At 62.4% G+C, this 57,196-nt stretch carries 52 protein-coding genes (1 of these 52 running past the window's edge); 21 read left to right on the top strand and 31 right to left on the bottom strand.

The features are described from left to right. Window positions 1-115: 115 nt before the first annotated feature. The 6 genes from rbsD (at window position 116) to E5E96_RS18140 (ending at window position 5,989) form a co-directional block, all read left to right on the top strand. Window positions 116-535: a D-ribose pyranase gene (gene rbsD / locus E5E96_RS18165; RefSeq protein WP_011706155.1), complete on the top strand. Its 420-nt coding sequence runs from the start codon at window positions 116-118 to the stop codon at window positions 533-535. Between the two features lie 18 nt (window positions 536-553). Then, window positions 554-2,086, top strand: coding sequence for a ribose ABC transporter ATP-binding protein RbsA (gene rbsA / locus E5E96_RS18160; protein ID WP_043167781.1), 1,533 nt, complete (start codon window positions 554-556; stop codon window positions 2,084-2,086). Then, window positions 2,083-3,048 carry a ribose ABC transporter permease gene (gene rbsC / locus E5E96_RS18155; protein ID WP_011706157.1) on the top strand — a complete coding sequence of 322 codons (966 nt, stop codon included), beginning with the start codon at window positions 2,083-2,085 and terminating at the stop codon, window positions 3,046-3,048. The genes rbsA and rbsC overlap by 4 nt, the downstream gene beginning before the upstream one ends. A gap of 21 nt (window positions 3,049-3,069) precedes the next feature. Continuing rightward, the gene (gene rbsB, locus E5E96_RS18150; RefSeq protein ID WP_010634030.1) at window positions 3,070-3,945 is read left to right on the top strand and encodes a ribose ABC transporter substrate-binding protein RbsB; all 876 of its coding nucleotides are present in this window, start codon (window positions 3,070-3,072) and stop codon (window positions 3,943-3,945) included. Window positions 3,946-4,052: 107 nt separating this feature from the next. Continuing rightward, the gene (gene rbsK / locus E5E96_RS18145) at window positions 4,053-4,985 is read left to right on the top strand and encodes a ribokinase (protein ID WP_171282770.1); all 933 of its coding nucleotides are present in this window, start codon (window positions 4,053-4,055) and stop codon (window positions 4,983-4,985) included. Further along, complete coding sequence (locus tag E5E96_RS18140; protein ID WP_171282769.1) at window positions 4,985-5,989, top strand: substrate-binding domain-containing protein; 1,005 nt, start codon at window positions 4,985-4,987, stop codon at window positions 5,987-5,989. The genes rbsK and E5E96_RS18140 overlap by 1 nt, the downstream gene beginning before the upstream one ends. 87 nt (window positions 5,990-6,076) lie before the next feature. On the opposite strand, the gene E5E96_RS18135 is transcribed toward E5E96_RS18140, so the two are convergent. The 14 genes from E5E96_RS18135 to E5E96_RS18070 form a co-directional block, all read right to left on the bottom strand. Next, on the bottom strand, window positions 6,077-7,726 hold the full coding sequence (locus E5E96_RS18135; RefSeq protein WP_171282768.1) for a diguanylate cyclase: 1,650 nt from the start codon (window positions 7,724-7,726) through the stop codon (window positions 6,077-6,079). Further along, complete coding sequence (locus E5E96_RS18130) at window positions 7,726-8,202, bottom strand: hypothetical protein (RefSeq protein WP_171282767.1); 477 nt, start codon at window positions 8,200-8,202, stop codon at window positions 7,726-7,728. Before E5E96_RS18130 ends, E5E96_RS18135 begins: the two co-directional genes overlap by 1 nt. 89 nt (window positions 8,203-8,291) lie before the next feature. After that, on the bottom strand, window positions 8,292-9,065 hold the full coding sequence (gene cobB / locus E5E96_RS18125; RefSeq protein ID WP_011706162.1) for a Sir2 family NAD+-dependent deacetylase: 774 nt from the start codon (window positions 9,063-9,065) through the stop codon (window positions 8,292-8,294). An 84-nt stretch (window positions 9,066-9,149) separates the two neighbouring features. Continuing rightward, window positions 9,150-9,749, bottom strand: a complete 600-nt coding sequence (locus E5E96_RS18120; RefSeq protein WP_171282766.1) for a GNAT family N-acetyltransferase — start codon at window positions 9,747-9,749, stop codon at window positions 9,150-9,152. A gap of 3 nt (window positions 9,750-9,752) precedes the next feature. Next, entirely contained in the window at window positions 9,753-11,000 is a 1,248-nt protein-coding gene (locus tag E5E96_RS18115) for a response regulator (RefSeq protein WP_011706164.1), read from the bottom strand. A 1-nt stretch (window position 11,001) separates the two neighbouring features. Beyond that, entirely contained in the window at window positions 11,002-14,961 is a 3,960-nt protein-coding gene (locus E5E96_RS18110) for a transporter substrate-binding domain-containing protein (protein ID WP_171283246.1), read from the bottom strand. Window positions 14,962-15,015: 54 nt separating this feature from the next. After that, on the bottom strand, window positions 15,016-15,312 hold the full coding sequence (ihfA, locus tag E5E96_RS18105; protein WP_005300715.1) for an integration host factor subunit alpha: 297 nt from the start codon (window positions 15,310-15,312) through the stop codon (window positions 15,016-15,018). A 3-nt stretch (window positions 15,313-15,315) separates the two neighbouring features. After that, window positions 15,316-17,715, bottom strand: coding sequence for a phenylalanine--tRNA ligase subunit beta (gene pheT, locus E5E96_RS18100; protein WP_171282765.1), 2,400 nt, complete (start codon window positions 17,713-17,715; stop codon window positions 15,316-15,318). Window positions 17,716-17,727: 12 nt separating this feature from the next. Continuing rightward, a complete protein-coding gene (pheS, locus tag E5E96_RS18095) occupies window positions 17,728-18,711 on the bottom strand; it encodes a phenylalanine--tRNA ligase subunit alpha (RefSeq protein ID WP_011706167.1) in 984 nt (327 codons plus the stop codon). 316 nt (window positions 18,712-19,027) lie between these two features. Then, window positions 19,028-19,384 carry a 50S ribosomal protein L20 gene (gene rplT, locus E5E96_RS18090; RefSeq protein ID WP_005300683.1) on the bottom strand — a complete coding sequence of 119 codons (357 nt, stop codon included), beginning with the start codon at window positions 19,382-19,384 and terminating at the stop codon, window positions 19,028-19,030. Window positions 19,385-19,399: 15 nt separating this feature from the next. Then, the gene (gene rpmI / locus E5E96_RS18085) at window positions 19,400-19,597 is read right to left on the bottom strand and encodes a 50S ribosomal protein L35 (RefSeq protein WP_005300673.1); all 198 of its coding nucleotides are present in this window, start codon (window positions 19,595-19,597) and stop codon (window positions 19,400-19,402) included. Between the two features lie 86 nt (window positions 19,598-19,683). Beyond that, a complete protein-coding gene (gene infC / locus E5E96_RS18080) occupies window positions 19,684-20,214 on the bottom strand; it encodes a translation initiation factor IF-3 (protein ID WP_208021905.1) in 531 nt (176 codons plus the stop codon). A 21-nt stretch (window positions 20,215-20,235) separates the two neighbouring features. Further along, window positions 20,236-22,164: a threonine--tRNA ligase gene (gene thrS / locus E5E96_RS18075; RefSeq protein WP_011706169.1), complete on the bottom strand. Its 1,929-nt coding sequence runs from the start codon at window positions 22,162-22,164 to the stop codon at window positions 20,236-20,238. 236 nt (window positions 22,165-22,400) lie between these two features. Next, complete coding sequence (locus E5E96_RS18070) at window positions 22,401-22,988, bottom strand: tetratricopeptide repeat protein (protein ID WP_016350660.1); 588 nt, start codon at window positions 22,986-22,988, stop codon at window positions 22,401-22,403. Between the two features lie 174 nt (window positions 22,989-23,162). Here E5E96_RS18070 and E5E96_RS18065 point away from each other — a divergent pair, with 174 nt between their 5' ends. Next, the gene (locus tag E5E96_RS18065; protein WP_171282764.1) at window positions 23,163-24,218 is read left to right on the top strand and encodes a PA0069 family radical SAM protein; all 1,056 of its coding nucleotides are present in this window, start codon (window positions 23,163-23,165) and stop codon (window positions 24,216-24,218) included. 30 nt (window positions 24,219-24,248) lie between these two features. Here E5E96_RS18065 and E5E96_RS18060 read toward each other — a convergent pair whose 3' ends face one another. Both E5E96_RS18060 and gyrA read right to left on the bottom strand, forming a co-directional pair. Then, window positions 24,249-24,419 (bottom strand): hypothetical protein, encoded by a 171-nt coding sequence (locus E5E96_RS18060; protein WP_171282763.1) that lies wholly within the window; start codon window positions 24,417-24,419, stop codon window positions 24,249-24,251. A 294-nt stretch (window positions 24,420-24,713) separates the two neighbouring features. Continuing rightward, a complete protein-coding gene (gene gyrA, locus E5E96_RS18055) occupies window positions 24,714-27,461 on the bottom strand; it encodes a DNA topoisomerase (ATP-hydrolyzing) subunit A (protein ID WP_011706172.1) in 2,748 nt (915 codons plus the stop codon). Between the two features lie 201 nt (window positions 27,462-27,662). Between gyrA and ubiG the strand changes: the two genes are divergently transcribed. The 5 genes from ubiG to yfaE all read left to right on the top strand — a co-directional run bounded on the left by ubiG (window position 27,663) and on the right by yfaE (window position 33,428). Further along, window positions 27,663-28,379, top strand: coding sequence for a bifunctional 2-polyprenyl-6-hydroxyphenol methylase/3-demethylubiquinol 3-O-methyltransferase UbiG (ubiG, locus tag E5E96_RS18050; RefSeq protein WP_016350657.1), 717 nt, complete (start codon window positions 27,663-27,665; stop codon window positions 28,377-28,379). Further along, window positions 28,379-29,065 (top strand): HAD family hydrolase, encoded by a 687-nt coding sequence (locus E5E96_RS18045; protein ID WP_171282762.1) that lies wholly within the window; start codon window positions 28,379-28,381, stop codon window positions 29,063-29,065. Before ubiG ends, E5E96_RS18045 begins: the two co-directional genes overlap by 1 nt. Window positions 29,066-29,643: 578 nt before the next feature. Beyond that, complete coding sequence (gene nrdA / locus E5E96_RS18040; protein WP_016350655.1) at window positions 29,644-31,911, top strand: class 1a ribonucleoside-diphosphate reductase subunit alpha; 2,268 nt, start codon at window positions 29,644-29,646, stop codon at window positions 31,909-31,911. 66 nt (window positions 31,912-31,977) lie between these two features. Next, entirely contained in the window at window positions 31,978-33,111 is a 1,134-nt protein-coding gene (nrdB, locus tag E5E96_RS18035; RefSeq protein ID WP_171282761.1) for a class Ia ribonucleoside-diphosphate reductase subunit beta, read from the top strand. After that, window positions 33,108-33,428, top strand: coding sequence for a class I ribonucleotide reductase maintenance protein YfaE (gene yfaE, locus E5E96_RS18030; protein ID WP_016350654.1), 321 nt, complete (start codon window positions 33,108-33,110; stop codon window positions 33,426-33,428). The genes nrdB and yfaE overlap by 4 nt, the downstream gene beginning before the upstream one ends. A gap of 121 nt (window positions 33,429-33,549) precedes the next feature. Here yfaE and mltA read toward each other — a convergent pair whose 3' ends face one another. After that, window positions 33,550-34,701 (bottom strand): murein transglycosylase A, encoded by a 1,152-nt coding sequence (gene mltA, locus E5E96_RS18025; protein ID WP_011706178.1) that lies wholly within the window; start codon window positions 34,699-34,701, stop codon window positions 33,550-33,552. A gap of 150 nt (window positions 34,702-34,851) precedes the next feature. On the opposite strand from mltA, the gene E5E96_RS18020 reads away from it, so the two are divergent. Then, a complete protein-coding gene (locus tag E5E96_RS18020; RefSeq protein WP_171282760.1) occupies window positions 34,852-35,103 on the top strand; it encodes a DUF1289 domain-containing protein in 252 nt (83 codons plus the stop codon). A gap of 24 nt (window positions 35,104-35,127) precedes the next feature. Here the strand turns inward: E5E96_RS18020 and E5E96_RS18015 are convergent, their stop codons facing one another. The 6 genes from E5E96_RS18015 to E5E96_RS17990 form a co-directional block, all read right to left on the bottom strand. Beyond that, the gene (locus E5E96_RS18015) at window positions 35,128-36,285 is read right to left on the bottom strand and encodes an AGE family epimerase/isomerase (RefSeq protein WP_171282759.1); all 1,158 of its coding nucleotides are present in this window, start codon (window positions 36,283-36,285) and stop codon (window positions 35,128-35,130) included. A gap of 92 nt (window positions 36,286-36,377) precedes the next feature. Then, a complete protein-coding gene (locus E5E96_RS18010; protein ID WP_045789901.1) occupies window positions 36,378-37,226 on the bottom strand; it encodes a PTS system mannose/fructose/sorbose family transporter subunit IID in 849 nt (282 codons plus the stop codon). Beyond that, the gene (locus E5E96_RS18005; RefSeq protein ID WP_011706182.1) at window positions 37,226-38,029 is read right to left on the bottom strand and encodes a PTS sugar transporter subunit IIC; all 804 of its coding nucleotides are present in this window, start codon (window positions 38,027-38,029) and stop codon (window positions 37,226-37,228) included. The genes E5E96_RS18010 and E5E96_RS18005 overlap by 1 nt, the downstream gene beginning before the upstream one ends. A 12-nt stretch (window positions 38,030-38,041) precedes the next feature. After that, window positions 38,042-38,536, bottom strand: coding sequence for a PTS sugar transporter subunit IIB (locus E5E96_RS18000; protein ID WP_016350649.1), 495 nt, complete (start codon window positions 38,534-38,536; stop codon window positions 38,042-38,044). 9 nt (window positions 38,537-38,545) lie between these two features. Next, complete coding sequence (locus E5E96_RS17995; protein ID WP_171282758.1) at window positions 38,546-38,977, bottom strand: PTS sugar transporter subunit IIA; 432 nt, start codon at window positions 38,975-38,977, stop codon at window positions 38,546-38,548. A 5-nt stretch (window positions 38,978-38,982) separates the two neighbouring features. After that, a complete protein-coding gene (locus E5E96_RS17990; protein ID WP_171282757.1) occupies window positions 38,983-40,749 on the bottom strand; it encodes a class I mannose-6-phosphate isomerase in 1,767 nt (588 codons plus the stop codon). Window positions 40,750-40,961: 212 nt separating this feature from the next. Between E5E96_RS17990 and E5E96_RS17985 the strand changes: the two genes are divergently transcribed. Then, window positions 40,962-41,969 carry a LacI family DNA-binding transcriptional regulator gene (locus tag E5E96_RS17985; protein WP_016350646.1) on the top strand — a complete coding sequence of 336 codons (1,008 nt, stop codon included), beginning with the start codon at window positions 40,962-40,964 and terminating at the stop codon, window positions 41,967-41,969. 21 nt (window positions 41,970-41,990) lie between these two features. On the opposite strand, the gene E5E96_RS17980 is transcribed toward E5E96_RS17985, so the two are convergent. The 4 genes from E5E96_RS17980 to fruB all read right to left on the bottom strand — a co-directional run bounded on the left by E5E96_RS17980 (window position 41,991) and on the right by fruB (window position 46,570). Further along, window positions 41,991-42,551, bottom strand: coding sequence for a glucose-6-phosphate isomerase family protein (locus E5E96_RS17980; protein WP_253264654.1), 561 nt, complete (start codon window positions 42,549-42,551; stop codon window positions 41,991-41,993). Window positions 42,552-42,747: 196 nt separating this feature from the next. Next, a complete protein-coding gene (fruA, locus tag E5E96_RS17975; protein WP_171282755.1) occupies window positions 42,748-44,484 on the bottom strand; it encodes a PTS fructose transporter subunit IIBC in 1,737 nt (578 codons plus the stop codon). Further along, on the bottom strand, window positions 44,481-45,470 hold the full coding sequence (gene pfkB, locus E5E96_RS17970) for a 1-phosphofructokinase (protein WP_171282754.1): 990 nt from the start codon (window positions 45,468-45,470) through the stop codon (window positions 44,481-44,483). The genes fruA and pfkB overlap by 4 nt, the downstream gene beginning before the upstream one ends. Continuing rightward, window positions 45,470-46,570, bottom strand: coding sequence for a fused PTS fructose transporter subunit IIA/HPr protein (gene fruB, locus E5E96_RS17965; RefSeq protein WP_171282753.1), 1,101 nt, complete (start codon window positions 46,568-46,570; stop codon window positions 45,470-45,472). The genes pfkB and fruB overlap by 1 nt, the downstream gene beginning before the upstream one ends. A gap of 305 nt (window positions 46,571-46,875) precedes the next feature. Here fruB and cra point away from each other — a divergent pair, with 305 nt between their 5' ends. From cra to E5E96_RS17945, 4 genes are all read left to right on the top strand, one after another. After that, entirely contained in the window at window positions 46,876-47,862 is a 987-nt protein-coding gene (gene cra, locus E5E96_RS17960; protein ID WP_171282752.1) for a catabolite repressor/activator, read from the top strand. 306 nt (window positions 47,863-48,168) lie between these two features. Then, window positions 48,169-49,362 carry an aromatic amino acid transport family protein gene (locus E5E96_RS17955; protein ID WP_171282751.1) on the top strand — a complete coding sequence of 398 codons (1,194 nt, stop codon included), beginning with the start codon at window positions 48,169-48,171 and terminating at the stop codon, window positions 49,360-49,362. Between the two features lie 261 nt (window positions 49,363-49,623). After that, a complete protein-coding gene (locus E5E96_RS17950; protein WP_016350639.1) occupies window positions 49,624-50,028 on the top strand; it encodes an antitoxin Xre-like helix-turn-helix domain-containing protein in 405 nt (134 codons plus the stop codon). Then, window positions 50,028-50,717, top strand: a complete 690-nt coding sequence (locus E5E96_RS17945) for an RES family NAD+ phosphorylase (RefSeq protein WP_171282750.1) — start codon at window positions 50,028-50,030, stop codon at window positions 50,715-50,717. The genes E5E96_RS17950 and E5E96_RS17945 overlap by 1 nt, the downstream gene beginning before the upstream one ends. Before the next feature lie 106 nt (window positions 50,718-50,823). Here the strand turns inward: E5E96_RS17945 and E5E96_RS17940 are convergent, their stop codons facing one another. Further along, window positions 50,824-52,224: a DEAD/DEAH box helicase gene (locus E5E96_RS17940; RefSeq protein WP_171282749.1), complete on the bottom strand. Its 1,401-nt coding sequence runs from the start codon at window positions 52,222-52,224 to the stop codon at window positions 50,824-50,826. 323 nt (window positions 52,225-52,547) lie between these two features. Between E5E96_RS17940 and E5E96_RS17935 the strand changes: the two genes are divergently transcribed. Next, window positions 52,548-53,363 carry an ABC transporter substrate-binding protein gene (locus E5E96_RS17935; protein WP_171282748.1) on the top strand — a complete coding sequence of 272 codons (816 nt, stop codon included), beginning with the start codon at window positions 52,548-52,550 and terminating at the stop codon, window positions 53,361-53,363. 100 nt (window positions 53,364-53,463) lie between these two features. On the opposite strand, the gene aroC is transcribed toward E5E96_RS17935, so the two are convergent. Continuing rightward, the gene (gene aroC / locus E5E96_RS17930; RefSeq protein WP_171282747.1) at window positions 53,464-54,552 is read right to left on the bottom strand and encodes a chorismate synthase; all 1,089 of its coding nucleotides are present in this window, start codon (window positions 54,550-54,552) and stop codon (window positions 53,464-53,466) included. Window positions 54,553-54,564: 12 nt separating this feature from the next. Next, on the bottom strand, window positions 54,565-55,500 hold the full coding sequence (prmB, locus tag E5E96_RS17925) for a 50S ribosomal protein L3 N(5)-glutamine methyltransferase (protein WP_024945276.1): 936 nt from the start codon (window positions 55,498-55,500) through the stop codon (window positions 54,565-54,567). A gap of 65 nt (window positions 55,501-55,565) precedes the next feature. On the opposite strand from prmB, the gene smrB reads away from it, so the two are divergent. Further along, window positions 55,566-56,090, top strand: a complete 525-nt coding sequence (gene smrB, locus E5E96_RS17920) for an endonuclease SmrB (RefSeq protein ID WP_011706199.1) — start codon at window positions 55,566-55,568, stop codon at window positions 56,088-56,090. A 98-nt stretch (window positions 56,091-56,188) separates the two neighbouring features. Here smrB and E5E96_RS17915 read toward each other — a convergent pair whose 3' ends face one another. After that, entirely contained in the window at window positions 56,189-56,599 is a 411-nt protein-coding gene (locus tag E5E96_RS17915; protein ID WP_171282746.1) for an SRPBCC family protein, read from the bottom strand. Between the two features lie 221 nt (window positions 56,600-56,820). Between E5E96_RS17915 and E5E96_RS17910 the strand changes: the two genes are divergently transcribed. Next, window positions 56,821-57,196, top strand: partial view of a diguanylate cyclase gene (locus E5E96_RS17910; protein ID WP_171282745.1) — the 5' portion only. It continues 920 nt past the right edge of the window; only the first 376 of its 1,296 coding nucleotides appear in the window; its start codon is at window positions 56,821-56,823; the stop codon falls past the right edge of the window.

The following is a 57,196-nucleotide window of genomic DNA, read 5'->3' as shown; positions in this document are numbered from 1 at the left end:
TCTTGGTGGATCAAAACCGCCTGAGCGCCTATCTTCCACCTCATAACGCAACCGGTTGCGTAACCGGTTGCCTAGCTAACATCAGATACGCGGGCATAGCCTGCCGAGGTGCTGTATGAAACGAGGCGTACTGCTCAATGCTCCCCTGAGTGCCCTGGTGGCACGGATGGGTCACACCGACGAGATCACCGTCTGCGATGCCGGCCTGCCCATTCCGGCCGGCCCGGAGCGCATCGATCTGGCGCTGATGGCGGGGACGCCGAGCCTTGAAACCGTGCTGACCGCCCTGCTCACCGACCTGGTGGTGGAGAAGGTGATCATGGCAAGCGAGATCAAGCAGATCAGCCCCGCCGCCCATCAGGCGCTGGTGGATCAGCTGGAGGCGCACGCCGCCGCCCAGGGCAAGCCCATCACCATCGAGTACTGCCTGCACGAAGCATTCAAGGCTCGCTCCCACCAGAGCAAGGCCATCGTGCGCAGCGGCGAGGTGACCCCCTACGCCAACCTCATTCTCTGCGCCGGCGTGGCGTTTTAAATTCCCAAGGAAGCAGCTATGAGCAACGCCAATATGCTCCCCTCGCCCATTCTGGCTCTTTCCGGGATCGTCAAGACCTTCCCCGGGGTGCGTGCCCTCGATGAGGCGGGCCTCAAGGTCTATCCGGGTCAGGTGATGGCCCTGCTCGGCGAAAACGGCGCCGGCAAGTCGACCCTGATGAAGGTACTGACCGGCATCTACCAGGCCGATGCGGGCAGCATCAGCTATCGCGGCCAACCGGTTCACTTCAAGGGCCCCCGCGACTCCCAGGATCAGGGGATCAGCATCATCCACCAGGAGCTGAACCTGCTGCCGGAATTGTCGATTGCCGCCAACATCTTCCTCGGCCGCGAACCCCGTACCCGTTTTGGCAGCATCGACCACAAGCAGCTGCGCGAACGGGCCAGCGGCCTGCTGGCACGGCTTGGCGTCAAACACGGCCCGGATACCCGGCTCGGGGATCTCTCCATCGGTGAACAGCAGATGGTGGAGATCGCCAAGGCGCTGTCGTTTGATGCCAGTGTCATCATCATGGACGAGCCCACCGATGCCCTCACCGACACCGAGACCGAGCAGCTGTTCGTGGTGATCCGCGAGCTGCGTGAGCAGGGCTGCGGCATCGTCTACATCTCCCATCGCTTGAAGGAGATCTTCGAAATCTGTGATCGGGTCACCGTGCTGCGCGATGGCAAGTGGATCGGCGAGCAGGCGGTGAGCGAGCTCGACGAAGACAGGATCATCGAGATGATGGTGGGTCGCCGGCTGGAAGAGCAGTACCCGCGCCTCGCCCGCGAGCTCGGCCCGGTCAGCCTGCAGGTCAAGGATCTGGCCGGCCCCGGCGTGCGCGGAGTGAGCTTCTCCCTGCGTCAGGGTGAAATTCTGGGCTTCAGCGGCCTGATGGGCTCCGGGCGTACCGAGCTGATGAAGCTCATCTACGGTGCCAGCCCCATCAGCGCCGGTGACATCACCGTGGATGGCCATGCACTGGTCCCCAAGAGCCCGGCCGATGGCCTGGCCGCCGGCATCGCCTACATCTCCGAGGATCGCAAGGGCGACGGCCTGGTGCTGGAGCTGTCGGTGCGCGAAAACATGAGCCTGTGCGCCCTCGGCGAGTTCATCAGCCACGGCAAGATTGACGGCCAAGCCGAGCGCCAGGCGGTGGGGGACTATGTGCGCCTGTTCAACATCAAGACCCCGAGTCAGGATCAGCTGATCAAGCTCCTCTCCGGCGGCAACCAGCAGAAGGTGGCCATCGCCAAGGGGTTGCTGACCCGGCCCAAGGTGCTGATCCTGGATGAGCCGACCCGCGGCGTCGATGTCGGCGCCAAGAAGGAGATCTATCAGCTCATCAACCAGTTCAAGAAGGAGGGGATGAGCATCATCCTGGTCTCCTCCGAAATGCCGGAAGTGCTCGGCATGAGTGATCGCATCATGGTGATGCACGAAGGGCGCATCAGCGCAGAATTCAACACCCGCGATGCCAATCAGGAGAAGCTGATGGCAGCGGCAGTCGGTAAACAATGGCAAGCAGAGCAAGAGGCAGCACAATGACAACCCAAACCCTTTCCCGCCGCGGTGTCATGAGCAAGGCCTGGTGGATCGAGAACAAATCCCTGGTCGCGCTGCTGGTGCTGATCGGCGTGGTCTCCTTCCTGAGCCCCAACTTCTTCACCGCCGACAACCTGCTCAACATCCTGCGTCAGACCTCGGTCAACGCCATCATGGCGGTCGGCATGACCCTGGTCATCCTCACCGCCGGCATCGATCTGTCGGTCGGCTCGGTATTGGCCCTGTGCGGCGCCCTGGCCGCCACCATGGTCGCCATGGAGCTGCCCATCGCCCTGGTGATCCCCCTCACCCTGGGGGCCGGCGCCCTGCTTGGCGGCATCAGCGGCCTCATCATTGCCAAGGGCAAGGTACAGGCCTTCATCGCTACCCTGGTCACCATGACCGCCCTGCGCGGCGTTACCATGGTCTATACCGAGGGGCGCCCCATCTCCACCGGTTTCAGTGACGGCGCCGATCACTTCGCCTGGCTGGGTACCGGTTACCTGTTCGGTCTGCCGGTGCCCATCTGGCTGATGGCCATCGTCTTCCTGCTGGCCTGGTTCATGCTCAACCACACTCGCCTGGGCCGCTACATCTATGCCCTCGGCGGCAACGAATCGGCCACCCGCCTCTCCGGCATCAATGTGGACCGGGTGAAGCTCGCGGTGTATGGTCTGTGCGGCATGCTGTCGGCACTGGCCGGGCTCATCGTCACTTCCCGCCTCTCCTCCGCCCAGCCGACCGCCGGCATGGGGTACGAGCTGGATGCCATCGCCGCCGTGGTACTGGGTGGCACCAGCCTGATGGGGGGCAAGGGCCGCATCATGGGTACCCTGATCGGTGCCTTGATCATCGGCTTCCTCAACAATGCCCTCAACCTGCTCGACGTATCGTCCTATTACCAGATGATCGCCAAGGCCAGCGTGATTTTGCTCGCCGTGATGATCGATAACAAAAGCAAGTAAGCACACACAAGGAATGAAATGATGAAAAAGCTCAATACCCTGCTCGCTGCCGCCATCATGTCCGTGCTGGGCACCGCCCAGGCCGCCGATCACACCCTGGCCATGGTGGTCTCCACCCTCAACAACCCCTTCTTCGTCACCATGAAGGAAGGGGCCGAAGCCAAGGCCAAGGAGCTTGGCTACGAGCTGGTGGTGCTGGACTCCCAGAATGACCCGGCCAAGGAGCTCTCCAACATGGAAGATCTCACCGTGCGCAAGGTCAACGCCATCCTGATCAACCCGACCGATTCCGAAGCGGTAGGCAACGCCATCCGCTTGGCCAACAAAGCCAACATTCCGGTGCTGACCCTGGACCGCGGCGCGGCGCAGGGTGACGTCAAGGCCCACATCGCCTCCGACAACGTGGCGGGCGGCAAACTGGCCGGCGATTTCATCACCCAGAAGCTGGGTGCCGGTGCCAAGGTGATCCAGCTGGAAGGGATCGCCGGTACCTCCGCCGCCCGTGACCGCGGCGAAGGCTTTGCCCTCGCCGTGGCCGCCAACAAGCTGGAAGTGCTGGCCTCCCAGCCCGCCGACTTTGACCGTACCAAGGGCCTGAACGTCATGGAGAACCTGCTGGCCGCTCACCCGAGCGTGCAGGCGGTGTTCGCCCAGAACGACGAGATGGCGCTGGGTGCCATCCGCGCCGTGCAGGCCGCCGGCAAAGAGGTGATGATCGTCGGCTTCGACGGCACCGACGATGGCAAGGCCGCCGTAGCCAAGGGTAAACTGGCCGCCACCGTGGCCCAGCAGCCCGCTCTGATCGGCGCCATCGGCGTGGAAACCGCCGACAAGGTGCTCAAGGGCCAGCCGGTGGAAAAATCCATCCCGGTTCCGCTGCAAGTGGTCAGCAAGTAAGTTGACGGGGGGAGGTTCACCTCCCCCTTTTCACTCAAGGTTTACGGTGCCTCCCGGCCTGGATCCGGCTTTCGTGTCCATGCCAAGATGCATCAGGAGTACTCAACATGAATCGTCTCGTCGTTCTGGGCAGTGTCAATGCAGACCACGTGCTGCGCGTTCCCCACTTTCCTCGCCCGGGTGAAACCCTGACCGGCCACAGCTATCAAGTGGTGCCCGGTGGCAAGGGCGCCAACCAGGCGGTGGCCGCCGCCCGGCTAGGTGCTGAGGTCTCCTTTATCGCCCGCATCGGTGATGACGCCATCGGCCACCAGATGAAGACCGGCTTTGCCAAAGACGGCATCGACGTGAGCGCCGTCGAACTCGATCCCAAGCTCCCGACCGGCATCGCCATCATCTATGTGAGCGATGAGGGGGAGAACAGCATCGGCATCTCCGCCGAAGCCAACGGCGCCCTCACCCCGGCCGTAGTGAAAAGCCACCAGACGATGATCGCCGCCGCCCACACCCTGCTGCTGCAGCTGGAAGTGCCGCTGGAGAGCGTGCTGGAAGCCGCCCGCCTGGCCCGTACCCACGGCACCCGGGTGGTGCTCAACCCCGCCCCCGCTCGCCCGCTCTCAAGCGAACTGCTGGCACTGGTCGACCTCATCACCCCCAACCAGACCGAGGCCGAGCTGCTGACCGGCGTCAAGGTCACTGACGAGGCGAGCGCAGCCGAGGCGGCTGCCCGTTTCCACCAGATGGGCATTGCGGACGTGATGATCACCCTGGGCTCGCAAGGGGTCTATTGCAGCAAGGGACAGCAACAAGCGCTCATTCCGGGTTTTCGGGTGAAAGCAGTAGACACCACGGCGGCCGGCGATACCTTCAACGGCGCCCTGCTGGCGGCCGAGCTCGCCGGCGCCGACTTTGACGCTGCCGTGCGCTTTGCCCACGGCGCCGCCGCGCTCTCCGTCACCCGGTTTGGTGCCCAGAGCTCCATCCCGAGCAAGCAGGAGGTCGACGCCTTCCTGCTTGAGCAGACTGCGCAGGGGCACTGATGGCCAATATCAAGGAGGTGGCGGCGCTGGCGGGGGTGTCGACCACCACCGTCTCCCACGTCATCAACGAGACCCGTTTCGTCGCCGAGGAGACCCGCGAGCGGGTCTTCAGTGCCATGCGCGATCTCAACTATGCCCCGAGCCTGGTGGCCCGCAGCCTCAAGGTGAAGGAGACCAACAGTATCGGCATGCTGGTCACCACCTCCAGCAACCCCTTCTTCGCCGAGGTGGTGCGCGGGGTGGAGCGTTACTGCTTCGAGCAGGGCTACAACCTGATGCTGGGCAACACCGAGGGGCAGGCCGAGACGGCGCTCTCCTACCTCAAGATGATGCTGCGCAAGCGGGTCGACGGTCTGCTCATCATGTGCAGCGAGGGGCAGCAGGAGGTGTTCAACCAGCTCGACTGGCTCAAGAGCCTGCCGGTGGTGGTGATGGACTGGGGGATGGAGAGCGCCGACGTGGATCTCATCGCCGACAACTCCCATCGCGGCGGCTATCTGGCGACCCGCCACCTGCTGGGGCTGGGTCACACCGCCATCGGCTGCATCACCGGCCCCCACAGCCGCGCCCCCGCCAACCAGCGTCAGGCAGGCTTCGAGCAGGCGATGCAGGAAGCCGGGCTCACCGTCAACCCAGAGTGGGTTCAGGAGGGTGACTTCGACTGCGCCAGCGGCCACCAGGCGATGACCCGCCTGCTGGCGCTGCCCGAGCGCCCCAGCGCGCTGTTCGTGTGCAACGACATGATGGCGATGGGGGCCATCAGCGCCGCTCATCAGGCGGGGCTGGTGATCCCGCGTGATCTATCCATCGTCGGCTATGACAACGTGGCGCTGGCCGAATTCATGTCGCCGCCACTCACCACCGTCAATCAGCCGAAAGAGGAGCTGGGTCGGCTTGCCGTCACCCGGCTGCTGGCGCGCATCAATGGCGAGGCGGTGGCGGATCATCTGATCACCGTCGATCCTGACCTGGTGATCAGGGACTCCTGCGCTCCCCGCCCCTGAGATTCACGGGCATTAAACGCAGCAAGGCGACCCTGGGGTCGCCTTGCTGCGTTTTGTCTCTGGCCGGTTCAATACCGCTCTGTGTGCTCAAGCCAGCTGCCTTGCCTCACTGCCCGCCAACACCTGCAACTGCACCAGCCCCAGTCGCCGGGCCAGCGGCTGCAACAGCTCGCTGTGCTCCGCGTCATCTGGCAGCCAGTAACGGACAGGCCAGCCGGCCGCCAGCTGGGCCGGGGTGGTGCTGCCAATGTCTCTGAGCGCCAGGGCGCAACCCTGCTGCCGCAATCCCGCCAGCAAGTCTGCATCCGGCTGCAGCGCCGGCACCAGCAGCACCCGCGGTGTGCGGGATGCAGCCGGCAGATAGGCCACGACATGGGCCAGCTGGGCCTGGTTGTCGAGCGGAAGCAACAACGCCCGCCCATCAGCATGCTGCGCGTCGTGCGTTTGCAGCAGCCGGGCCAGCACTGGCCCCAGCACGCCGCACTCCTGCAACCAGCGCATGGGACAGGGCGCCCCCTGCTCACGCCAGTAGAGCGTCATTTGCCACAGGTCGTTGCCCTGCCCGTCCGTCAGTCCCTGCAACGCCACTCGCAGCGGTGCTGATTCCCGCCCGGCCAGCCAGTCGCGCAGCTGATGAAGCTGATGCTGGCTCAACTGCAACTGTTGCAGCATGGCCGGCTCAAACCAGCAGATATCCCCTTCCTGGCTGCGTTTGGCCTGATTGAGGGCCAGGATGGCCTGATCCAGCAGCCGGCCGGCATCTTGCTGCTCCGCCTTGGCCACCCCGAGCCGACAGGCCAGATCGAAGCTGCACTCCCGGGTCACGAACTCGAAATGGAGCAAATTCACCAGCTCATGAATGCGGGTTTCCAGCACGCCATCCGCGCTGGTCAACACCACCGCGAACTCGTCACCGCCGAGCCGGTAGGCGTGGCCACCGTGGGCCTGCTGCAGCTTGTCGGCCACCGTCTGCAACAGCCGATCACCGACCTGATAACCGAACAGATCATTGACCTGCTTGAAGCGCTTGAGATCGAGCACCACCAGGGCGCTCGCCTCGCCGGCATGCAGGGCGCGGGAGAGCTGCTCCTGCAGGGCACGGCGGTTGCCAAGCCGGGTCAGGGGATCGAGCAGGGCGAGCCGGCGATTCGCCAGGTTGGCGCGAATGAGGGCGGCCACCAGGGCGCCGCCGGTCAGCAACAGGATCAGTTGCCAGATCTGCAGCCAGAACAGGCTGCTGCGGATCTGGCTGACCGAACGCTCCCGCTCCTGGCCGGAGAGGATCTGATCCCCAATCTGCTCGATGAGGTGGGTCTGGCTGGCGATCGCCTCCTGCAAGCGAGCAAGCTCGGCCCCCTCGCGCAGGGCACCGGCCTCCATCTGGGGTTCGAGCTGCTTGATCTGCTCGAACAGTCCGGCCAGCGCCTTGCCGAGCCCGTGCCGCTGGCGCGCCTCGGCGGTTTCGCTGCTGATGAGAAAAATGTCGAGCCGGTTCCACAGCAGATCGTAATCCAGGCTCAGGGTCTCCATTCCCAACCTGCCGGCCCGGTAGAGCTGCAGGTCGTAGAGGAAACGCTGGGATTCGAGCATCACCTGGCTGATGTTCCAGTGGATATTGCGGTAGAAGGTATCGACCAGCTGCTCCTGGCGATGCTGCAGATAGAGGCTGCTGCCCGAGGAGAGCAGAAACAGCAGCGACACCGCAACCAACAGCAGTTTGTGGCGGGATAGCCCCATCAATCGACGATCTCGATGCGGGTTACCTGCCACACCATGCAGTTGTGGATGGCGGGCACGTCCAGCTTGGGATAGGTGGTGAACGGAATGAGCAGCCAGAGCGGGCCCTTGTTGCGCCGGGTCAGCGGCTTGCCGTCCTCCTGGCGCACCAGGGTCAGCGGCACGCCGTCGAACAGGGCCAGATCCACCACCTGCTGATAGCCGTTGAGGGCCGAAACGGCGATCTTGCGGGCATCCAGGATCCCTTGCGCCGCCAGCACGGCCGTCAGGGTCGGCCCGCGATAGTGGTGGGCGCCCTGGGTCCAGGGGGTGGTGGTAGTGAATTCGGTCTGCGGCAGGGCGGAGAGGGCCGCCTCATCGAGGGTCACTTGCTGGCCACCTGGCAGCACCAGGGTCATCAGGGGGATCGAGGCCGATGCGCCGGCACTGGCCAGCATCAGAAGGAAAAAAGCGATCCATTGCTTTACTGCGGTCATGGTAATTTGCGCCAACTGCGTCCCATTTTTTGTGGCTGCCAGTGTGGCGATTTCACCGGTTCATTGCAACTGTCCAGTCGCACAATAGCTCAGGGACCGCGCATCTCCATCCAGTTGTGGCCCTCGATCTGCGCCGGCTGGTGGACACCGCAACTTTGCAGCAGCTCATCCACGTAGGCCGGCACCAGCAACGAGGCCGGACCGTAGCGCTTCTCGTCAAACTGGCTGCCCACTTCGCTCGGTTCGAGGTTGAGCTCGATGGTGTGGGCCCCGTTCAATCCCGCCTCGTGCACGAAACCGGCCGCCGGATAAACGGCGCCCGAGGTACCGATGGAGATGAACAGATCGCACTGTGCCAGCGCGCTGTAGATGCGGTCAAGCCCAAGCGGCATCTCGCCGAACCAGACCACGTGCGGGCGCAGCGGCTGGGGAAACTGGCAGCAGGTGCACAGCTCCTCCTGCTGCAGATCGCCGCGCCACTCGATCACCTGGCCCGAGCCCGGGCAGCGCGCCTTGAGCAGCTCCCCGTGCATGTGAATGAGGTTCTTGCTGCCGGCACTCTCGTGCAGGTTGTCGATGTTCTGGGTCACCAGAGTGACGCAGCCCGGCAGCAGGCGCTCGAGCCGGGCCAGCGCATAGTGAGCCGGGTTGGGGTGAATGTGGGGTTGTTGCAGCTGGTGGCGGCGGGAGTTGTAAAAACCCTGCACCAGGGCGGGATCCCGTGCGTAGCCCTCCGGCGTCGCCACGTCTTCGACCCTGTGCTCTTCCCACAGACCGTCACAGGCGCGAAAGGTCTTGATGCCCGACTCGGCCGATATCCCGGCACCGGTAAGAATGACGATGTGTTTCGCTGACTGCACCATGACTGACTCCCTCTGACGACCTCTCTGGCTGACCTTAGCACAGGGTGAAAAACCGGCCTATTCGCCCTTGGTCTTATGACGCGGTTACAGGGTATCGAGCACACTCAGATCGAGTCGCACGAACACCAGCTCCCGCCCCGTCACCAGGGTGAGCGGTAAGCCCAGCCCGCGCAGCAGCGCCAGCATGGGGCGATTCTGGGGCAGCACCTCCGCCGTCCACTCGCGAATGCCTTCGGCGCGCGCCAGCAAGGCCAGCGCCAGCAGGATGCGCCGCCCTGCGCCCCGGTGCTGGAAGTGATCGGCGACGATGCAGGAGAACTCGGCCCGATCCGGGTGCAGCCGCCGCCGGATGGACTGGGCCTGGGCCAGTGGTCGCCCCTGACCATCGCTCAGCAGCAGCCCGATCTGCTGCTCCTTGGGATAATCGAGGAAGAAGGCGAGCTGCTCGTCACTCGGGATCTGCTTGGCGCGCATGAAACGCAGGTAGACGCTCTGTTCACTGAGCTCGCCATAGGCGGCCCTGATCCGCTCGGGATCGGCTCCCGCCAGCTCCTGCAAGCGGCAGGGAATGCCCCCCACCTCCATCATCAGCGGCAGGGCTGCCCGCGAATGAGGATGCAGCCAACCGGCCAGGGCGCGCCGCAACCGGGCCTCGTCCGGTGGCCAGCAGAGATAGCGGGCCACCGTCTACCAGCGCCCCGCCACGCCCTGATCGCGCCACAGATTGCTGTCCAGCAGGTTGAAGGGATCGTCCAGATAGAGGGCGATCCCGAGCTCCCTGGCCCGGTTGATGAAGCGCCCCAGCAGGGAGTCCGGGGTCATGGCCTCCAGCCCGGGCAGCAGACTCTGTCCCAGCAGCAGGTGCTGCAGCGGCATCCGCTCCAGCAAGTCGAACGGGATGTGCTGATCGTTGTCCAGCAGCAGGGCCAGCTTGGCCCCCGCCAGACTGGCCTGCAGCACCAGGGCAAAACGCTCCGCCTGGCTCAGCAGATGGTCGCGCCGGTGGATGAGCAGGGTGAGCTCGCCAGGCTCCCGGCCCTGCTGGACCAGCCACTCGCGTACCCGCTCCCAGCGTGGCGGCAAGCCGGTCACCGCCAGCCAGATGGGCAAGGGCGACGGGGGATCGGACAAGAGCCCGAGCAGCCCTTTCTCTTCCCCCTGCCAGGTGCGGATGGTGCGGCGCAGACCGCTCAAGCGGCGCTGACGCTGCGGCCCCAGATAGAGCGTCTTGAGCAGCCGCAGCAGATCGTCGGCCAGCAGCGGCTTGGCCAGGGCGGCCAGCACGTTGAAACCGGCGTCGTGCAGCAGGCGGCGAGCCCCGTCGATCAGGGTCTGATCGTGGGCCGAGAGCAGCACGATGGGCAAGCCACTGTGCTGATATTGGGGCTGGCTCATCAGCAGGCTGATGGCATCCTGCTCCACCAGACTGAGATCGCTCACCAGCAGCTTGACCTCGCCGCCGGCCAGTGCCTTGATGCAGGCGTTGCCATCCTGCACCCACTGACAGGGCACTCCCAGTCCCTTGATCTCCTGCTGGATGTGGGCCCCCTGAAACGGGTGATCCTCCAGCAGCAGCACCTGGGTCTGAGCCAGCCACTCCTGCCACGCCAGGTAGCGGCCATTGACCCCCGCCAGCCAGTCGTCGGTGAGGCGATAGACACCCTCGGCCTGCGCCGTCAGCTGCGGCAGATAGTCAGCCCCCACATGGGAGTCGGGATCGAACAGGGCGATGGCACCGGCGGCAAACAGCCCTTCCCACTGCCAGCAGGCATCGGGGCGGGTACGGCGCAAGGTGGCGAACTCGGGCAGCTCGACGGCCTTTGCCGTCCGATAGGCGACCCCGTCCAGGGCGTAGATGGTCACGGGGTGGAACAGGCGCTCGTCCGTCTCTTCCGAGTTCAGCAACGCCAGTAACTCTTCATCTGTGATGATCATGTCAGAGCCTCTCACGTAGTCGCCGGCACACCTCATCCAGAGCTTGCCGCAGCGGGGGTAGCAGGGGTTGCCGTGGATCCCGTTTCCACTGCTCGATCACCTGAACAAGCGGGGTGGCTCCCACCATTTTGGCGGCCCCCTTCATCTTGTGTAAAGCGGCTTCAAGCGCTATCTCATCCCCTTGTGTGACACAGCGCTCAATGTCGGCCAGATCCTGCCCGGTCGCATCCAGATAGAGGGGGATAAGCTCCGGCGCCAGCAGCGACACCTCCCGCGCTGCCCAGACCTCCCCTTCGGCCGGCAGGTCGCTTTGAGGGAGTGACTCGAGTGCGGGCGCCAGGTCGGGCTCGCCCAGGCCGCGCAGCAGGTTGGCCAGGTCTTTGAGCAGCAGCGGTTTGTCCAGATGCCCGCGACAACCACAGCTGGCCAGCTGCGCCGCCGCCTGCTCGCTGAGATCGGCGGTGATGACGTAGGTGGGCAAATGCTGCCAGCGCGGCGAGTCGCGCAGCTGGCGGCAGAGCTCGGCCCCGTCCATCACCGGCATCTGCAGGTCGGTCAACACCAGATCGACCGTTTCATGCTGCAGGATGTCGAGCGCCAGCTGGCCGTTGGCGGCGCTGATCACCCGGGCCCCCAGCTGGGTCAGCTGCATGCTGATCAACACCCGGTTCACCTCGTGATCTTCGACCAGCAGCACCCGCATCCCCTGCCCCGGCAGCGTGATCATGCCCTGGCTAGAGGGCACCAGCCTTGGCTGCATCAGACTCACCACCGAGCCCGGCACCCAGGGTTCCCCCTGCCAGTCCCAGTAGCGCAGCCCCTGCTCATCCAGCCGGACGCTCAATACCGGGCCGGCCGGATCGTCCTGCAAATCCAGCTCGCCCAGCCAGGGCAACAGATAGTCCCGCTCCGCCCCGCCAAGTTGCACATGCACGCTGGCCACCCTTGGCCGCCAGCGCGGCATCTCCTGCAGCAGCACCAGTGGCAGCGCACAGAGGAAACGGCTGCCGCCGGTCGGCCGCGGTTCGACCCGGATCTCGCCCCCCATCTGCTCCATCAGCTGGCGACAGATGGCAAGTCCGAGCCCGGTGCCCTGGGCCCGCGGCTGACCCACCTCCCCGCCCTGCTCAAAGGGCAGGAACAGCCGCGGCAGCAGCTCGGCACTGATGCCTGGTCCCTCGTCATCCACTCCGCACAACAGCTGGGAGCCAGCGCGGCGGGCCCACAGCACCACCTCGCCACGGGAGCTGAACTTGATGGCATTGGCCAGCAGGTTGTGCAGCACCTGCTGCACCCGGTGGGGATCCAGCTCCACCTGGGCGGGCAGTCGATGATCGAGATCCAGCCGCAACTGCAACCGCTTGGAGCGGGCCTTGGACCAGTGCACGGCCGCCACGTGCTCGCACAAATCCACCAGGTCGGTGGGTTGCAGCGAGAGCGCCAGCTGCCGGTTCTCGTTGCGACTGAAATCGAGCACGTCGTTGAGCAGGCCCAGCAGCTCGTCCCCCGCCTGGCGGACGTGGGCTAGTGCCGAGCGCTGCTCGGCATTGAGGGAGGTGTGGCTGAGCCACTCCAGCAACCCCAGAATGGCGTTCATGGGGGTACGAATTTCGTGGCTTACCGCCGCGAGGAAACGCCCCTTGGCCAGCACCGCCTGCTCGGCCCGCTCGTGAGAGGCCTGCAGCGCCTGCTCCTGCTCGACCCGGGTCGTCACATCCTGCACCACCCCGTACACCCGCCAGCCTTGCTCGGACTGGCTGCGCCCCCGGCCGTAGAACTGCAGCCAGCGGGTGCCCTTGCCCGGGTGCTCATAGCGCAGCGCGTAGGAAAAAGGCTGACCGGCCTGCAGCATCTCCAGCATGGGGGCCTTCATCTTGCGCCTGTCATGTTGATCCAGCCGGCCCAGCGCCTGACCGGGATTGCGGCGGATCTGCTGGCTGGCCAGCCCCAGCAGCTCGTAGCTGCCACGGCTGATGAACTCTACCTGGGCGATGCCTTCCCGCTGCAGCAGGAACTGGATCACCACCCCGGGCACCGTATTGGTCAATGCCCGCAGGCGGCGCTCGGCCTGGCGCAGCAAGCGGGTGCGCTCGCGCAGGGCGCTGATGTTGGAGAGCGCGATGAGATCCCCCGCCGGCGACTGCTTGCCAAGCTGAAGCGGGATCTGGGCATAGGAGTAAACCTGATCGCCCAGGGCCATCTCACCCTCGCCCCCCTGCAACTGGGCCTGCGGCAGGTGCAGCTCTGCCAGGTAGCGCGCCTCCAGCCGCTTGGCCTGCTTGTTGCGCTTGATGATCTCGCCCTGGTTGTCTCGCAGAAACACTGGCACCGGCAGCGCCTGGAACAGGGACTCCCTGAACTGGCTCTCCAGCGCCAGGGTCTGCTCCATCTCCTGACGCTGGCTCACTTCCCGGGCCAGCTGCTGGCGGGAGCGCCAGATCAGCCAGATGACGCCGGCACTGATCAACAGCGCCAACGACACCGACCCCAGCCAGATCCCGTAGCTGACCCCGGCTTGCTGGGTCAGCACCAGCCGGCGCCAACGCTGATTGAGATCGTCGTTCTGCTTGCTGGTGAAGGCCATCAGGCTCTGCTCCATCACCCCGGCGAGTCGCGGGCTATGGTGGCTGATGGCAAACCCCAGCCCGAAGCGTTGAGGTAGCTCCCTGATATCCAGTCCGTCCAGCTGGTTGTTGCGAAGCGGGTATTGCAGCTGGTAGAGCTCGGCCAGCATGGCGTCGGCCTCACCGCTTTGCACCGCCGCAAGCCCCTGCGCCAGGGTGTCGCTTTTGCGCCAATGATGTTCGCCACCCAGCCGGGCCAGCATCGCTTCGTCATAGAGGGTGGCGGGCACCACTATGTCGCCCTTCACCGCCGCCAGCGTGTCGAACGACTTCGCCTTGCGACTGACCAGGGCATAGCGATTGAGCGCCATGATGCGGGTGAAGTCGAAGGCATCGGTCAGCGCCGGCGTCTCCAGCAGGCCGGCCATCATGTCCGCCTCGCCGCTGCGCAGCTTGGCCAGCGCCTCTTCTTGGCTGGCGGTCGGGATCACGTGGAAGTTGAGGCCGGTCTGCTGGCTCACCTGCCGCAGTACGTCGGCGCTCCACCCCTTGAGCTCCCCCTGCTCATCGAGACCGCTGTAGGGCATGAAATCCGGGTTGACGACCAGCTTGATGGCACGGGAGGTGCCGACCAGCCAGGCCTGCTCCTTGTCGGTGAAGTGAAGCGGGTTGATGTCCTGCTCACCCTGCGCCAGATAACGGTCCAGGTCTTTGTAGAGGGCGCCGGGCGGCAGATAACGGATGGCGGTATCGATGAGCTCGCGCAGTTCCGGCTGGTCGCGCATCATCAGCCGGTAGCTCACCACCAGTTCATCGCTGCGCAGCCGGCGCAGCCGCAACCCCTGATCCGGGTATTCGCGCATCAGGTAGCGCAGTTGCAGGTAGTCACCGAGATAGGCGGTCCCCTTGCCGGCCGCCAGCGCCGCGTACCAGTTGTCCGCTTCGGTCAGGGGCAACTGGGTTGAGCGGGGATAAAGCGCCTTGAGCACCTCGTTCGCCTGCCAGATGGGGGAGACCAGGAAGGTCGCCCGCTCCAGATCGCCGCGATAGAGGATGGCGGATTCGGCCTCCAGCATGGCACGACTGAGCGCCATGCCTGGCAGGGCCTGCAACGAAGGGCCGACATTGGGAATGAGATCGCAGCGCCCCTCCTGCAAGCCACGCTGCACCGCCGACCAGTTGGGCAGCTTCTCATGCAGGAGCGGAAAAGGGAGCTGCTCTGCCAACCGCTCCATCTGATCGATCAGCAAGCCTCCCGACTCCTCGAGATAAGGCGGCCGGATCAGCGCCGGATAACAGATGGTCAGCGACTTGGTGGCATCGGCATACGCCTTGGCCGCCGGAGAGAGGGGGAGATCCATCGCCTGCAGTGGCGTAGCCAGCAGCAGGCCTAACAATAGGCTGGTTTTTCTCATGAAAAAATAAAAGCCAGGCGGCTGCCTGGCTTTTTGTCACTCGTTGGGCTCAACATTTTCGACCCTGGCCTTGAGCTTCTGACCAGGGCGGAAGGTGACCACCCGCCGGGCGCTGATAGGAATATCTTCGCCGGTTTTCGGGTTACGTCCAGGACGCTGGTTCTTCTCACGAAGATCAAAGTTACCGAAGCCTGAAATCTTGACTTGTTCACCACGCTCAAGCGCTTGTCTGATCTCTTCAAAGAAGGCTTCCACCATATCTTTGGCTTCACGCTTGCTCATCCCGAGCTGGGTGAACAGGTGCTCTGCAATGTCGGCTTTGGTAAGCGCCATAGATCAATCCCTCAAGGATGCATTCAACTCTTCACCAAGGGCCCGCACGACATTGTCTACGGTCTCGGCAATCTCTTTCTCCTCCAGGGTGCGCTGGGTGTCTTGCAGAACAAGACTGATGGCCAGGCTCTTCTTGTCCTCTGCCATGCCAGCACCCTGGTATACGTCAAACAAGTTTATTCCAACTACCTGATTTCCGCCAACTTTTTTAATTACTGCGAGGACGTCACCGGCCAAGACATGACGATCAACCACCACGGCGATGTCACGACGGTTGGCAGGGAACTTGGAAACCTCGGCAGCAACCGGCACCTTGGCCGGGGTCAGCTTGTCCAGCTCCAGCTCGAACATGACGGCGCGGCTCTTCAGACCCAGCTTCTTCTCGAGGCTCGGGTGGATCACGCCGATGTGGCCGATCACCACGCCATTGCGCAGGATGGCGGCGCTCTGGCCCGGGTGCAGGGCGCTGTGCTCGGCACGCTCGAAGCTGAAGGTGGCCCCTTCGGCGGTCAGATCCAGCACCGCTTCCAGATCCCCTTTCAGATCAAAGAAGTCGGCAGCGCGGCTCTTGATGTCCCAGTGCTCGTCGCTCTGGTTGCCGGTGATGATGCCGGCCAGCATCGGCTCCTGACGGATGCCGTTCTCGGCATTCTCGTCCTTGATGAAGCGCAGGCCCTGTTCGAACAGGCGCACCCGCGGCTGTTGACGGTTCTGGTTGTAAACCACCGCCTGCACCAGACCCGGGAACAGAGAGACGCGCATGGCGGACATCTCGACCGAAATCGGGTTCGGCAGCACGATGGCATCGCTCTGCGGGAACAGGGTCTGCTGAGCCTTGGGATCGACGAAGCTGTAGGTGATCGCTTCCTGGAAGCCGCGATCAACCAGCAGGTCGCGCACGCGCTTCAAGGTCACCTGCCCTTCTGCCTGCTCCACCATCGCCAGAGAGGCGGCGGGTTTGAGGTTCGGGATGTTGTTGTAGCCGTAGATGCGGGCCACTTCCTCGATGAGGTCTTCCTCGATGGCGATATCGAAACGCCAGGAGGGGGCCAGCGCGGTCCAGCCGTCGGCTTCAATGGTTACCTGCATGCCCAGACGGGTCAGGATCTCGACCACCTGCGCATCTGCCACGCTGATACCGATCACCTTGTCGAGCTTGGCGCGGCGCAGCTTGATGGGGGCCGCTTTGGGCAGATGAGCATCGGATTTGACCTCGATGACCGGACCGGCTTCACCGCCGCACTCTCCGCCACAAATGTCCAGCAGCAGACGAGTGGCTCTGTCCATCACCTTGGCCTGCAGCTGCGGATCCACCCCGCGCTCGAAGCGGTGGGAAGAGTCGGTGTGCAGACCGTAGGCACGGGCACGGCCGGTGATGGAGAGCGGCGCGAAGAAGGCGCACTCCAGCAGGATGTCGGTAGTGGTCTCGGAAACGCCGGTGCGATCGCCGCCGAAGATACCGGCCATGCAGGCAGGACCTTTAGCATCGGCAATCACCAAAGTCGTCTCTTTGAGCTTCACTTCGTTGCCATCGAGCAGGGTCATGGGCTCATCGGCGTGGGCGCGGCGCACCACCAGTTCCCCTTCAAGCGTCGCCAAGTCGAAGGCGTGCATCGGCTGACCATATTCCAGCAGCAGGTAGTTGGTGATGTCGACGATGGCATCGATGGAACGAATGCCGCCACGGCGCAGCTTCTCCTGCATCCAGAGCGGGCTCTGGGCGTGCAGGTTCAGCCCCTTGATGACGCGGCCCAGATAACGGGGGCAATCGGCTGGCGCTTCAACCCGGATCGGGAAGCTGGCGTCGATGGTGGAAACAACCGGCGCCCAGGTCGGTTCGACCACGTCCACGCTATTGAGCACGCCGATTTCACGGGCCAGACCCGCGATGCCGAGGCAATCGGCACGGTTCGGGGTCAGATCCACGTCAATGCTGACGTCGTTGAGCGCGAGGTATTCGCGGATATCGGTGCCGATGGGCGCATCCAGCGGCAGCTCGATGATGCCATCGGCGTCGACGTCGATCCCCAGCTCGCTGAAAGAGCAGAGCATGCCGTGAGACGGCTGGCCGCGCAGCTTGGCTTTCTTGATGGTGAAATCACCCGGCAGAGTCGCCCCTACTTTAGCCACGCACACTTTCAGACCGGCGCGGCAGTTCGGCGCGCCGCAGACGATGTCCAGCAGCTCGGCTTCGCCCACGTTGACCTTGGTCACCCGCAGCTTGTCGGCGTCAGGATGCTGGGCGCACTCGACCACCTCACCCACCACCACGTTGTTGAACTGGCCGGCCACCGCTTCTACGGCGTCCACTTCCAGACCGGCCATGGTGATCTGCTCGGCCAGTGCGTTGTCACTCAACTCGGTGCGGACCCACTCCATCACCCAGGATTTACTGAATTTCATGTTCTCTCGCCCTTACTTGAACTGCTTGAGGAAGCGCAGATCGTTTTCGAAGAAGGCACGCAGGTCGTTGACCCCGTAACGCAGCATGGTCAGGCGCTCAACGCCCATGCCGAAGGCAAAGCCGGAGTATTTTTCCGGATCGATGCCGACCGAACGCAGCACGTTCGGGTGCACCATGCCGCAGCCCAACACTTCCAGCCACTTGCCATTCTTGCCCATCACGTCCACTTCGGCGCTCGGCTCGGTGAACGGGAAATAGGAAGGACGGAAGCGAATGGTCAGATCTTCCTCGAAGTAGTTGCGCAGGAAGTCGTGCAGAATTCCCTTCAGCTCGGTAAAGCTGGCATGCTCATCAACCAGCAGACCTTCAACCTGATGGAACATCGGGGTATGGGTCATGTCGTAGTCGTTACGATAGACGCGGCCCGGTGCAATGATGCGGATCGGCGGCTGCTGATGTTCCATGGTACGGATCTGCACACCGGAGGTGTGGGTACGCAGCATCAGATCAGGATTGAAGTAGAAGGTATCGTGATCGGTACGTGCCGGATGGTGAGCCGGAATATTCAGCGCATCGAAGTTGTGGAAGCCATCTTCAATCTCGGGACCACGGGCAACCTTGAAGCCCATCTCGCCAAACAGACGCTCGATGCGCTCGATGGTGCGGGTCACCGGGTGCAGACCGCCATTCTCGATGCGGCGGCCCGGCAGGCTGACGTCGATGGTCTCGGCGGCCAGTTTCTGGTTCAGCACGGCGATTTCGAGGGCTTCACGACGCTCGTTCAGGGCATCCTGAACCTGCTGTTTGGCCTGGTTGATCACGGCGCCCGCGGCGGGACGCTCTTCAGCGGACAGGGCGCCCAAGCCCTTCATCTGCTCGGTAAAAAAGCCCTTTTTACCCAGATATTTGACCCGGATTTCGTCAAGGGCGGCGATGTCGCTTACGCCCTCAATTTCGGCCCTGGCTTGGCCGACTACTTCTTCAAGCTGTTGCATGTCTTCCTCGTCACCACTCCCGGTACAGGAGCCTTTAGGCTAAATAAGGTCAAGAGGGGAATAATACAAAAAAAGCCCCTTCACTGACCATAGTTAAGGTGCCCTTTTCTCCCTAGAAATCATTTTGTTATCAAGTAGGGCTTCGAGCCGGACCGGCTTCTTCTTCGTGATTGGCTATACAATTTTAGTTTGATGGCATATGTAGCCATATGCCTAGCTATCATGATGGTCGAGTCATCACTACCTGCAGACGGTAAATGACAGACAACAAAAAAGGAGGCCTGAGCCTCCTTTTAGCATTTATAACAGAACCGGATTAGACCAGAGCTGCTTTGGCCTTTTCAACCAGGGCGGTGAAAGCCAGCTTGTCGTGAACGGCGATATCGGACAGGATCTTGCGATCAATCTCGATGGAAGCCTTCTTCAGACCGTTGATCAGACGGCTGTAGGACAGACCGTTCTGACGGGCTGCTGCGTTGATACGAGCAATCCACAGTTGACGGAACTGACGCTTTTTCTGGCGACGGTCACGGTAGGCATACTGACCAGCTTTGGTTACCGCTTGTACCGCTACGCGGTAGACACGGGAACGGGCGCCGTAGTAACCCTTGGCGGCTTTCATTACTTTCTTGTGACGAGCGCGAGCGGTCACACCACGTTTAACTCTTGGCATTTTTCACATCCCCCCTTATGCGTACGGCAGACAAGCGACAACACGTTTGTGGTCGGCAGCGGAAACAAAGAACTTCGGTCCCAGCTGACGCTTACGCTTACTGCTCTTCTTGGTCAGGATGTGACGCAGGTGGTTGTGCTTGCACTTGAAGCGACCTGAGCCAGTCTTCTTGAAGCGCTTTGCGGCGCCCCGGTTGGTTTTCATCTTCGGCATTTCATACTCCGCATTGTGAGTGACAACAAAATCGCAAGGCGAACAGACTCATGGGGCTGGCCCCATGAGTCAATTTCTTGTGGGCCTTAAGATTTCTTCTTAGGTGCGAGGACCATCACAGCTTGACGGCCTTCGACTTTCGGGAACGATTCGACTACGGCCAGCTCTTCCAGATCGTTCTTGACGCGCTCCAGAACCTTGATACCAAGTTCCTGGTGGGCCATTTCACGACCACGGAAGCGCAGGGTGACCTTTGCCTTGTCCCCGTCTTCCAGAAAGCGAACCAGGTTGCGTAGTTTTACCTGATAGTCGCCTTCGTCGGTGCCAGGACGGAATTTGATTTCCTTGACCTGGACGACTTTCTGCTTTTTCTTCTGTTCTTTGGTGGTCTTGCTCTTTTCGTAGAGGAATTTGCCGTAATCCATGATCCGGCAAACGGGCGGCTCAGCGTTCGGACTGATCTCGACCAGATCCACTCCGGCCTCAAGGGCCAAGTTCAGGGCATCCTGGATGGAGGTGATGCCAATGGCTTCACCATCCAGACCAGTCAGACGAACTTCTTTCAGACGGATCTCTTCGTTGATCCGGTGAGCGCGGGCTTGCGGTTGCTTGCCCAGTTTTTTTCCGCCTTTTATAGCTTATTCCTCCACTTTCTTTTGTCCGCGGGTCTGAACTTCCTGGGTCAACAGAGCAATCAGCTCTTCAACAGGATAAGTGCCCAGGTCAGCCCCTTTACGAGTACGCACTGCAATCTTGCCGGCTTCTACTTCTTTATCGCCGCAGACCAGCATGAAGGGTACTCGCTTCAAAGTATGCTCGCGGATTTTAAAGCCAATCTTCTCATTTCTCAAGTCCGCTTTTGCGCGAAGGCCCGCATCATTCAATGCTTTGGCTACTTTCACTGCATAATCGGCCTGATTGTCGGTGATATTCATGACCACGGCTTGGGTCGGTGCCAGCCAGGTCGGGAACAGTCCGGCGTACTCTTCAGTCAGGATCCCGATGAAACGCTCCAGCGAGCCCAGAATGGCGCGGTGGATCATCACGGGAACATGACGTTCGTTGTCTTCGCCCACGTAGGTGGCGCCCAGACGGCCCGGCAGGGCAAAATCGAGCTGCACGGTACCACATTGCCACGCACGATCAAGGCAATCGTGCAGGGTAAATTCGATCTTGGGACCGTAAAACGCCCCCTCACCCGGCTGCAGATCGTACTTCAGACCGTTCAGCACCAGGGCTTCAGCCAGCGCGGCCTCGGCGCGATCCCAGGCTTCATCGGAGCCGATACGCTGTTCCGGACGAGTGGAGAGCTTGACCACGATATTCTCGAAGCCGAAGGTGCCATAGACGTCGTAGACCATGCGGATACAGGCCGACACCTCTTCCATGATCTGCTCTTCGGTACAGAAGATGTGCGCATCATCCTGGGTAAAACCACGTACCCGCATCAGGCCGTGCAGGGAGCCTGACGGCTCGTTGCGGTGGCAGGAGCCGAACTCGGCCATGCGCAGCGGCAGATCGCGGTAGGATTTCAGACCCTGGTTGAAGATCTGCACGTGACCCGGGCAGTTCATCGGCTTGATGGCGTACTCGCGGTTCTCGGACTGGGTGGTGAACATGGCCTGGGCGTATTTCTCCCAGTGACCTGAACGCTCCCACAGCACGCGATCCATCATGAAGGGGCCTTTCACCTCCTGATAGTCGTACTCTTTGAGCTTGCCGCGGATGAAGGTTTCCAGCTCACGGAAGATGGTCCAGCCATCGTTGTGCCAGAACACCATGCCGGGCGCTTCTTCCTGCATGTGATACAGGTCGAGCTGCTTGCCGATCTTGCGGTGGTCGCGCTTGGCGGCCTCTTCGAGGCGCTGCAGGTAAGACTTGAGCTGCTTCTTGTCGGCCCAGGCGGTGCCGTAGATGCGCTGCAGCATCTTGTTGTTGGAGTCGCCGCGCCAGTAGGCGCCGGACATCTTCTGCAACTTGAAGTGGTGGCAGTGACGCATGTTGGGTACGTGCGGGCCGCGACACATGTCGATGTACTCTTCGTGATGATACAGACCGGGCTGGTCATCACGGGCAATGTTCTGATCCAGGATCTCGACCTTGTAGGTCTCGCCACGGGCTTCGAACACGTCACGTGCTTCCTGCCAGGAGACCTTCTTCTTGATGACGTCGTAATCCTTGGCGGCCAGCGCCAGCATGCGCTCTTCCAGCGCCGCCAGATCTTCGTCGGTCAGGGTACGATCGAGATCGATGTCGTAGTAGAAACCGTTGTCGATGACGGGACCGATGGCCATCTTGGTCTGGGGCCAGAGTTGCTTGATGGCATGACCCAGCAGGTGAGCACAGGAGTGGCGCAGGATGTCCAGACCTTCTTCGTCTTTGGCGGTGATGATGGCCAGGGAGGCATCGGCTTCGATCAGCTCGCAGGCATCCACCAGTTCACCGTTTACCCGACCGGCAATGCACGCCTTGGCGAGACCGGGACCGATGTCCGCGGCCACATCCATGACGGAAACGGCGTGGGCAAATTGACGTTGGCTGCCATCAGGCAGAGTAATGATTGGCATTATGTGTTTCCTTATACAGTGGTGCCCCCTACCAAAGGGCACATGCGGGATGGAAAGATTCATTCAAAAATGGGTGATGTTCTGGCTCTCCACAGCACTTTGCGAAGGCGCCCTGCGATGCAAACAACCCGTTCAACGTCGCAAGACAAACCAAAAACCGGACCATGCTACCAGAAGTAGGCGGGGCTGTATCGGGTTTGCTGAGGTTTTCTACAGTCAGATGAAGTGCTTGGCAGCTATTCCCCCAGCAGGGACTGCCAGTTGAAGTCGAATGTTGAACTCCCCTCCTGCGCCAGTTCCAGCTCCTGCAGCACCTTGAGCGCCAGCTGATTGCCCTGCTTGGCGGCCTGATAGAGCCACTCCTTGGCACGGGGCAGATCGACCCGCCCGCTGACCCCCATCAGATGCAGCACGCCTACCTTCAACATGGCGGGGACATCGCCGTTCTTGGCTGCCAGCTCCATCCAGTGAAACGCCTCGCGCAGATCCCGCTTCACCCCGGCCCCCCGCAGGTAGACCTCCCCGAGCCGGTATTGGCCGAAGGCATCCCCCGCCTGCGCCGCCTGACGATAGAGCGTGATGGCCCGGCTGATATCCTGCTCGCTCCCCTGCCCCACTTCATGGCTCCAGCCCATCAGCGCCTGGGCCCGTGGCTGGCCCTGCTCGGCCAGCGGCGACCAGATCCGGGTCGCCTCATCGAAGTGACCGGTGCGCCAGGCGCGATTGGCCGAGGCCAGCTCCTGCTCGGTGGAGAGCGGGATCAGACGCCAGATAACCAGCGCAATGACAGCGATGAAGAGCCAGCGGGAGGTGATGGGTGCCATGATGATTTCCGTGATCCAGTTCGCATTTCGTCTATGTAAACGAAATGTAGCGCCGCGATCAAGCAAGAGATCCCTTTGACATGCTTTTTATGGCCGGCTGGGTCGGCAGGGCTTGCATTCGGCAATGGGGGCCAGCATGATACCTGTATATATAAACAGTACCAGTAAGATGCGATGGCAGGTCGAGGCAGTTCCCACAATGTTGATCACCGTTTCAGCGGCCAGCGGGTCGATGCGGTCGACGACGGCTGGTCCCAACCCGAGTGGGAAGCGGCATTTGCCGCCAGCGATCCCCGCACCGAGGTGACGGAGATCAGCGCCCGCAGCATCATCAGTTACAACAGCTCTCCCGACGTCCCTTTCAGCCGCTCCATCAATCCCTATCAGGGCTGTGAGCACGGCTGCATCTATTGCTACGCCAGACCGAGCCACGCCTATCTCGAGCTCTCCCCCGGCCTCGACTTCGAGACCCGCTTGTTCGCCAAACTCAATGCCGCCGAGCTGCTGCGCCGGGAGTTTGCCAGACCCGCCTATCAGCCGCAGACCATAGTGCTGGGAGCCAATACCGACCCCTATCAACCCATCGAGCACCACTATCGCCTCACCCGCGAGCTGCTCGAGGTGATGCTGGCCCACCGCCATCCGGTCGGGATCATCACCAAGAGCGCCATGATATTGCGCGACCTCGATCTGCTGACGGAGCTGGCCCGGGAGGGGCTGTGCCAGGTGATGGTGTCGGTCACCACCTTGAATGAGACATTGCGGCGACAGCTGGAGCCAAGAGCCAGCACCGGGGCCGGCCGGCTCAAGGTGGTGGAGAAACTGGCCGGCGCCGGCGTGCCGGTCGGCGTGCTGGCGGCGCCCATGATCCCGCGGCTCAACGAGCCCGAGCTCGAGCAGATCATCAAAGGCGCTGCCGAGGCCGGCGCCCATTGCGCCGACTATATCCTGCTGCGACTGCCCCACGAGCTGGCGCCGCTGTTCAGTGACTGGCTTGATGAGCACTATCCCGGCCAGAAGGAGGCGATCCTCAACCAGCTGCGAGCCAGCCGGGACGGAGCCCTCAACAGTCCCGCCTTCGGCAGCCGGATGCGGGGAGAGGGCCAGTTTGCCGATCTGCTGGCCCAGCGCTTTCGGTTGATCGCCAAGCGGCTCGGGCTCGGCAAGCGCCACTTTCAACTGCGCCAGGATGCCTTCATCCGCCCTGGCGAGCAGTTGCGGCTGTTCTAAGCGCCCGTCAAGCCCGCCACGGGCAAAGCCTCAACCCCTTGGCCGCGACGCACTGGCCTTGCTACTGCGGGCAATCAACTCGGCGGGCAAACGGGCTGGCTCATGTGCCACCTCAGGTTCATGTTCACCTGTGCGCCCGTCCATCTCTGCCTCGCCCCATACCCGGCTCCACCAGATCTCCCACATTACCCAGCTGGTCATGACATGCTCCTGGCAGGCGTTGCCTGCGTCTATGGTGGTTACTCTCCAACGGGAGCAGCATGGCTGGCCGCCATGACAGAGCGATGACATTCACATGAAGGGGCCGTGTCGAGGTCATGCTCCCTTGGGAGCAGCCCTGGTAAGCGGGTAGTGCCCGTTCTTTCTGCCATGGCAGGCAAGCTCGGACAGAGGAAAAAGGAAGAGAAGGAAGATAACGGAGGACGCCAACAACAAGCGAGCCAATGAAAAGAGCGGCCATGAGGCCGCTCTTTGGTATCGGGTAAAGGAGAGCAATTATTCGTCGCCCGCTTCACCTGCATCGACAGCACCGGTGTCCGCTGCGGTATCGGTGCCTTCAGACACCTCCCCTTCAACGGCCAGCACTTCGTTTTCGTCTTCGTCGCTCTCGGCAACGCGCTGTAGACCGACCACGGTCTCGTCTTCACCGGTACGGATCAGACGCACACCGCCGGTGTTGCGGCCGATGACGCTCACCTCGGACACCCGGGTACGTACCAGGGTACCGCCGTTGGTGATCAGCATGATCTGGTCGGTATCTTCGACCTGGATCGCATCGATCACCTTGCCGTTGCGCTCGTCCACCTTGATGGAGATGACGCCCTGGGTACCACGGCTCTTGGTCGGGTACTCGTCGAGCGCGGTACGCTTGCCGTAACCGTTCTCGGTGGCGGTGAGGATGGCCCCGTCGCCACGCGGCACGATGAGGGACACCACCTTGTCACCGGCGCCCAGCTTGATACCGCGCACACCGGCAGCGGTACGACCCATGGGACGTACGCCCTTGAAGGTACCCTTGCTTTCGGTGCCTTCGCCGTTGTCGCTGCCATCATCGTCGTTGCCGGCGTCGTCGTCGGTGTCGACTTCGTCAGTGGCATCGGCATCAGCGCGACCGCTGCCTTCCGCGAAGCGAACAACCTTGCCCGCATCGGAGAACAGCATGATCTCGTTGCTGCCATCGGTGATGTCCACCCCGATCAGCTCATCACCCTCTTTGAGGTTGATGGCGCGGATGCCGGAGGAGAGCGGACGGCTGAAGTCGGACAGGCTGGTCTTCTTCACGGTACCGTTGGCGGTGGCAAAGAATACATACTTGTCGGCGTCATATTCTTTAACCGGCAGGATGGCGGTGATGCGCTCACCCTCATCCAGCGGCAACAGGTTGATGATCGGACGACCGCGGGCGCCACGGGACGCCTCCGGTAGCTGGTACACCTTGAGCCAGTAGACCTTGCCACGGGTGGAGAAGCACAGAATGGTGTCGTGGGTGTTGGCCACCAGCAGACGCTCCACAAAGTCCTCTTCCTTGATCCGGGTGGCCGACTTGCCACGACCACCGCGACGCTGGGCCTCGTAGTCGGAGAGCGGCTGATACTTCACGTAACCCTGGTGAGACAAGGTCACGACCACGTCTTCCGGGGTGATCAGATCTTCGATGTTGATCTCGGCACTGGACATGCTGATCTCGGTACGACGCTCGTCGCCGTACTGCTCGCGCACGGCCAGCAACTCGTCACGGATCACTTCCATCAACCGCACCGGGCTCGCCAGGATGAACAGCAGCTCGGCGATGAGATCCAGCAGAGATTGGTACTCTTCCAGGATCTTCTCGTGCTCGAGGCCGGTCAGCTTGTGCAGACGCAGGTCAAGGATGGCCTGGGCCTGCTGCTCGGTCAGGTAGTAGTGACCTTCGCGGATGCCGAACTCGGGTTCCAGCCACTCGGGGCGGGCCGCATCGTCACCGGCTTTCTCCAGCATGGAGGCCACGTTGCCGAGCTCCCAGCCACGGGCAACCAGGCCCGCTTTCGCATCGGCCGGGGTCGCGCTGTGGCGAATGAGTTCGATCACCGGGTCGATGTTGGCCAGCGCCACCGCCAGACCTTCCAAGATGTGCGCCCGATCCCGCGCCTTGCGCAGTTCGAACACGGTCCGGCGGGTCACCACTTCACGGCGGTGCAGCAGGAACGCATCCAGGATCTCTTTGAGGTTCATCACCTTGGGCTGGTTATTATCGAGCGCCACCATGTTGATGCCGAACGTGGTCTGCATCTGGGTGTGCTTGTAGAGATTGTTCAGCACAATCTCACCGGACTCGCCGCGCTTGATCTCGATAACGATGCGCATGCCGTCCTTGTCGGACTCATCGCGCAGGGCACTGATGCCCTCGATCTTCTTCTCTTTGACCAGCTCGGCGATCTTCTCGATCAGCCGCGCCTTGTTCACCTGATAGGGGATCTCGTGAACGATGATGGTCTCGCGACTGGTCTTCTCGTCCACCTCCACTTCGGCCTTGGCACGCACATAGACGGAGCCACGACCGGTACGGTACGCCTGCACGATGCCGGAACGACCGTTGATGATGCCACCGGTGGGGAAATCCGGGCCGGTGATGTAGGTCATCAGCTCGTCGATGGTGAGGTCGCCGTTCTCGATCAACGCCAGACAGCCGTTGACTATCTCGGTGAGGTTGTGAGGCGGAATGTTGGTCGCCATGCCCACCGCAATACCGGAGGAACCGTTGACCAGCAGGTTGGGAACCTTGGTGGGCATGACAGCCGGGATCATCTCGGTGCCGTCATAGTTCGGCACCCAGTCCACGGTCTCTTTGTCCAGATCGGCCAGCAGCTCATGGGAGATGCGGGCCATCCGCACTTCGGTGTAACGCATGGCGGCGGCGCTGTCGCCGTCGACCGAACCGAAGTTGCCCTGACCATCGACCAGCATGTAACGCATGGAGAAATCCTGCGCCATGCGAACAATGGTGTCATACACGGCACTGTCGCCGTGCGGGTGATATTTACCGATTACGTCACCGACCACACGGGCCGATTTTTTATAGGGCTTGTTCCAGTCGTTCCCCAGCTCGTTCATTGCATACAGAACGCGGCGGTGAACCGGTTTCAAGCCATCACGCACATCCGGCAGAGCTCGTCCTACGATCACGCTCATGGCGTAATCAAGATAGGAACTCTTGAGCTCTTCTTCGATGTTGACCGGCGTGATCTCTCTGGCCAGATCGCTCATAGAAAGCCTTAATCCCTAATTAGTTGTTCTTTGGCTTAAACAGCGCGACATGGTAACACACTGAGCCAAATACCTTAAGCCACAAATCCGGTAACAAGTCGGGCTGGTGTGACAAAGTCCGTCCGTTATAATGCCCGCCAGGACAACAGATTGCGCGCGCCCCACCCAGCCTGCGCGCCCTTGCCACAGGATCATCAAAAAATGCACAGTGATGCCAATGTCGATCTGACAGAAATTGCCAAATTCGAAGCCATCGCCTCCCGCTGGTGGGATATGGAGGGAGAGTTCAAGCCGCTGCACCAGATAAACCCGGTGCGCCTTGACTGGATCACCGACAAGAGCGGCGGCCTGTTTGGCAAGCGCATCCTCGACATCGGCTGCGGCGGCGGCATTCTCGCCGAAAGCATGGCCCGCCGGGGTGCCAAGGTCACCGGCATCGACATGGGCAAGGAGCCCCTCGGCGTCGCCCGCCTCCATGCCCTCGAGGCGGGCGTGGAGCTCGAGTATCGCCAGATCACCGCCGAGGCCCACGCCGATGAGGCCCCCGGCCAGTACGACGTGGTCACCTGCATGGAGATGCTGGAGCACGTGCCGGATCCCGCCTCCGTACTGCGCGCCATCGCCACCCTGGTGCGCCCGGGCGGCAAGGTGTTCGTCTCCACCATCAACCGCAACCCGAAAGCCTATCTGATGATGATCCTCGGCGCCGAGTACCTGATGAAGATGGTGCCCAAGGGTACCCACGACCACAAGAAGTTCATCACCCCCGCCGAACTGTGTCGCATGGGTGAAGCGGCAGGACTGCTGGTACGGGACATGAGCGGGGTGCACTACGCGCCGCTCTCCAACAGCTTCAAGCTCGGTCGCAACGTCGACGTCAACTACATGGTGGCGTTCGAGCGCCCGGAGCAAGGCTGATGACGACTCACTCTGCTGTGCCCCTTGGTTGCGTGCTGTTCGATCTGGACGGCACCCTGCTCGACACCGCGCCCGATCTGGGGGCCGCCGTCAACCACGTGCTGATAAGCGAAGGCTTTGCCCCCCTCTCTGACGACATCATCCGCCAGACCACCTCCCACGGGGCGCTCGGGCTGCTAAGGGCCGGTCTTGGTGACGAACTGCTGGAAGAGCTGGGCGCCACCCGCCTTCGCACCGCCCTGCTCGACTACTACGCCGCCAACCTCTGCGTCGGCACCCGCCCCTATGAAGGGATGGTGGATCTCATCGAGTGGCTCGACGAGAAGCAACTGCCCTGGGGCATCGTCACCAACAAGCCGGGCTTTCTCACCGAACCGCTGCTGGCGGCCCTGCCCGCGCTCGCCAGTTGCGGCGTCACCGTCAGCGCCGACACCCTGCCGGTGCGCAAGCCCGACCCCGCCCCCATGTACTTTGCCTGCGACCAGCTTGGCGTCGAGGCGAGCCACTGCCTTTATGTGGGAGATCACGTGCGCGACATCGAGGCCGGCCGCAACGCCGGCATGCGCACCGCCGTCGCCGGCTGGGGTTATCTCAATGACGACGAGGATCCGGCCCAGTGGGGCGCCGATCTGCACTTTGACACCGTGCAGGCCCTGCACCACTGGCTGCGCTACGAGCTGGGCTGAGATTGCCAGCCCGTGCCGGGCAACCCTGGTACAGGACGCAGGCAACAGAGATGGATAACAAAAGCAGCTTTGCCGCCAAAGGGTGGCCAGATGAGCACTGTTGATTGATCGCGGCAGTGCCTCGGTAGTCACCACGGGGGATCGCTGGCGATCCCCCGTTTGGGCGGTTTGACAAGCAGGGAAGCGGCGAGATCGGACACCTTTTGACCCTTGCTGCACAAGGGATAATCAGGCTGAATTTGCTAGTAAAAACACCCCCTTTTCGCAAGCAAAAAAAGTTATTTAAATTTTCCATGTTCGATCATCAGACTTGCATTTACCGGATCGGACGGATGAAAACCCACTCGCTGTGAGCGTCCACTAACACAGAGCGGAACACCCACAATTTATCCACAGCTAATCCCTTATCCACAGATTGCAAAGCCGAGCCGACCTCACTATCTTGTAGCTCGAAATCAAAATAACACTATATCTTGTGATTCATCGCACAATAGGTCCCCACCTCCCACGTCTCTCAAAGGCCTGGAGGCGGACGCCGTGCGATGGTTTTTCGGGAATCAACTAAAGGTCATCAGCCAATGAACTTGTTTGTGACGAAGCGTAACGGCCACAAAGAACCCATCGATCTGGATAAAATTCACCGCGTGCTCGACTGGGCTGCCGAGGGTCTCGACAACGTGTCGGTCTCCCAGGTGGAACTCAAGTCCCACATCCAGTTCTATGACGGCATCCGTACCGCCGATATCCACGAAACCGTCATCAAGGCCGCTGCTGACCTGATCTCCGAGCAAAGCCCGGACTACCAGTACATGGCCGCCCGCCTGGCCATCTTCCACCTGCGCAAGAAGGCCTACGGCCAGTTCGAGCCGCCCCACCTCTATCAGCACGTCGCCAAGCTGGTGGACATGGGCAAGTACGACAAGCACCTGCTGGAAGACTACAGCCAGGCCGAATTCGAGGAGCTGAACCAGCACCTTGATCACTGGCGCGACATGGACTTCTCCTACGCGGCGGTCAAGCAGCTGGAAGGCAAGTACCTGGTCCAGAACCGCGTCACCGGCGAAATCTATGAGAGCCCGCAGTTCCTCTACATCCTGGTAGCGGCCTGCCTCTTCTCCAAGTATCCGAAAGATACCCGTCTGGACTACATCAAGCGCTTCTATGATGCGGTCTCGACCTTCAAGATCTCGCTGCCGACCCCGATCATGAGCGGCGTGCGCACCCCGACCCGTCAGTTCAGCTCCTGCGTGCTGATCGAGTGCGACGACAGCCTGGATTCCATCAATGCCACCGCCAGCGCCATCGTGCGTTACGTGTCCCAGCGCGCTGGCATCGGCATCAACGCCGGCCGCATCCGTGGTCTGGGCAGCCCGATCCGTGGCGGCGAAGCGTTCCACACCGGCTGCATCCCCTTCTACAAGTACTTCCAGACTGCCGTGAAATGCTGCTCCCAGGGCGGCGTGCGCGGCGGTGCGGCCACCCTGTTCTACCCGCTGTGGCACACCGAAGTGGAGAGCCTGCTGGTACTGAAGAACAACCGCGGCGTGGAGGAGAACCGGGTCCGTCACATGGACTACGGCGTGCAGATCAACAAGCTGATGTACCAGCGCCTCATCAAGGGCGGCGACATCACATTGTTCTCCCCGTCCGATGCACCTGGCCTGTACGATGCCTTCTTCGCGGATCAGGACAAGTTCGAAGCGCTCTACGTCAAGTACGAGCAGGATCCGAGCATTCGCAAGAAGACCCTCAAGGCGGTCGATCTCTTCTCCCTGATGATGCAGGAGCGCGCCGGTACCGGTCGCATCTACATCCAGAACGTGGACCACTGCAACACCCACAGCCCGTTCGATCCGAGCGTGGCGCCGGTACGCCAGTCCAATCTCTGCCTCGAGATTGCGCTGCCTACCAAGCCGCTCAACAACGTGGATGACGAAGAGGGCGAGATCGCGCTCTGTACCCTGTCCGCCTTCAACCTGGGTGCCATCGAGAAGCTGGAAGATCTGGAAGAGATGGCCGATCTCGCCGTGCGCGCCCTGGATGCCCTGCTCGACTATCAGGACTACCCGCTCAAGGCCGCGATGAAGGGCAGCATGAACCGCCGTACCCTGGGGATCGGTGTCATCAACTACGCCTACTACCTGGCGAAGAACGGTGCCCGCTACTCCGACGGTTCCGGTCTGGCACTGACCCACCGCACCTTCGAGGCGATCCAGTACTATCTGTTGAAGGCTTCCGTGCAGCTGGCCCGCGAGTTCGGCCCCTGCCCGGCCTTCAACGAGACCACCTATGCCCAGGGGATCCTGCCCATCGATACCTATAAAAAGGATCTGGACAACCTGTGCAACGAGCCGCTGCACCTGGACTGGGAAGCGCTGCGCGAGGAGATCCGCACCGTGGGTCTGCGCAACTCCACCCTGACCGCCCTGATGCCGAGCGAGACCTCCAGCCAGATCTCCAACGCCACCAACGGCATCGAGCCGCCGCGCGGTCTGGTGTCGGTCAAGGCCTCCAAGGACGGCATCCTCAAGCAGGTGGTGCCCGAGTATGACCGCCTGAAGGATCAATACGAACTGCTCTGGAAGCAACCGAGCGTCGATGGTTACCTGCAGCTGGTCGGTATCATGCAGAAGTTTGTGGATCAGGCGATCTCCGCCAACACCAACTATGATCCCGCCCGTTTCGAAGGCAACAAGGTACCGATGAAGCAGCTGCTGAAGGACTTGCTGACCGCCTACAAATACGGCCTCAAGACCCTCTACTATCACAACACCCGTGATGGTGCGGACGATGCCCAGACCGATCTGCAAGATGACGGTTGTGCCGGCGGCGCCTGCAAGATCTGATGAACCGGGCGGGAGCATGAAGCTCCCGCCCTCCTGTATCCCCTTATTCAAGACATTCAAATCACCATGGCCTATTCAACGTTCTGCCAGACCCAAAACGACCAGCTCAAGGAGCCGATGTTTTTCGGCCAATCGGTCAACGTGGCCCGTTATGACCAGCAAAAACACGAAGTGTTCGAACGGCTGATCGAAAAGCAGCTCTCCTTCTTCTGGCGCCCGGAAGAGGTGGACGTCTCCCACGACCGCATCGACTTCCAGGCCCTGCCGCCCCATGAGCAGCACATCTTCATCTCCAACCTGAAGTACCAGACCCTGCTGGATTCCATCCAGGGTCGCAGCCCCAACGTGGCGCTGCTGCCGCTGGTCTCCATTCCGGAGCTGGAAACCTGGATCGAGACCTGGGCCTTCTCGGAGACCATTCACTCTCGCTCCTACACCCACATCATCCGCAACATCGTCAACACCCCCGCCCTGGTGTTCGACGACATCGTCACCAACGAGCAGATCCTGAAGCGCGCCGGCTCCATCAGCCACTTCTACGACGATCTGATCGAGGCGACCGCGCTCTACAACCTGCACGGTGAAGGCACCCACCGGGTGGCCGGTCGTGACGTGACCATCACCTTGCGCGAGCTGAAAAAGAAACTCTACCTGTGCCTGATGAGCGTCAACGCGCTGGAAGCGATCCGCTTCTACGTCAGCTTCGCCTGCTCCTTCGCCTTCGCCGAGCGCGAGCTGATGGAAGGCAACGCCAAGATCATCAAGATGATCGCCCGCGACGAAGCGCTGCACCTGACCGGGACCCAGCACATGCTGAACCTGATGCGCAGCGGCCAGGACGACCCCGAGATGGCCGAGATTGCCGCCGAGTGCGAGCAGGCCTGCTTCGAGCTGTTCAAGGAAGCCGCCATTCAGGAGAAGGAGTGGGCCGAGTACCTGTTCCAGGACGGTTCCATGATCGGCCTGAACAAGGACATCCTCTGCCAGTACGTGGAGTACATCACCAACCTGCGCATGAATGCGGTGGGTCTGCAGCCAGCCTTTGCCGGGGCCAAGCAGAACCCGATCCCCTGGATCAACACCTGGCTGTCGTCCGACAACGTGCAGGTCGCCCCGCAGGAAGTGGAAGTGAGCTCATATCTGGTAGGTCAGATCGACAGCGAAGTGAATGCCGAAGACCTGGGTGATTTCGAGCTGTGAGTGACGCCACCGGCACGCTGACCCCTGCCCCGCACGCGGCCCCCGCCCAGAGCGACGCAGGCTCGCCACGGGTGCATACCCAGGATGGCGTGCTGCACGCCCATCCCGGCGAGAGCGTGCTGGAAACCCTGGAACGCCACGGTCATCACGTGGAGTTCCAGTGCCGCAGCGGCTATTGCGGCGCCTGCCGCACCCCGCTGCTGGCAGGCAAGGTGCACTATGCCGCCGTGCCGCTCGCCTTTGTCTCGCAGGGTGAATGCCTGCCCTGCTGCTGCAAACCGGTGGGTGCCATCCGGCTGGACATCAAGAAGCGCTGAGACCACACCTCAGGTTCACGTCAGCAAACAAAAAGCCGCCGGATTGCTCCGGCGGCTTTTTTACATCCATCTCTATGCCTGGTGGGCGGGCGGCTGATGCGCCACCCGCCCCCACAGGGCCTTACAGCCAGGGCGCGGCGGTCGGCCCATGGTGCAGACCCAGCTTCCAGACCCGGCCGAAGTGCTTGTAATGCCCCGCCGCGACACCGGCCTTCTCGCCCATGCCGTGGTAGAGGTCGAGGTGGCCCTTCTTCACCGCCCCGCCCACATCCAGCGCGATCAACAGCCGCAGCTGGTGCTTGCCGGTCCAGTTGCCCTCTTTGTCCAGCAGCGGCACTTCCGCCAAGATAGGTGTGCCCATCGGCAGCAGGGTCTTGTCGGCGGCCACCGCCGCCATCGGCAGCAGCGGAATGCCGGCGGCCCCGATCACGTCGTTGGTGGGGCGACGCTCGAAGAAGACATAGGACGGGTTCTGCTCCACCAGCTCCTTGACGCTCTCCTCCGGCTGACGGTTGGCCCACTCCTTGATGGCCTTCATGGACATCTGCTCCTTGGGCACTTCGCCGCGATCGATCAGCACCCGGCCGATGCTGACGTAACCGTGACCGTTCTTGCCGCTGTAACCCAGATATTGCAGCCGATCGTCGTCACCATAGTGAACGAAGCCCGAGCCCTGCACGTCCATCAGGAAGTTGTCGATAAGGGATTTGCTGTAGCCCAGCTCCAGCCCGCGGTTGGCCAGCGCCCCCTGATGGATCTGGGCCCGGCTCGGGCAGCGCCCGCCGCATTTGGGCATGGCATAGATGGGGTACTTGTACTTGGCATCCGGGCGGTGACGCACCTCCAGCACCGGCGAGTAGTAACCGGTGAACAGCACGTTGCCCATCCGATCCGAGCCGCCCAGCTGGGCCAGGCTGATGCCGTAACGGGTGATCTGAGCGGGATCGCCGCCATTGGCCACCCAGCGGGAGAGTTGATGGTAAAGCTCGCCGTAGCGACGGGTCATCTTGCCGGAGCGCTCCAGCACCAGCCGGCTCTGGGGGCCGAACTTGCTGTAGTCGGCGCGCTGTCGGCTGTTGACCCGCTCCACTCGCACCAGATCATCAGGCAGGGGACCGTCCAGATACTGCTTGCCCAGATTTTCCGGCACCTCGCAGTTGAGAAAACATCTGGCATCGGGTTTGTTTTTGGGCACCTGGGCTTGTTCAGAGTTGCCCGCACAACCGGCCAACCCCAGCACTGCGGCGGTCAGCCAGTAAGCGTGTTTATTCATATGTCCTCATATAACACCAAGGGTTATGTTCGGCGGGGAAGATGCCAAATTTGCAGGGGGAAAGCAAACGCCTTCAGGCCTGTGACGGCGGATTTCTCCAAAGGGGATCTTCTGGGTTATAACAAGGTAACAGGGTGTGAGAGGCCATGGATGGAACAGCTCGAAATCTTCCCGCTGCAGAGCCCCTGCATCGGGGTCTGCGAAGTGAACAACAAGGGCTACTGCAAGGGGTGCCTGCGCAGCCGCGAGGAGCGTTTCAACTGGCTCACCATGAGCCATGCCCAGCAGCAAGAGGTGATGCGCCTGTGCCGGGGTCGCAAGGCGCGGGTGGAAGCCGCCCGCCGCAAGGCGCTGGAGGGGCCCCAACCCGAGCAGCCGGAGCAACCTGGCTGGGATTTTTAAACCCCGCCCTTCTCTTATCCCTCTTCACCCCTCCCTTTGCGCCACCCGCACCAGCTCGCTGAACGCCACGAACAGGTGGTAGAAGGTGCTGGCCGGTGTATGGCTGGCCAACGGCGCCCCCGTCACATCCACCTGATCTAGCCACTGACCCGGCAGCGCCGGCATCAGGTAATAGTCAAAGATCCGCCCCACCACGGCGCCAATCCGGTGGGCTGTCTCAGCCTCCCCTCGCCGCTCGTAGGCTGCCAGCAGCGCCTTGAGCTGCTCGGTCTGACACCAGAGCCGGCTGGTCGCCCGATGGGGCCGCCCGTCATCGGTGAGCTCATCCAGCACCAGCCCGGTCGGCCCGTGGCCGTGAGCGGCGGCAAAGCGGGTCAGGATGGCGATCCCCTCGTCTATCTCGCGGGCACTCGGTCCATATTCCCACCCTTGTGCCAATGCCCGGTAACGGGCCAACAGCCAGCACCACTCGTAGTGATGGCCCGGGTCGATCAGGTGCGAATCGGGATGGGTCGGGAGAAGCCGCTCATCGAAGAACTCCCGCAGCAAGGTGGGCTCCAGAAAACGCTGGCGAAACAGCTGATAGAGCCGATGGGCGCGCCCCTGCCAGCGCGGCTCATCAAAGCTCTTCGCAGCCACCAGCAGCGCTTCGAACAGATGCATATGGGGATTTTGACTGCGCAGCGCGCTTGCTGGAAAGCGGGAGTGAAACCCGCCGTACAGAGGATCGGCAAAGAGCAGTTCGATGGCCTGATAGCGCGACTCGGCCTGTTGCTGCCAGCGCGGCTCGCCACTCAAGCGGTAGAGCCAGCACTCGGCCAGCAGGGCAAAGGCGTATTCGTAGCAGCACACCGCACCGTCGGCGGGCGAGCCATCCGCATTGAGGGAAAACAGCTGGTTGCTGGCGCCATCAGCAAAGCGCCTCATGCCGAACCTGGCGCAGCGCTCTGCCAGCTCGCCCCCCTCATACCAACCGAGCAGGGTAGCGTGGCTGAACACATAAATCTGGCGACTCTGCACCCGAAAACGAATGGGCTGCCAGAGCGGCGCGCCTGCGCCATCCAGCCCTTCGGCAAACAGCCCCCGCTCCCAATCAAAGCCGTTTGCCCCCCAGTGAGGCAGCGCCTCCTCCACCAGCCAGCGTCGGCAGCGCTGCGCGGCCTCTCTTATCTCGTCATGCATCTCATCACCTCTCCAGCCAACCCATCATCCAGCCCATAAAAAGGGAGAGCCCTGCTCTCCCCTGTCTGTGCTCATCTCAACCCTTGATCGGCCTAGAAGAGCCCGACGGCGACCCCGACAAAGGCCACGACCAGCAGCCCCAGCATGGCCTTGACCGGCGAGATATTGCGTCTGGCCATCAGATACCAGGTACCCAGCACCACCAGCAGCGGCATCAGTTTGGGAAAAATGCCGTCCAGCATGGCCTGCAACTGGATGTTGACCCCGTCGGAGGTGACGAAATCGAGCCCGGTGGAGAGATTGACGTAACTGGCCGCCACCCCGCCCATCACGAAGACCCCGAGCAGAGAGAGCGCCTCGCGCAGCTTGACCGACTCCGAGCTCACCAGCGCCTCCACCGAGCCGGTTCCCATCCGGTAGCCCTTCATGAACAACATGTAGGATCCGGTGATGACGATGGCGTTGAAGCTGATGATGTAAAAGAGCGGCCCCAGCACGCTGCCGCCGGCGGCCAGCGCCATGCCGATGCTGAGCAGAATGGGCACCAGCATGCCCGGGATCATGGAATCTCCGATCCCGGCGATGGGCCCCATCAACCCCACTTTCAGGGTGTTGATGGTCTCGCCATCGATCCGCTCGCCGTTGGCCCGCTTCTCCTCCAGCCCCACCGCCAACCCGTTGATGATGGCGCCAAGCTGAGGCTCGGTGTTGTAGAAGGAGGCGTGGCGTTTCATCGCCTCCGTCCGCTCCGCCTTGCCGGGATAGAGCTTCTTGAGCGCCGGCATCATGCCAAGGCAGAAGCCGAAGGATTCGAGCCGCTCGAAGCTCATGGAGGAGAGGTTGTACATCATCCAGGCGCGCCAGCAGGCACGCAGATCCTTGGGAGTGAGGGCCACCGGCGCCTTGTTCACCGGCTGACCCGCTTGCAGCTGTGCGTCCATCAGAATTCATCCTCATCGTCGGTTTGGGTGGCAGCACGGGCAGCCGGTGCAGGGCGCGGCTCCGGCTTGTAGTTGTAGTGGATGAGCGCGAGCAGGGCGCCGATCATCACCAGCCCCACCATGTTGAGCTTGAGAAAGACGATGCCGACAAAGCCCACCAGGAAGTAGATCAGCATGCTGCTCTGCTTGATGATCTGTTTGAGCAAGATGGCGATGCCGACCGCCGGCAGTATGCCGCCCACCACCGTCATGGTACGGATCACCAGCTCCGGCAGGCTGTTCATGAAGCCTTCGATGTACTGGTTGCCAAAATAGACGGCGATGAAGGTGGGCACGAAGCGCAGCACGAAGTTGCTGGCCTGCGGGAAGATGGCGCTGTTGAGGTAGACCCCCTGCTCGTCCCCCTGCTCCAGCGCCACGTCGGCCCTGTGGTTCCAGTAGGAGTTGAGCACCATCATGAAGTTGAAGAGGATGGTACCAGCGATGCCGATGGTGGCGGCAATGGCCACCGCCACCGACGGCTCCTTGCCCGACAGGATACCCAGCGCAATGGCCGGAAAGGCGACGAAGTTGAGATCCGCCGGCATGGAGCCGCCCGGCGTCACCATGGCGATATAGACCGCCTGTACCGCCACCCCGATGAGGATCCCGGTCTGGATATCACCGAGGATGGCCCCCACCAGCATGCCCGAGACCAGCGGACGGGTGATGGTGTACCAGCCCCCGGTCAATCCCAACAGCCAGGGGCTGCTGAGGGCACCGAGATAACAGAGTATCCCGATGAGAGTTGCTTCCAGAAACATGATGTCTGCTCCCTATTTCAGCTTTTTCTGGGCATCCGCCCAGCTGTAGTGGCTGGCATCCGGCACCAGCCGAAAGTCAATGTCGTGGCCAAGGCCGGCCAGGTAGTCAAAGGCGGCGATCTCCTGCGCCGTGACCGACTGGTTGGGGCCTATGGTGGTGGTCTGCTCGCGGGCACTCATGGGCCCGACGTTGATCTTGCCGTTGTGGTTCTCAAGGGAGATGCCGGCGGCGCAGAGCCGCTGCAGGGTGACCGGCGACTTGCCGATCACGAAGTAGCGCTTGTCGCTGGCGATCACCTTGGGCAGCTTGGCAATCGCCGTCGCCACGTCGAACAGCCACACCCGGGTGTCCGGCACGGCACCGATCATCACCTGGGAGAGCAGCGGATCGGCCGCCACCTCGTCATCGATCGCGACGATGCCGTCGCAAGGCAGCTCCCTGGCCCAGCGCGTCACCAGCTGACCGTGGATCACCCTATCGTCAATGCGTACAAATGAAATGGCCATCTCGCTCTCCTAGAAGTTGTCGTCTTGCTGGTGCGCAGCCGCCGGGGCCGCGATCACCATGGATTCCAGCGCCTGGGCCAGCAACTGGCGGGCCGCCTCGTGCACATCCACGGCATCCAGCAGCTCGGCGCTCATCAGCAGCATGGGGAAGTTGACCCCGGTCACCACCGCCAGCGGCTGTGGCCACTCGGGGTCAAACGCGCAGCGGCACGCCACGTTGTAGGGGGTGCCGCACTCCATGTCGCACAGCACCAGCACCCCGTCAGCCCCCGCGCCATGGCGGCGCAGGGTCTGTTCAAACTCGGAGCGAAAGGCCTCGATCCCCCCCTCTTCGGTGAGGGAGACGATCGCCACCGCGGGCAGCTCGCCGTAGACCATGCTGGCGCTGGCCAGCAGGGCCGGCGCCAGTGAACCATGGGTTGCGATAAGGATCCTCAGCATCTTGGTTACCCCCTCACATAGGCCTTGATGGTGGCGATGGTCGCCCCTTCACTCTCGCCGCTCGGGCGGATGCGATAACGCCCTACCGAGGCTGGGACGATGAAGGTCTCGGCGTAGTGCACCACAAACGGTGCGAACGCATGGTCGGGACTCTCCACCGTCGCCTCTCGTCCCTCAATCAGATTGAGTACCTGCACGGTACCACCGGTGTCGTGCTCCACCGGCACGCTGAACCAGTGGCGACGAGTCTCGATGAATTCCCGCTCGTGCAGCCCGGTGCGCTCCTCGCGCCAGCCCGGCCCCTCGGCAATGGGCTCGATGCGATTGACCAGATGTTCGCGGGTCCAGTCGGTGTCGCGCTCCCACTGGATCACCTTGCTGCCATGCGCCAGATGGATGGGGCGCGGGATGCCGTCGAGCCCGACCCGGCCCCAGTCCCACAGCTTGAAGGTGAAGATGTAGGGGGTGGCGCTGATCTCGAGCACCATGGCCCCCTCTCCCGAGCAGTGGACGGTCCCGGCCGGGATCAGGAAGTGATCGTGTTTACCGGCCGGGAAGCGGTTGATGAAGCGCTCGTCATCGAAGGGCTTCTCACCGCGCTGGGCGGCGGCCAGCTCCGCCAGCATCGCCTGCGGGTCGATGCCGGTGCGGGTGCCGAGGTAGACGCAAGAGTCCGGCTTGGCATCGAGCAGGTAGTAGCTCTCGTCCTGGGTGTAGTGCATACCGAACTCCTGCTGGATGTATTCGGTCAGCGGGTGCACCTGCAGGCTGAGCGGCTGCCCCCCCACCGTGTCGAGAAAATCGAACCGGATCGGGAACTCGGCGCCAAAGCGGGCGTGTACCCGCTCCCCAAGCAAGGCGCTGGGCTGGCACAGCACCAGGTTTTGCGACGGTATCTCCACCCTCACCTCGCCAATGCGCAGGTAGAGGCTGTTCTCTTCCGGTACGCAATCAAAGCACCAGGCATAGTTGGGTTGAGCCGGGTCCAGATCGCACACCTGCTTCATCCACTGGCCGCCCCAGACCCCGGGGTCGAAGAAGGGCACCACCCGAAACGGCTGGTGCGCCGCCTGATGCAACCCCGCCAGCAGCGCCTGACCCGTCACCAGGGTCGGCTTGCCTCGGGTGTTGGTGTCGAGCAGGAAATCGATGGTGGGCAGTTGGGCCAGTTTATGGCGGTCAAACACCCGCCACTCGATGAAAAAGGCGCGCTTGTAGCGGCGCAGTATGTCCTCTTCCTCGTTGCCGGCCCCCCAGTTGCCCAGCTCCTTGCGCCGCAGTCGCTGCTGGATCTCCCAACGGGCGAGATCGGCATAGACCCGCACATCCCCTCTCGCCACCAGTGAGGCGCCACTGCCCATCACCACCACCAGACCACCGGTTATCTCTGCGACCTGCCGCTGCAGGCACGCCAGCGCGGCCGGGTCAAAAAACTCCACCATCTTGTGGGGGGCCAGCACGCCAAAGACCCGGTCGTCGGTGATGAAGCGCTCCAGCATCGCCAGCACTTTTGATTCCGGCAGGCGGGCCTGCTCCACCTCGATGAGCGTGTGGGGCCCAAGCCTCGCCAGCAGCTGGCTACGCAGCTCGTCCTGATCCACGCCGTGATAGCAGTCGATCACCAGCACCACCCTTGCCCCACCTTGCCCGTCTGCCGCGGCCTGCAGTCGCCGGGCTATTTCGTGCCAGCCGGCGCAGGCGGCGCCCTCATGGCCGGTGACCACCACTTCCGGGAATTTGTCGTAGTTGGAGACGTAACTCGAATGAATCATTGGCTTGCTCTCTCGTTGACACCTACGAAAGAGATAAATCGATTAACCTGTTAACCACAACCTGATAAACAAGATTAACCTCATAAAATGGTGTATTTGATCGCCAGCATGGGCGAAATATGTGATCATGACAGCAATTTCATCATGGCAAGTTAACAAACAAAGGTTAATCGATATACCTTTGAAACCTACTCCCTGACAGGATCCATCCCATGAGCAATGTGACCGTTGCCGACATCGCCCGCCATCTGGGGGTGTCGACTGCCACCGTCTCCATGACCCTGCGCAACAAGGGGCGCATCTCCGAGCACACCCGCCAGCGGGTACTCAGGGCCATCGACGAGCTCGGCTATGTCTACAACCAGACCGCCGCCAACCTGCGCAACAAGAGCAGCAACCAGGTCGGTCTGTTGCTGCACGACATCACCAACCCCTTCTATGCGGAGATGACGGCGGGCCTGAGCCGGGAGATGGAGCATCACGATCTGATGCTGTTTCTGGCCAACAGCGAGGAGTCGGCCACCCGGCAGCAGCAGTTCACCGACTCGCTACAGCGCAACAACGCCGCCGGCATGGTGATCTGCGCCACCCAGACCACCCCCCGCAGCTTCTTCGAGAGCCTGCAGCGCCGCCGCATGCCCACCATCCTGATCGTGCGGCCGGTACCGGATGTGGCGATCGACTTCGTCGGCACCGACAACTTCCTGGGCTGCCAGCTGGCGACCGAACACCTGCTGAAGCTGGGTCACCGCCACATCGCCTTTGTCGGGGGCAATCCTGCCTCCATCAGTCGCTCCCAGCGCCTCGGCGGCTACATGAGCAAGTTGCTCGAACATGGCATCTCCCCAAGGCCGGAGTGGATCATCGGCTGCGGCGCCAGCCGGGTGGAAGGCACCCGCGCCATCACGGCGCTGCTGGAACAGCATCCCGAGGTGACGGCGGCGGTTTGCTATCAGGACGTGGTGGCGCTCGGCGCCATTCTGGCGCTGCGCAAGCTGGGGCGGGTCATCGGTCAGGACTTTGCACTGGTGGGCTTTGACGATCTGCCGGAAACCGCGCTGGTGGACCCGCCCCTCACCACCGTCTCGGTGGCGTCGCGGGAGATCGGCCGAAAGGCCGGCGAGCTGCTGCTTGAGCGGATGGCCGGCAACGACGAACCGGCCAAGAGCATCATACTGCCCCCCACCCTGGTGGTGCGCCAATCCTGCGGCAGCCCCTAGCGGGCCGCCGCACGCGCTGTTTCAAGTGGCTTGCCCCGCAGAAGTGACAATGCGGGGCGTGCCATCCTCCCCGGCCAGCACCCTCAGGTCGAAGCCGCGCGCTCCCAGCGCACCGTAATCGTGACCCGCGACGGCGGGCCAGACCGCCAGCGCCGAGAGCTGCGTCTCGCCGGTGTTGATGAGTCGATGGGCCACATGGCCAGGGATATGGTGAACGCTGCCCGCAAAGACCTGCTCCAGCCGGCAGACACCGTCCATATCCTGCAGCAGCAACAACCCCTGCCCGCACAACCCGAAGTAATATTCCGCCTGTTCGGCCCGCGCATGGAGATGACCGCGGGTCATGAAGAACTCCTGGCCAACCCGGCCCGCCTCCAGATAGGTGACCCCCATGTTGAGATCCCCCTCGCCGCCATGGCTGGGCAGCATGGCGACCCGATAGAGCCGGGTATCAGGCGAAAGCGCCGCCTCGGCGTGTGGGTCAACAAACAGGCCCAGCAGGTCGGCCAGGGTGGTGCTCTTTTCCACCAGTTCGGCGCCGCCGAGCTTGCCGGTCGCAAAGTCGAGAATCGGGGGGATCATGGGGGTCATCATCTGCTCCTGGGGATCGGGTTATCGACAGGCGCAGCGGCGCCCTTCGGGGTCCCACGCTAGAGGGTTAATCCATTAACCACAAGCCAGGTTGCCCTACCCTCATCACTTTTTGGACAATAAATCTGGGCAATAAAAAAGCGGCCCAAAGGCCGCTCTCTTGTATGGCGTGTTGCTGGTTAGCGGCTTATGCCGTGGCCAGCTTGGCCTGCTCTTCACCGCGCTTGAGCATGGCGTAGGAGACACCGGTCAGCAGCGAGCCTGCCGCAATCGCCACGATATACATCATGACGTTGCTGATGGCGTGCGGGATGAACAGCACGAACAGACCGCCGTGGGGCGCCATCAGCTCGCAACCGAACAGCATGGAGAGCGCACCGGTCAGGGCGCCACCCACCATGCAGGCCGGGATGACCCGCATCGGATCCTTGGCGGCAAACGGGATGGCCCCCTCGGAGATGAAGCACAGACCCAGCACGAAGGAGGCCTTGCCTGCTTCCTGCTCCGCCTTGATGAACTTGGTGCGGGCCAGGAAGGTGGCGATCCCCATTCCCAGTGCCGGCACCATGCCGGCGGCCATCACGGCAGCCATGGGGGCGTAGGTTTTGGAGGCCAGCAGGCCAACCCCGAAGGCGTAGGCCGCCTTGTTGACCGGGCCCCCCATGTCGAAGCACATCATGGCGCCGATGATGACGCCCAGCAGCACGGCGTTGGCGGAGCCCATGTTGTTGAGGAAGGTGGTCATGGCATTCATGATGCCGGCCACCGGGCCACCCACCACGTAGATCATCACCAGGCCGGTAAACAGGCTGGCAAACAGCGGAATGATCAGGATCGGCTTGAGCGCTTCCAGGGTCACCGGCAGGCGCACCTTGTCGCTCAGGTACTTGGCGCTGTAACCGGCCAGGAAACCGGCCACGATACCGCCAAGGAAACCCGCGCCCAGCGAACTTGCCAGCATGCCGCCGATCATGCCGGGAGCGAGGCCCGGACGGTCAGCGATGGAGTAGGCAATGTAGCCGGCCAGCACCGGGATCATCAGGGCGAAGGCGGAGCCGCCACCGATCTTCATCAGGGCCGCAGCCAGGGTGCCTTCCACCTTGAACGCCTCGATCCCGAATACGAACGAGAGCGCGATGATGAGGCCGCCCGCCACCACCATGGGCAGCATGAAGGAGACCCCGGTCAGCAGGTGCTTGTAGGGGCCTGCCTTCTCTTCTTTCTTGGGTTGGCTGGCGCCGCTGTGGCGATAGGTTTTCGCCTCGGTCCAGGCCTTGTCGAGCTCGGCGCGGGTTTTCTTCAGTGCCGCACCGGTACTGGTGCGATAGACCGGCTTGCCGTCGAAACGGGCCATGTCCACCTCAATGTCGGTGGCGAGGAACACCAGATCCGCGGATGCAATCTCTTCAGCAGTCAGGGCATTCTGGGCACCGACCGAGCCTTGAGTCTCGACGCGGATCTGATAACCCAGCTGTTTGGCCATGGTCTCCAGCGCTTCTGCCGACATAAAGGTGTGGGCCACCCCGGTCGGGCAGGCAGTCACCGCGACGATACGCTTGCCAGCAGCGGCCGGTTTGGCGGCAGCATTGGCAACGGCGGAGGCGGCTTGATGGCGATAGACGCTGGCGCCGCTGGCGGCGGCGTCCAGCAAGGCGGCCGGATCCTGCAGGGCAAGATCCATGCTGCCCTGATAGACCCGCTTGCCATCATAGGCGGCGAGATCCGCCGGGGCACTGGCGACAACCAGCACCAGGTCGGCCGCGGCAATCTGCTCCTTGCTCGGCACCTGGCGAGGCTGCACGCTGGAGCCGACGTCGAGGGTGAGCTCCCAGCCAGCCAGTTTGGCCTGCTGTTCTATCCGTTTTGCAGCGAGAAAGCTGGTGGCAATGCCCGCCGGGCAAGCCGTAACCAAGATTGCTTTCATTGGGCATCTCCTGAGTTTTCCATTGAGGGGGTATGGCATTGAACCGGTGCCAGCGCATCCAGACGCTGTACGCGCACCTGTTCAAGCAAGGGGTTGAGCACACTGATATCGCTAAAGCCGACCGCCACCTGGCTGACCGCCAGCGCGGAGACGGCGGTGGCCAGCCGCAGGGTCTGCTCCGGCGCCCAGCCAAAGCTGAGACCATGGGCGAGACCGGCCACCAGGGAATCGCCGGCACCGACCGTGCTGACCACCTGCATGCGCGGCGGAATCGCCTGCCAGACGGCATCCGGAGCAAACCAGATGAGGCCATCAGCGCCGTTGGAGATCACCACGTTGGGGATGCCGCTGGCCTGCAGCGCGCGGGCACACTCGGCCTGCTCGCTCAGGGTCTTGATGGGGCGGCCCGCCCACTGGCTCAGCTCCTCCAGATTGGGTTTGACCAGGGTCGGCGCCGCCTTGATCCCTTCGCTTAAGGCCGCACCGCTGCAATCGAAGATCACCTGCTTGCCTCTGGCCTTGAGCAGGCGGATCAGATGGGCGCAGTAATCGGGGGCCACCCCTTTGGGCAGGCTGCCCGCCAGCACGAACCAGTCGGCGCGTGCTGCCAGTTGGTCGATGGCCTGCTCCAGCGCGCTCACTTCCCCTTGGTGGATGGTGAGCCCCGGCAAGTTGAGATCGGTCACCCGACCGGATTGCTCGGAGATCTTGACGTTGATGCGGGTGCTGCCCGCCACGCGCACGAAGTGATCGGCCAGGGCACGCTCCGTAAACAGGGAGACGAAGCTTTGCTGGTTATCGGCGCCAAGCCAGCCGGTGACGCCCACCTCGCGGCCCAAGTCCTTGAGCACCATGGCAACGTTGATCCCCTTGCCCGCCGCACGCAGGTTGGCCTCGCTCACCAGGTTCACCTCGCCCAGGCTCATCGCCTCGAGACGGGTGGTGAGATCGAGCGCCGGATTGAGGGTGATGGTCACTATGTCCATCAGTGCGCCCCCTCGCCCAGCCCGGCCGCAATGGCGGCGCCTATGCCCTTGAGCGCCGCTTCGGCATCCGGGCCTTCGACACGAAATGCCAGACGGTGCCCGCACTTGACGCCAAGGCCGATGACCTTCATCAGGCTCTTGGCAGAGACCGCCTCGCCGCTGCCATCCAGATTCGCTACCCGGATATCGGATTCAAACTCTTTGGCCACCTTGACCAGCATGGCGCCCGGACGGGCATGCAACCCGTGGGGGTTGATGATGGTGAAGGTGTCGGAAAGACCGCTGGCCGGCCCCGCTTGCAGCATGGCCAGCCCCTCGCTCCCTGCCAGCGTGGCAAGCTGACCGGCAGCCGCCAGTTTGGCCAGGTTGTCGAGCTGCGCCAGATGGCCGCTATCTGCGGCGCAGAGCAGCAGCAGGGCACTGACCGGTTGTTCCCCTGCGTTCAGTGCAGTGCTAGGCGTTGCCAGCACCCAGCCGGTCTGGGCTGCTTGTGCCCGGGCCAGCCAGATGCCCTCGCCCAGATAGGCGGGTTCACTGGCCAGCAGGGCGCTCACCATGGCGGCATCGCCCCAGCCGGCGGATTTGGCGCGGGCGGCTGCGCCCAGCAACAGCTGGTCGCGATCATCGGCCGGGAAGTCGGCCAAAGCCAGGAACTGCACCTCTTTGGGCGCCGTCGCACCGGTCAGGATATTGATGATGGTGTCGGCATCGGTGGCCTCTTTCAATTGCGCTGCCGCCTGCTCGTCACCCAGCACGTGGGTGAGCTGGCGCAAAATGCCCAGATGCTCGTCGGACTTGGCGGCGATGCCGATGGCGACGTAGGCGATCTGCCCCTCGTCCCACTCGATCCCCTGCGGGAACTGAGCCACCATGACGCCGGTGTTCTTCACCAGATGCCGGGTGTCGGTGGTGCCGTGGGGAATGGCGATGCCGCTGCCAAGATAGGTGGCGTGCTGCGCTTCACGCGCCAGCATGCCGTCTACATATCCCGCTTCCACCAGACCGGTTTCGGTCAGTTTGCCTGCCAACAGGGCAATGGCTTCGGCCTTGGTCGCCACCGACTGCCCCAGCAGGATCTGCTGTCGCGCCAACTTCAACATAGAGATTCTCCATCAGGTGCCGGGCGGCCTGACCGTACCGGCTCATCAAACATAACCATTCGTACCACTCGCCTGCTGACAATAGACCGGATTGCATCCCTTCGCGGGTCATACCCGGTTTTTATGCCCGGCCATCGATTGTCTGCTGACAAGCTGAATCGTTTCACTTACACTCAGACTGAATCGTTTCAGCGAATTGATCAAGTACCCACAAAGAGTGCTTTTCAATGATATGATCCCGCGCACACTTTTCGGTGCCCTCACCAGGCAGTGCCCGTGGGCCTTGCAACTCAAACAGAGCCAACATGATGAAACTGGATGAAATCGCCGCCCTCGCCGGTGTCTCGCGCACCACGGCCAGCTATGTGATCAATGGCAAGGCCGACCAATACCGCATCAGCCAGGCCACCCGCGACAAGGTGATGGCGGTGGTCACCGCCCACAACTACCAGCCGGACAGCCGCGCCGCCTCCCTGCGCGGTGGCCAGACCAAGACCCTGGGCTTCATCCTGCCCGACCTGGAGAACGCCAGTTACGCCAAGCTCGCCAAACGGCTGGAGCAAGGGGCGCGGGTACAGGGTTATCAGCTGCTGATCGTCTGCTCGGAAGATGACCCCGCCACCGAAAAAGAACTGGCCGAGATGCTGGCCAGCCGCCACGTGGATGCCTTGCTGGTGGCCAGTTGCCTGCCACCCGAAGATCCCTTCTACCTCGGCCTGCAGACGCGCGGCATCCAGGTGCTCGCCATCGACCGGGCCATGGCGGCCGACAAGTTCGTCACCGTGGCCAGCGAAAACCAGAAGGCGAGCTGCGATCTCACCACCTCCCTGCTCTCGCCGGCAATCAAGCACATCGCCCTGATCACTGCGCTGCCGGCACTCACGATCAGCCGGGAACGCAAAGCGGGCTTCGAGCAGGCCGTCGCCAGCCACAGCACGGCTTGCCATCTGTGTGAAGGGGCCCACTTCTCCCGCGCCGAAGGCTACCGCCTGATCAAGACGCTGCATCAACAGCTCGGCCAGCTGCCCCAGGCACTGGTAGCCACCTCCTACATCCTGATGGAGGGGGTGCTCGACTATCTGCTGGAACAGGAGACCGACATGAGCCGGCTGGCCATGGCCACCTTCGGCGACGATCGCCTGCTCGATTTTCTCCCCTTCGGTATCAACTCCCTGCCACAGCAGCACGATGCCCTCGCCAGCCAGGCGCTGGAGCTGGCCCTCAAGGCGATTGGCGGTGAATACCAGTGCGGGTTGCACTATGTGAGCCGTACCCTCAAACGCCGCCGTTAATCCTCTCTACATCGCGCGCCGCTGCGACCCGGTTCGCAGCGGCGCGTTTTTTCACCAGCCAAAGCGCACTACTGTCATCTTTTATTTCCACTTATTCTGTCCACCCAGAACAAAATCCGCCTTTACACGCTTGTATCCAACATTTTAATTCGCTAAGTTGGCAACCATCTTTTACAACCAGCGGATTTTTCGTAACGATGGGTTCACTCCGATATTGCTAGCCTCCGGTCTCGACCCCGGAGGCGCCTTGCCAACACCTCATATGCCTGCTGCGCACGGCGCAGTTTCTCGATTCGGATGGACACCATGAATACCAAAACCCTGGGATGTACCCTGTTGATTGCCGGCACCACCATAGGCGCCGGCATGCTGGCCCTGCCGCTGGCTTCCTCCTCCCTTGGCGGACCCGCCACCCTGCTGCTGATGATCGGCCTGTGGGGCCTGATGGCCTTTACCGCCATGCTGCAGGTGGAAGCCAGCCTCAACACCGGCAAGTGGTACCTGCACCAGCTGGCGGATCACCTGCTCGGCCCCTGGGGCAAGCGCATTGCCTCCTTCTGCATCCTGATGCTGTTCTACTCGCTGGCCTCCGCCTACATCAGCGGCGGCAGCAGCCTGCTGGCCCAGGCGCTGGCCGATGCCGGCCTGCCCCTCAGCCAGGAGCAGGCGGCCTGGGCCTTTACCCTGCTGTTTGGCGGCATGGTCTGCGTCGGCACCAAACAGGTGGATTACCTCAACCGACTGATGTTCACCGTCAAGCTGGTGATCATGGTGGCCGTCCTCGGGCTGCTGCTGCCGCGTGCCGAAGGGCAGCACCTGCTCTCCATGCCGCTCGGTCAGGGCTTGTTGCTGGCAGGCCTGCCGGTCATCTTCACCTCGTTCGGTTTTCACGGCTCCATCCCGAGCGTGATGCTCTACCTGGGGGACTGCCCCAAGCAGCTGCGCCGGGTCTTCGTATGGGGCTCCGCCCTGCCGCTCATCCTCTACGTGCTGTGGCAAATCGCCATCCTGGGGCTGCTCGGTCAGCAATCCCTGATCCAGACCGGCGGGGCGCTGGACAGCCTGCTGGCCAACGTCGGCAATCTGGTGAGCTGGCCCGCCTTCAACCAGGCGATGCACCTGTTCGCCGATCTGGCGCTGGCCACCTCCTTCCTCGGGGTGACGCTGGGACTGTTCGACTTCATGGCCAAGGTGACCCATCGCAAGGACAACTGGCAGGGCCGCACCCAGACCGGTCTCATCACCTTCGTGCCGCCCCTGCTGTTTGCCCTCTACTTCCCGCAAGGCTTCATCATGGCGCTCGGCTACGCCGCCATCGCGCTGGCGGTGCTGGCGGTGCTGCTGCCGGTGGCCCTGGTGTGGCAGAGCCGCAAGCAAGCCGAGGCGCACCACTACCGCGCCCCGGGCGGCGTGCTGGCCCTGGGCCTTGCCGGCGCCATGGGTGTGCTGATCGTCGGGGTGCAGATAAGCGTCAGCATGGGATTGCTGCCCGCGCTCTAAGCCAGAGCCGGTATTGCATGCCCCAATAGCAAAAGCGCAAAAGCCCCGCCAACCCAGTTGGCGGGGCTTTTTCTATACCATCGGTATATGCCATCGATATAAAGAGGTCCGCCAGCACGGTGATCATCTCCCTGATGCATCAAACGTTCATATATGCACCATGTATCGACACCCTGTATATATATGAACAATTCTTGTACACTGATAACAGATCGCCTTTTTGGCAACAGAACACACGCTCAATCCAGCAAGGAGCCTGACATGGTCGCAACCGCACACGTGCAACGGCAAGATGGCGCCGTTGATCCCAGCAAGGCGCTGCCGGTGGTGTTTCGCATCCTGGACAAATGGCAGTGCAACACAGATGAACAGTTGCGACTGCTCGGTATTTCTTCGCGTTCAACCTTGAACAAGTACAAGGAGTCCCACGGCGGGATCAGGCTGAGTGCGGATCTGCAGGAGCGAATGAGCTACCTGCTCAACATTCACAAGAGCCTGCGGGTGCTGTTCAGCGCGGACGAGAGCATCTATGGCTGGGTACGCAAGTCCAACAGCCACCCCTTCTTCGCCGGCCGCAGCGCCATGGAGGTGATGCAGGGTGGCCGCGTGGCCGATCTCTATGAGGTCGCTACCCGCCTGCACGCCTGGCGCGGAGGCATGGCCTGATGCCGACTCCCCCGCAGCGCGCATTCAAGGACGAGTCAGCCTACCGGATCATCCCGAGCCGCTACCCCACCATCTGCCTCTATGAGGATGTGGCCAACGCCGACGAACTGGAGGCAGTCTGGGCCATCGAGGCGCTGACCAACGACAGGCTGAGGGAAGAGGCCGGCGAGCTGACGCGGGTACCGAAAGCAGACTGGCTGGTGGGCTTGGCTGGCGGCAGCCATGTGATGGCCGCCTTCACCCACCTCAATCCGGAGGGGGCCCGCTTCACCACCGGTGATTTTGGCGGTTATTACTGCGCCCCCAGCCTCGACACCGCCATCAAGGAGACGGTCTACCACCAGGAGCGCGTCTTCGGCTACACCCGTGAACCCGCCCAGAAAGTGCAGATGCGGGTGATCCATGCCGAATTCAGCGCCAACCTGGTCGACATTACCGGCGAGGCCTTTCTCGCCACACCGCTCTACCATGCTACCGACTACGGATATTCCCAGGCCTTCGCCCGCGAGCAGAAAGCCCTGGATGTGGACGGCATCTGTTACCGCTCGGTGCGCCACAGCGGCCACGACTGCTACCTGCTCTATCGCCCGCGCCTGGTCAGCCGCGTCCATCAGCCCCGTCATCTGGAGTACCACTGGAACGGCAGCGCCATCGCCAACGTGCTGCAAATCACCCTCTATGGCGAGTGACGGGCACTGCCCGCCTCACTCGGCCGATTCCCGGATATAGAAAAGCCCCGCCAGAGTGGCGGGGCTTTTTACATCAACCGAGCGAGGGAGCAGGCTCCCAGACCGCTTACTGGTTGTGGGTAGAGCGGCGAGGACGACGAGCCTGAGCCGGTTTGCCGGCGCCGCCTTCCGGACGCTGACCGCCCTGGGGCTTGGGCTTGCCACCGTTGCCGGAGCGGTTACCGCCGCCATTGCCACCGTTGGCAGAGCGACCGGCGCCCTGACGCTGGCCTTGACCTTGCGGGCGCGGCGCACGGCGCTGCTCGCTCGGATCGCGCGGCTCTTTGCGCAGCGGCGCGCCGATGCCGCGGGCGATGTTGTCGAGGGTCTCGCGGGAGGCTTCAAAACCGGCCACCTGCTCGCACGGAATGTTCTGCTTGGTCAGTCGCTCGATGGCCTTGATAAGCTTGCCTTCATCGGCCGCGACCAGGGAGATGGCGTGACCGGCGGCGCCAGCACGGCCGGTACGACCGATACGGTGCACGTAATCTTCCGCCACGTTCGGCAGCTCGAAGTTGACTACCTGCGGCAGTTTATCGATGTCCAGACCACGGGCGGCGATGTCGGTCGCCACCAGCACCTTGACGCTGCCATCCTTGAAACCGGCCAGGGCACGGGTACGGGCACCCTGGCTCTTGTTGCCGTGGATGGCGGCGGCGCTGACACCGTTCTTGTCGAGGGTCTCGGCAACGCGGTTGGCCATGTGCTTGGTACGGGTGAACACCAGCACCTGCTGCCAGTTGTTGCTGGTGACCAGGTGGCTCAGCAGGGCAATCTTGTTGGCCTTGTCACAGGGGTGTACTAGCTGCTCGATACGCTCGGCGGTGCTGTTGCGCGGGGTCACTTCGATCACCGCCGGGTTGTCCAGCAGGCCGGTGGCCAGCTCGCGGATCTCGTCGGCGAAAGTGGCGGAGAACAGCAGGTTCTGGCGCTTCTTCGGCAGCAGGGCCAGGATGCGGCGGATGTCGCGGATAAAGCCCATGTCGAGCATGCGATCCGCTTCGTCCAGCACCAGGATTTCCACTTCGTCGAACTTGACGGCGTTCTGGTTGTACAGATCCATCAGGCGGCCCGGGCAGGCCACCAGCACGTCCAGACCACGGCGGGTGGCCATCATCTGCGGGTTGATGCTAACGCCGCCAAATACCACGTGGCTGCGGATCGGCAGGTGTTTGCCGTAGTTGCGCACGCTCTCGCCCACCTGGGCGGCCAGCTCGCGGGTCGGGGTCAGCACCAGGGCACGAATGCGGTTCGGGGAGACCTTGCGCTTGCTTTCAGTCAGACGCTGCAGCATCGGCAGGGTAAAACCTGCGGTCTTGCCGGTCCCGGTCTGGGCGGCGGCCATCAGATCACGGCCAGCCAGTACCGCCGGGATCGCTTGTTGCTGAATGGGAGACGGGGTGTCGTAGCCTTGCTCGGCAACGGCACGCAACAAGGGTTCGGCCAGACCGAGGGAAGTAAAACTCATAGTTACCTGCTAGGGATAGGGGCGCCGACAATCCGGGATGGGGCTCCTCTGCTGAGCCGATGCCATCTCGCCAGACTCGGGCCTGTTGAGAACACAACGATTTCCCCGGGGAGCAGAGCAAAGGGGAAAGAATAGGGGCGCAGTCTAACGGAGTTATTGAGGAGAAACGAGAAAAATGTGACGTTCCTCCCAGCATGTTTGCCAAAAGCAGCTCACCGTCCCGCCCGGAAAAGCCGCTCAAGAACTCATTCGAATCAGGCTATGCTTGATGCCAGATAACGGCGATACCGCCGCATCCGTCCTGTACAAGGAGGTTCAGGTTCATGCGTGTTCATCTTCTGTCGGCTGCCCCTGGCTGGCTCTTGCTCGCCCTGCTGGCGATTGGGCTCTGTCTGCCGCTGCAGGCCAAGCCCAGGCTGTCGGTGGCCTGGAGCCACTGGCCCCCGTTCAGTTACATCAATCCCCAGGGGACGCTGGATGGACTGGACGTCACCCTGACCCGCCAGATCCTGAGTCAGGCGGGGCTGGAATCCCACTTTCGCAACCTGCCCTGGGCCAGGGCCATCCATCTGCTCGAGCAGCAACAGCTGGACGTGGCCATGGGGGCGCTCGATACGCCGGAGCGGCGCGCCTTTGCCCGCTTCTCGGTGCCCTATCGGCGCAGTACCTTCGTGCTGCTGAGCAACAACCCCATCCCGGGCCAGCGAGATCCCTGGCTGGCGGTGTCAGACTTGTCGCAGCTTTGCCAGCAAAGCCAGCTGCGTCTTGGCAAGCTGCGCGGCACTCGCCCCATCCAGCTGATGGAAGCGTGCCCCGCCCTCAAGAACGCGAGCGAATACAACGCCGATGACCGGCTGGTCGATCTGTTGCTGGCTCGCCGGTTGGACGGCGTCATCATGGAGTGGCAATACGCCCGCTACCGCCTGCAACAGCTGGGGGCCGATGGCTTTATCCGCTGTCAGTTGCTGCTCCATCACCAACCGGTCAGCCTGATGTTTGCCAACTCGGCCGTCACCGATGCGCAGCTCGCCCGGGTCAATGAGGTGATTGCCGGCCTGCCCCCACCCGGCCGTGACGTGGCGCCGCCCCCCTGCCGACTCGACAACCCGGCGGCTGAGCAGGTGACACCCAACCAATAACCCAGCGCGATGAAGGCCCATGAAAAAGGCGACCCTGAGGTCGCCTTTTGACTGTGTCTGTGGCTGCACCACTCGATCAGCCGAGCAGTGAACAGGCCGATCAGCGCAGTTGCGGGGTATGGGTCAGCACGCCCTGGTTCTGGGCACGGTGGCGCAGCAGATGATCCATCAGTACCAGTGCCAGCATCGCCTCGGCGATGGGCACGGCACGAATGCCGACGCAAGGATCGTGGCGACCCTTGGTGATCATCTCGATGGCCTCGCCTTCGGTATTGATCGTTTTGCCCGGCACCGTGATGCTGGAGGTGGGCTTTAAGCCTAAGCTCACTACGATGTCCTGACCCGACGAGATGCCGCCCAGAATGCCGCCCGCATGGTTGCTGGCAAAGCCGGCCGGGGTCATCTCATCGCGGTGCTCGGAGCCTTTTTGCTCCACCACCGCGAACCCGTCACCGATCTCCACCCCTTTCACCGCATTGATGCCCATCATGGCGTGGGCGATGTCGGCGTCGAGGCGATCGAACACCGGCTCACCGAGGCCCACCGGCACATTGCTGGCGATGACCTGCACCTTGGCACCGATGCTGTTGCCCTCTTTTTTCAGGTCGCGCATGAATTGATCGAGCGCTTCCAGCTTGCCCGCATCGGGGAAGAAGAAGGGATTCTGCTCGATCTGCGCCGCGTCGAAGGCTTCTGCCTTGATGGGGCCGAGCTGGGAGAGGAAACCGGTGATCTCGATGCCGTGTACCTGTTTCAGGTACTTCTTGGCAATGGCCCCCGCCGCCACCCGCATCGCGGTTTCACGGGCGGAGGAGCGCCCGCCGCCACGATAGTCGCGCTGGCCGTACTTCTGGTGATAGGTGTAATCGGCGTGGCCCGGACGGAACAAGTCCTTGATGTCGGAGTAGTCCTTGGAGCGCTGATCGGTATTTTCGATCAAGAGCCCGATGGAAGTACCAGTGGTCTTGCCCTCGAACACCCCGGAGAGGATCTTCACCTCGTCCGGCTCGCGGCGTGGCGTGGTGTAGCGGGAGGTGCCGGGCTTGCGCCGGTCCAGATCCCCCTGCAGATCCGCTTCGCTGATCTCCAGTCCCGGCGGGCAGCCGTCGACCACGGCGCCCAGCGCCAGGCCGTGACTCTCGCCGAAGGTCGTCACACGAAAGAGTTGGCCGAAACTGTTCCCTGCCATGAGTGCTCCTGCTTAGCTCTTGTAAATCGCGAAATAGTCCTGGTATTGCACCAGATCGGCACGGCTCATCACGAACACGCCGTGACCGCCGTTCTCGAATTCGACCCAGGTAAAGGGCACGTCCGGGAACTGGGCTTCCAGATGGATCATGCTGTTGCCCACCTCGACCACCAGCACGCCATCCTCTTTGAGGAAGTCGGCGGCATTGGCCAGCAGGCGCTTGGTGAGCTTGAGGCCGTCAGAGCCGGAGGCCAGCGCCAGCTCGGGTTCGTGACGAAACTCATCCGGCAGATCCGACATGTCTTCGGAATCCACGTAAGGCGGGTTGGAGACGATGAGATCGTACTTGTCGCCGACCGGCAGATCGCGGAACAGATCGGAGCGGATCGGAATGACCTGCTGCTCCAGCCCGTGATCGTTGATGTTGCGCTCGGCCACATTGAGGGCATCGACGCTGATGTCGATGGCATCCACTTCGGCTTGTGGGAACTCGTGAGCCATGATGATGGCGATGCAGCCGGAGCCGGTGCACAAATCCATGATCCGGGTCGGTTCATGCTTGAGGAAGGGAGCGAAGCGGTTGGCCACCATCTCGGCGATGGGGGAACGGGGGATCAGCACCCGCTCGTCCACGTAGAACTCCCAACCGGCATACCAGGCCTTGTTGGTCAGGTAGGCGGCCGGTACCCGCTCCTGCACGCGGCGGATGATGAGCTCGGCGATGCGGTGCCGTTCGCTGGTGGTCAGACGGGAGTGGCGCATGCCCGGATCCACGTCCGGCGGCAGATGTAGCGCGGGCAGTACCAGCTGCACGGCTTCATCCCAGGCGTTGTCGGTACCATGTCCGTAGAAGATCCCGGCGTCGTTGAAACGACTCATGGCCCAGCGCAACATGTCCTGGATGGTGTGCATCTCGGCAACCACCTCATCGATAAATATCTTGTCCAAATCCACCTCCAAGTCGAGTAATATCCGGCCCGAGAATTCTATACAGCGAGCAAGACGAGTACCTGATGAAAAAAACGCCCTCACCGACAGACGAGGAAACCCAGCTGTTCCGCGATGCGATAAAAGGTACCCGGAAAATCAAGCAAGATACCATAAGGGCCGACCTGCGCCCGGTCAAGCAGAAACGCGAACTGCGTGAGAGCCGCGAAAAGCTTGGGGTTGACCACTATTTCAGCGATGAGTACCAACCCCATCTCGAGGCCGATGGACCGACCCGTTACGTGCGTGAAGATGTGTCAAAATTCGAGCTGAAAAAGCTCAAGCGCGGCAGCTATCCGCCAGAGATCTACCTGGACCTGCACGGCATGAACCAGCAGCAGGCCAAACAGGAGCTGGCAGCCCTGCTGACCCTCTGCCAAAAAGAGAACATCCACGTCGCCTCCGTGATGCACGGCATCGGCAAACATATCCTCAAGCAGCGTATTCCAAGCTGGCTGGCCCAGCACCCCAACGTGCAGGCGTTCCATCAGGCCCCCCGCGAGTGGGGCGGCGACAGCGCCATCCTGGTGCTGCTGGATATCGAGGAGTAACGCTCCCGCCTGCTGGCATGCTCTGACGCACGTCCAGAGCAGCATAAAAAAACCACCGCGACCTGGCGGTGGTTTTTTTATGGACGCAGGCGCCTCCCCTAACCCACCGCTTCCACATATCGCTTGAAGTTGTCGAGGATCCCCTGCCAGCCCGCCTGCTGCTGGGCCGGGGTGTGGCTCGTCTCGGCATCGAAGGTTTCCTGCACCCAGGTGCCGCCCGGTTCGCTGACAAACTGCACATCCACCTCGCGCCCGTCATCCATCACGAACGAGAGGCGGGTCGGCGCCTCCACCCGGGTAAAGGTGCCGGTGAAATCAAAACCGGCGCTGCCATCCTTGGCGGCCATGTGATGACAGAAACGCCCGCCCACCACCAAGTCGACCCGGCTGCCGGTGGTGTGCCAGTCGCTGGAGGCTGCATTCCATCTGGCGATGCAGTCCGGATCGTTCCAGGCCCACCAGATGGCCTCTATCTCCTGCTCGATATGTGCCTCGATGCTGATCTTCATGACGCGCTCCGTGCTAGTTTGCTGTGGGATGACTGGCCATGCCGGCCAGCTCGCTTGCGGATGCCAGCAAGTAAAGCCCAACCAATGGCGTCGAGCCAGTCCATCTGGCGGGACGCATTACCGCCAACCCAGTGGCAAGGCGTTGCTTCTGCCTGCGGGACAAGGATCAAAAACGGCCGCACTATACTGAATATCAATACGTTATTCGCCTTGGAGGTTGCATGTTCACACAGGGTTCCCATGCCGACATCAAGTCGTCTCTCGATGCCATCGGTGCCGCCGTTGCGGTGTTTTCCCTCGATAACGACGATCGCTTTACCCTGGTCTCCGCCAACGACACCTTTGCCCAGGCCTTCGAGCTGGACGTGCTCGGCAGCATCGGCAAACGCCTGAACGAAATGTTTCCTCGCTACATCACCGGCAGCATCGAGCAGCCGATGCACGAGTGCGTGAGCCAGCAGACGGGGCTCGAGAGCGAGCTGCCCATCGACACCCTGTCGCGCACCAGCTGGTGGCGCTTTGTCATCTCCCCCATCATTCCCGAGCAGTCCCGCATCACCCGTATCATGGTCACCGCCATCGACATCACCGTCAAAA

It is taken from the genome of Aeromonas sp. 1805 (genome assembly GCF_013085525.1).
GTDB lineage: Bacteria > Pseudomonadota > Gammaproteobacteria > Enterobacterales > Aeromonadaceae > Aeromonas > Aeromonas hydrophila.
Note: the sequence above shows the minus strand (reverse complement) of the source record. Positions and strands in the feature narration are given on the sequence as shown.

Bases quoted from the DNA above. Each gene is read 5' to 3' on its own strand.
- rbsD (WP_011706155.1), top strand. From the start codon at position 116: ATGAAACGAGGCGTACTGCTCAATGCTCCCCTGAGTGCCCTGGTGGCA.
- rbsA (WP_043167781.1), top strand. From the start codon at position 554: ATGAGCAACGCCAATATGCTCCCCTCGCCCATTCTGGCTCTTTCCGGG.
- rbsC (WP_011706157.1), top strand. From the start codon at position 2,083: ATGACAACCCAAACCCTTTCCCGCCGCGGTGTCATGAGCAAGGCCTGG.
- rbsB (WP_010634030.1), top strand. From the start codon at position 3,070: ATGAAAAAGCTCAATACCCTGCTCGCTGCCGCCATCATGTCCGTGCTG.
- rbsK (WP_171282770.1), top strand. From the start codon at position 4,053: ATGAATCGTCTCGTCGTTCTGGGCAGTGTCAATGCAGACCACGTGCTG.
- E5E96_RS18140 (WP_171282769.1), top strand. From the start codon at position 4,985: ATGGCCAATATCAAGGAGGTGGCGGCGCTGGCGGGGGTGTCGACCACC.
- E5E96_RS18135 (WP_171282768.1), bottom strand. From the start codon at position 7,726: ATGGGGCTATCCCGCCACAAACTGCTGTTGGTTGCGGTGTCGCTGCTG.
- E5E96_RS18130 (WP_171282767.1), bottom strand. From the start codon at position 8,202: ATGACCGCAGTAAAGCAATGGATCGCTTTTTTCCTTCTGATGCTGGCC.
- cobB (WP_011706162.1), bottom strand. From the start codon at position 9,065: ATGGTGCAGTCAGCGAAACACATCGTCATTCTTACCGGTGCCGGGATA.
- E5E96_RS18115 (WP_011706164.1), bottom strand. From the start codon at position 11,000: ATGATCATCACAGATGAAGAGTTACTGGCGTTGCTGAACTCGGAAGAG.
- ihfA (WP_005300715.1), bottom strand. From the start codon at position 15,312: ATGGCGCTTACCAAAGCCGACATTGCAGAGCACCTGTTCACCCAGCTC.
- pheT (WP_171282765.1), bottom strand. From the start codon at position 17,715: ATGAAATTCAGTAAATCCTGGGTGATGGAGTGGGTCCGCACCGAGTTG.
- pheS (WP_011706167.1), bottom strand. From the start codon at position 18,711: ATGCAACAGCTTGAAGAAGTAGTCGGCCAAGCCAGGGCCGAAATTGAG.
- rplT (WP_005300683.1), bottom strand. From the start codon at position 19,384: ATGCCAAGAGTTAAACGTGGTGTGACCGCTCGCGCTCGTCACAAGAAA.
- rpmI (WP_005300673.1), bottom strand. From the start codon at position 19,597: ATGCCGAAGATGAAAACCAACCGGGGCGCCGCAAAGCGCTTCAAGAAG.
- thrS (WP_011706169.1), bottom strand. From the start codon at position 22,164: ATGCCAATCATTACTCTGCCTGATGGCAGCCAACGTCAATTTGCCCAC.
- E5E96_RS18070 (WP_016350660.1), bottom strand. From the start codon at position 22,988: ATGGCACCCATCACCTCCCGCTGGCTCTTCATCGCTGTCATTGCGCTG.
- E5E96_RS18065 (WP_171282764.1), top strand. From the start codon at position 23,163: ATGGCAGGTCGAGGCAGTTCCCACAATGTTGATCACCGTTTCAGCGGC.
- E5E96_RS18060 (WP_171282763.1), bottom strand. From the start codon at position 24,419: ATGACCAGCTGGGTAATGTGGGAGATCTGGTGGAGCCGGGTATGGGGC.
- gyrA (WP_011706172.1), bottom strand. From the start codon at position 27,461: ATGAGCGATCTGGCCAGAGAGATCACGCCGGTCAACATCGAAGAAGAG.
- ubiG (WP_016350657.1), top strand. From the start codon at position 27,663: ATGCACAGTGATGCCAATGTCGATCTGACAGAAATTGCCAAATTCGAA.
- E5E96_RS18045 (WP_171282762.1), top strand. From the start codon at position 28,379: ATGACGACTCACTCTGCTGTGCCCCTTGGTTGCGTGCTGTTCGATCTG.
- nrdA (WP_016350655.1), top strand. From the start codon at position 29,644: ATGAACTTGTTTGTGACGAAGCGTAACGGCCACAAAGAACCCATCGAT.
- nrdB (WP_171282761.1), top strand. From the start codon at position 31,978: ATGGCCTATTCAACGTTCTGCCAGACCCAAAACGACCAGCTCAAGGAG.
- mltA (WP_011706178.1), bottom strand. From the start codon at position 34,701: ATGAATAAACACGCTTACTGGCTGACCGCCGCAGTGCTGGGGTTGGCC.
- E5E96_RS18020 (WP_171282760.1), top strand. From the start codon at position 34,852: ATGGAACAGCTCGAAATCTTCCCGCTGCAGAGCCCCTGCATCGGGGTC.
- E5E96_RS18015 (WP_171282759.1), bottom strand. From the start codon at position 36,285: ATGCATGACGAGATAAGAGAGGCCGCGCAGCGCTGCCGACGCTGGCTG.
- E5E96_RS18010 (WP_045789901.1), bottom strand. From the start codon at position 37,226: ATGGACGCACAGCTGCAAGCGGGTCAGCCGGTGAACAAGGCGCCGGTG.
- E5E96_RS18005 (WP_011706182.1), bottom strand. From the start codon at position 38,029: ATGTTTCTGGAAGCAACTCTCATCGGGATACTCTGTTATCTCGGTGCC.
- E5E96_RS18000 (WP_016350649.1), bottom strand. From the start codon at position 38,536: ATGGCCATTTCATTTGTACGCATTGACGATAGGGTGATCCACGGTCAG.
- E5E96_RS17995 (WP_171282758.1), bottom strand. From the start codon at position 38,977: ATGCTGAGGATCCTTATCGCAACCCATGGTTCACTGGCGCCGGCCCTG.
- E5E96_RS17990 (WP_171282757.1), bottom strand. From the start codon at position 40,749: ATGATTCATTCGAGTTACGTCTCCAACTACGACAAATTCCCGGAAGTG.
- E5E96_RS17985 (WP_016350646.1), top strand. From the start codon at position 40,962: ATGAGCAATGTGACCGTTGCCGACATCGCCCGCCATCTGGGGGTGTCG.
- E5E96_RS17980 (WP_253264654.1), bottom strand. From the start codon at position 42,551: ATGATCCCCCCGATTCTCGACTTTGCGACCGGCAAGCTCGGCGGCGCC.
- fruA (WP_171282755.1), bottom strand. From the start codon at position 44,484: ATGAAAGCAATCTTGGTTACGGCTTGCCCGGCGGGCATTGCCACCAGC.
- pfkB (WP_171282754.1), bottom strand. From the start codon at position 45,470: ATGGACATAGTGACCATCACCCTCAATCCGGCGCTCGATCTCACCACC.
- fruB (WP_171282753.1), bottom strand. From the start codon at position 46,570: ATGTTGAAGTTGGCGCGACAGCAGATCCTGCTGGGGCAGTCGGTGGCG.
- cra (WP_171282752.1), top strand. From the start codon at position 46,876: ATGATGAAACTGGATGAAATCGCCGCCCTCGCCGGTGTCTCGCGCACC.
- E5E96_RS17955 (WP_171282751.1), top strand. From the start codon at position 48,169: ATGAATACCAAAACCCTGGGATGTACCCTGTTGATTGCCGGCACCACC.
- E5E96_RS17950 (WP_016350639.1), top strand. From the start codon at position 49,624: ATGGTCGCAACCGCACACGTGCAACGGCAAGATGGCGCCGTTGATCCC.
- E5E96_RS17945 (WP_171282750.1), top strand. From the start codon at position 50,028: ATGCCGACTCCCCCGCAGCGCGCATTCAAGGACGAGTCAGCCTACCGG.
- E5E96_RS17940 (WP_171282749.1), bottom strand. From the start codon at position 52,224: ATGAGTTTTACTTCCCTCGGTCTGGCCGAACCCTTGTTGCGTGCCGTT.
- E5E96_RS17935 (WP_171282748.1), top strand. From the start codon at position 52,548: ATGCGTGTTCATCTTCTGTCGGCTGCCCCTGGCTGGCTCTTGCTCGCC.
- aroC (WP_171282747.1), bottom strand. From the start codon at position 54,552: ATGGCAGGGAACAGTTTCGGCCAACTCTTTCGTGTGACGACCTTCGGC.
- smrB (WP_011706199.1), top strand. From the start codon at position 55,566: ATGAAAAAAACGCCCTCACCGACAGACGAGGAAACCCAGCTGTTCCGC.
- E5E96_RS17915 (WP_171282746.1), bottom strand. From the start codon at position 56,599: ATGAAGATCAGCATCGAGGCACATATCGAGCAGGAGATAGAGGCCATC.